This is a genomic window from Variovorax sp. VRV01, assembly GCF_014852545.1.
GTDB lineage: Bacteria > Pseudomonadota > Gammaproteobacteria > Burkholderiales > Burkholderiaceae_C > Variovorax > Variovorax beijingensis_A.
In genome coordinates, this window is record NZ_JACVBS010000011.1 from 1 (window position 1) to 54,569 (window position 54,569).

A 54,569-nucleotide genomic window follows, 5' to 3' on the forward strand; every position below is an offset into this window, starting at 1 on the left:
GCAGCGGGCCGGCGCCCGCGCGGCGCGCGGGCAGGGCCGGGCCTGCCGGTGCGCCCGCCCGCCGCACGCGCGAGGACTATCCGACCGTGCAGGCCTTCGTCGCCATCGGCGCCAACCTGGGCGACGCCCAGGCTGCCGTGAAGGCGGCCATGGACGCCATCGGCACCATCGAGCGCACCGTGGTGACGGCGCGCTCGTCGCTCTACCGCAGCGCGCCGGTCGATGCGGCCGGGCCCGATTTCATCAATGCCGTGGTGGCTGTGCGGACCGGGCTCACGGCCGAGGCTTTCCTGGCCGAGCTGCACCTGCTCGAGGCGCAGGCCGGCCGCGAACGGCCCTTTCCCAATGCCCCGCGCACGCTCGACCTCGACCTGCTGATGCACGGCAACGCGATCAAGGACACGCCTGCGCTGGCCTTGCCGCACCCGCGCATGCGCGACCGCGCCTTCGTGCTGAAGCCGCTCGCCGAGATCGCGCCCGACAAGGTGCCGCGCGCGGCGCTTGCCCGCGTTTCCTCGCAGGTGATCGAGCGGATTCGCGACTGAGCGGCCGGGGGCGGTGACCCCTGTTGCTCGGCCGGCTTTGCTGCGCCCATTACACTTGCGCGGTTTTTCATGACGTTGTCACGCATTTGTGGCAGCCGCGAACCCAGGAGAGCGCCATGTTCGGCAAGCTGCTGCCCCGCGAGGGGAATTTTTTCGAGATGTTCAACCAGCACGCCGAGCGCATCGTCGAAGCGGCGCGGGCGTTCGAGCAACTCGTGGCCAACTACAACGACGTGCATCTGCGCGAGCAGTACAACCGCGACGTCGACAATGCCGAGCGTGCGGCCGACCGCGTCACGCACGACGTCAACCGGCTGATCCACAAGACCTTCATCACGCCGATCGACCGCGAGCAGATCCACAAGCTCATCAACACCATGGACGACGTGGCCGACCTGATCCAGGACTCGGCCGAGACCATGGCGCTGTACGACGTGCGCCACATGACCGACGAGATCGTGCGCCTCACCGCCCTGAGCGTGAAGTGCTGCGACCGCCTGAAGGACGCCGTCAAGTTCCTCGGCAAGATCGCCGATCCGGCGGTGGCCGAGGCCACGCTCAAGACCTGCGAGGAGATCGACCGCCTCGAGTCGGATGCCGACCGCGTGATGCGCAGCGCCATGAGCAAGCTGTTCCGCGAGGAGCCCGACGTGCGCGAGGTGATCAAGCTCAAGGCAATCTACGAATTGCTCGAGACGATCACCGACAAGTGCGAGGACGTGGCCAACGTCATCGAGGGCATCGTCCTCGAGAATTCCTGAGCGGTAACCATCGATGGCAACGGTTCAGGTCGCCCTCTGGGTGGTGATGGTGCTGGTCGCGCTCGCGATCCTGTTCGACTTCATGAACGGCTTCCACGATGCGGCGAACTCTATCGCCACCGTGGTGTCCACCGGCGTGCTCAAGCCGGGCCATGCCGTGCTGTTCGCGGCTTTCTTCAACCTGATCGCGATCTTCATCTTCCACCTGAGCGTGGCGGCGACGGTCGGCAAGGGCATTGCCCAGCCGGGCGTGGTCGATGTGCACGTGGTCTTCGGTGCGCTCGTGGGTGCCATCAGCTGGAACCTCGTGACCTGGTACTACGGCATCCCGAGCAGTTCGTCGCACGCGCTGATCGGCGGCATCGTGGGCGCCGTGATCGCCAAGACCGGCACCGGCGGCCTCGTGGCGTCGGGCATCTGGAAGACCGTGGCCTTCATCTTCGTTTCGCCCTTCCTCGGTTTCGTGCTGGGCTCGATGATGATGGTGCTGGTGGCCTGGGGCTTCCGGCGCGCCACGCCGTCGCGCATCGACCGCTGGTTCCGGCGGCTGCAGCTGGTGTCCGCCGGCGCCTACAGCCTGGGCCATGGCGGCAACGACGCGCAGAAGACCATCGGCATCATCTGGATGCTGCTGATCGCCACCGGCTATGCCTCGGCCACGGACTCGAGCCCGCCGACCTGGACCATCGTGAGCTGCTACGCCGCGATTGCGCTGGGCACCATGTTCGGCGGCTGGCGCATCGTGAAGACCATGGGCCAGAAGATCACCAAGCTCAAGCCTGTGGGCGGCTTCTGCGCCGAGACCGGCGGTGCGCTCACGCTGTTCCTGGCCACCGCGCTGGGCATTCCCGTGTCGACCACTCACACCATCACCGGTGCCATCGTCGGCGTGGGCTCGGCGCAGCGCGCAAGCGCGGTGCGCTGGGGCGTGGCGGGCAACATCGTCTGGGCCTGGATCTTCACGATCCCGGCGTCGGCTTTCGTGGCCGCCATCGCCTACTGGCTCAGCCTGCAGCTTTTCTGAGCTTCCGGCGCGCGCAGCGGCCAGCTACTGCGAAATCTTCCGGCCTTCCTCGACCTGGTGTTCGAAGTAGCGCTGGAAGCTGAACACGATGCTGGCCATCAGCACCGTGGTGCCGAACAGGAGCGCCAGCACCACGGCGCCGATCGTGGCCCAGTTCGTGCGGCCCGGCGCGGCGTCCGAAGGCGCGCTGCCGTTGAATCGGGCATTCCACTTCTCGGGCGTCATGAGGCCGTAGACGATGGCCGTCAGCGCGCATCCCGCGATGGTGAAGCCCAGCAGCGGAATCAGCACCCAGCTCCAGCCGTCGTCCAGGCCGTACATGCGCGCGCGCTCGATGCCGTACAGGCCCAGCGCCGTGGGAATGGGCAGCAGCCAGCCGAGCCAGTCGCCCATGCCGCGAAGGTAGAAGCGGTGCAGGCCCAGCGGGCCGCCCAGGAAGGAGAGCCAGGCGGCAATGGTCTTGTTTTTCATTCGGGTTGGGTGGTGCTGCCTTCGCCCAGCACTTTTTCCATCAGGACCACGTCGCGCCATTGGCCGAACTTCCAGCCGCAGTCCTTGAGCACGCCCACGTGCGTGAAGCCCTGGCTGCGGTGCACGCCGACCGAGCCGGCATTGGCCGAATCGCCGATGACGGCGATCAGCTTGCGCACGCCCGCCGCTTCGGCGGCCTGCGAGAGGGCGGCCAGCAGCCGGGCGCCCAGGCCCTTGCCGCGTGCGGCTTCGGAGATGTAGATCGAGTCTTCGGCCGAAAAGCGGTAGGCCGGGCGGGGCTTGAACCAGTTGCAGTAGGCAAAACCCAACACCTCGCCGTTTTCTTCGGCCACGAGGTAGGGCAGGCTCTTGCCAAGAACGTCGGCGCGCCGCGCGGCCATGTCCTCGGCCGAGGGAGGCTCGGTCTCGAAGGTGCCGGTGCCGTTGAGCACGTGGTGGGCGTAGATGGCCGTGACGGCCGCGATGTCTTCGTCGCGGCTGGGGCGGATGGTGAGGGTCATGCAGGTGGCAAGCAGAATGCGGCAAGCGCGGAAATTCGGAGAAAACGCAGGTCGGGCTATAATCGCAGGCTTTTCAGCGTGTCGCTGGCCGGGTGGCCATGTCGCGTGTCTCGACGTTGAAAGAACACTGTGAGCGGGCCTCTTGTCAAAAAACGGGCTTGCTGCACCACCCAAGGATAAATCATGGTCGTCATTCGACTTTCCCGCGGCGGCTCCAAAGGCCGTCCGTTCTTCAACATCGTCGTGTCGGACAAGCGCGTTCGCCGCGATGGCCGTTTCATCGAGCGCCTGGGTTTCTACAACCCGACCGCCAAGGAAAACGAAGAAAGCATCCGTATTGCCCAGGACCGCCTGGCCTACTGGAAGAGCGTCGGCGCACAAGCCTCGCCCACGGTCCTGCGCCTGATCAAGCAAGCCGCTGCAGCGGCTCCCAAGGCGGCGGCTTAAGCCGTCCGGCACGCCAATGCTGCCCGCACTCGAAGCCGCCGAATTGCCGGCGGATGCGGTCGAGGTAGGGCGCATCGCCGATGCATGGGGCATCAAGGGCTGGTTCAAGGTCCTGCCCCACAGCGCCCAGCCCGAGGCGCTTTTTTCTTCCAAGCGCTGGTTCCTACAGGCTCCCGGAGCCTCGGCAACCGCAGCTTTCCGGCTCGCGATCCGCGAAGCCAAGGAACATTCCGACTGCATCGTCGCCTCGTCCGAGGACGTGCCCGACCGCAATGCGGCCGAGGCGCTTCGCGGCGCGCGCGTGTTCGTGCCGCGCTCGAGCTTTCCGACGGCCGGCGACGACGAGTACTACTGGGTCGACCTGATCGGCCTGTCGGTGGTCAACCGCGAAGGCGTGGCGCTCGGCACGGTGCGCGAACTGCTCGCCACCGGTCCGCAGACCACGCTGGTGCTCGCGGCCGAGGAAGACGGCAAGGCCATCGAACGCATGGTGCCCTTCGTCTCGGTCTTCGTCGACAAGGTCGACCTGGCCGGCCGCCTTATCACGGTCGACTGGCAACCCGATTTCTGATCTGGGGCTTGCGCGCATGCGCTTCGACGTCCTCACGCTGTTTCCCGAGCTGTTCGCGCCCTTCATGGCCAGTGGCGTGACGCGCCGCGCCTACGAGTCGAAGCAGGTCGAGGTCGTGCTCTGGAACCCGCGCGACTTCGCGCAGGGCAACTACAAGCGCGTCGATGACCGGCCCTTTGGCGGTGGCCCCGGCATGGTGATGATGGCCGAGCCGTTGTCGGCCTGCCTTGACGCGGCGCTGGCCGCGCGCGGTTCCCAGGCGCCGGTCGTGCTGTTCTCCCCGATCGGCCAAACCTTGCGCCACGAAGCGGTCGAGCGCTGGTCGGCCAGCGAAGGCGCGGTGCTGGTCTGCGGCCGCTACGAAGGCATCGACCAGCGCTTCATCGACACGCGCGTGACGCACCAGATCAGCCTCGGCGATTTCGTTCTCTCGGGCGGCGAGATCGCGGCCATGGCCCTGCTCGATGCCGTGGCGCGGTTGCAGCCCGGCGTGCTGGGCGACGAGGCCAGCCACGTACAGGACAGCTTCAATCCTTCGCTCGACGGCCTGCTCGACTGCCCGCACTACACCCGGCCGGAGCAATGGAACGGGCAGGGCGTGCCGGCCCCGCTGCTGTCGGGGCACCACGTGCAGATCGAGCGCTGGCGCCGCGACCAGCGCCTGGCCATCACCGCCGCCCGGCGCCCCGACCTGATTGCCGCCGCACGCGCCGCCGGCCGCTTGAGCAAGGCCGATGAGGCGGTCCTGAAAAAAAAGCTATAATCTTCGGTTCCCCGATCCTCTGCCCGGCCGCGCCTGGCTTTTATTGCGTTCAGCAATAGATCCAAAGGCGCCTTTTGTGTAGCGCGAGCACGATCGAATATCAGGAAATCATGAACCTCATCGAAACCCTCGAGCAGGAAGAAATCGCCCGCCTCGGCAAGAAGATCCCCGATTTCATGCCCGGTGACACGGTCATCGTCAGCGTGAGCGTCGTCGAAGGCACCCGCAAGCGCGTGCAGGCCTACGAAGGCGTCGTGATCGCCAAGCGCAATCGCGGCCTCAACAGCGGCTTCACGGTGCGCAAGATCTCCAGCGGCGAAGGCGTGGAGCGTACGTTCCAGACCTACAGCCCGCTGATCGCCGGCATCGAAGTCAAGCGCCGCGGCGATGTCCGCCGCGCCAAGCTGTACTACCTGCGCGAGCGCAGCGGCCGTTCGGCACGCATCAAGGAAAAGCTGCCGGGCAAGTCGCAAGCAGCATCGGCCGCCAAGTAAGCTGCCTTTTCCTGCCGTGCAAAAAGCCGCCGCTCTGGCGGCTTTTTGCGTTGTGCGCCGTGCACGCTTCTTGCAAAAAGACAGCGCGGCCTTTTTACGCTCTACTCTTTCACTGAAACTCTCTCACTTGACCCACTCCACCGCCCCCATGCAATTCGCTCCCGTCGAACCCGTCAATGCCGTGGTGCCGCCCACGCTGCTGCCGTTCGACCCGCGCGAGGCGCCTGTGGTCGGCGGCCCCGACGGCCTGCCGGCCGTGGCCACCGCGCAGTTGACCACCGAGGCCCTGCGCAGGCGCTTTGCCGCGCCGCCCGAGTGGACGCCCGAATTGCGGCGCGAGCCGCGCCTGACCGACCGTGTCCCGGCGCAGGCGGCCGTGCTGGTGCCCATCGTGCAGCGCCCGCAAGGCGCTACCGTGCTGCTGACCGAACGCACGGCGCATTTGTCCAATCATTCGGGGCAGGTGGCGTTTCCGGGCGGGCGCGTCGACCCCGAGGACGCCAACATCGCGGCGGCCGCACTGCGCGAGGCCTGGGAAGAAGTGGGACTCTCGGCCCAGTACATCGAAGTGCTTGGCAGCCTTCCGACCTACACCACCATCACCTCGTTCATCGTGACGCCCGTGGTCGCGCTGGTGAAGCCCGAATTCGAGCTCACCATCAACCCCTACGAAGTGGCGCTGGCCTTCGAGGTGCCGCTGGCCTGGCTCATGGACCCGGCCAACCATCGCCGCCATACCGTGCCCGCGCCCGACGGCACCCGCCGCGAGTGGTATTCGATGCCCTACCGGGACGGGACCGAAGAGCGCTTCGTCTGGGGCGCCACCGCGGGCATGCTGCGCAATCTCTATCGTTTCCTCAGCGCCTGACTTCGCCCCGGGGCGAGTCGCGGCAGGCGCCCTCGCTATCATCGAAGGATGAGCTTCTTTGCCATCCTGTGTGCGTTGCTGATCGAGCAGGTGAGGCCGCTCGCCTCCCACAACCCGGTGTACGGCGGCGTGCTGGCCTGGACGCGCTGGACCAGCCGCAATTTCGACGCAGGCAAGCCGCACCACGGATGGGTTGCATGGGGCCTTGCGGTGCTCATGCCCACGCTGATGACGCTGGGCATCCACCTGCTGCTGGTGTTCACGCTGGGGTTGCCGTTCGCGGTGCTCTGGAGCATTGCGGTGCTCTACGTCACGCTCGGCTTCCGGCAGTTCAGCCACCATTTCACGGACATCCGCGATGCGCTCGACGAAGGCGACGAGCCGCTCGCGCGCTCGCTGCTGGCGCACTGGCAGGGCGTCGATGCGGCCGAGCTGCCACGCAGCGAGATCGTCCGCCACGTGATCGAGCATTCGGTGATTGCGGCGCACCGCCATGTGTTCGGCGTGCTGGCCTGGTTCTCGGTGCTGGCCGCGCTCGGCCTGGGGCCGGCCGGTGCGGTGTTCTATCGCATGAGCGAATTCGTCTCGCGCTACTGGCACCACAAGAATGGCGCGGCGGTGCAGCCCTCGAGCGTCTCGGTGCAGCGGGCCGCGGAGCGCGCGTGGCACGCGATCGACTGGCTGCCCGCGCGCATCACCGCACTGGGCTTTGCCGTCGTCGGCAGCTTCGAAGAGGCGATCGACTGCTGGCGCAACGACGCGCGGCGCTTTCCGAGCGAGAACGACGGCGTGATCCTCGCGGCGACCTCGGGCGCCGTCAATGTGCGCCTGGGCGGCGGCGCGCTGAGTCCGATCCCGGTCACCGATCCGCTGCCGCGCGCGCAGGCCGGCGATTCGATGGCCGATGGCCGCCGCCTCGACAGCGGCAGCACGCCGGGCCGCGAGCCCGAGCCCGGCCACCTGCGCAGCGTGGTGGGCCTGGTGTGGCGCTCGGTGGTGATGTGGATGGTGCTGCTGGCCCTGCTCACGCTGGCCCGCCTGCTCGGCTGAGCGGCGGTCCCCCAGAAATCATGACCGCCCCCGTACCGGCCTTCTGGAGCCCGCGCATCGCCGCGCTCGAACCCTATGTGCCCGGCGAGCAGCCGCGCATCGCCAACCTCGTCAAGCTCAACACCAACGAGAACCCGTACCCGCCGTCGCCGCGGGCCATCGACGCCATCCAGCAGGCCGCAGCGAACGGCCTGGAGCGCTATCCGGACCCCGCCTCGCTCGCGCTGCGCGAAGCGGTGGCGCGGCAGGCCGGCCTGCTGGATGGCCAGGTCTTTGCGGGCAACGGCTCGGACGAGGTGCTGGCGCACGCCTTCTTCGCCTTCTTCCAGCAGGCCGAGCCGCTGCTGATGCCCGATGTGAGCTACAGCTTCTACCGGGTCTATGCGCAGCTCTACGGCATCGGCTGCGAGCTGCTGCCGGTCGACGAAGGCCTGCGCATCGACGTCGATGCCATGGCAGCCCGCGCCCGCAGCGGCTGCGCAGGCCTGGTGATCGCCAACCCGAATGCGCCCACGGGCATCGGGCTGCCGCTCGCGCGCATCGAGCAGCTGCTCGCGGCCTGCCCCGAGCGCGTGGTGCTGGTCGACGAGGCGTACGTCGATTTCGGCGGCGAGAGCGCGCTGCCGCTCGTCGGCAAATATCCGAACCTGCTGGTGGTGCAGACCTTGTCCAAGTCGCGCTCGCTGGCCGGCCTGCGGGTCGGTTTTGCCTGCGGGCAGGCGCACTTGATCGAGGCACTGGTGCGCGTCAAGGACAGCTTCAACTCCTATCCGCTCGACCGGCTTGCCACGGCCGGTGCGGTGGCCGCGCTCGAAGACGAGGCCTGGTTCCAGACCACGCGCGACAAGGTCGTCGATACCCGCGAAGGCCTCAGCCTGCAGCTCGAAGACCTGGGCTTCGAAGTGCTGCCTTCGCAAGCCAACTTCGTGTTCGCGCGCCATCCGGAGCGCGACGCCGCCGAGCTGGCGGCGCTGCTGCGCGAGCGCGCGGTGCTGGTGCGGCACTTCAGGCAGCCGCGCATCGCGCAGTACCTGCGCATCAGCATCGGCACGCGGGAGCAGTGCGGGGCACTGGTGCAGGCGCTCGAATCGATCCTGGGCGTTCAGTAGCGCGACTGACTGAGCTCGGCGAAGAGTTCGCCATAGATTTTGTAGCGCGTGGCGCTGATCGGCCCCGGCTTGCCGGGTGCGTCCACGTTCGCGATCACGCCGCAGCCCGGCTCGTGCAGGTGGGTGCAGTTGTAGAACTTGCAGTCGTTCGCATGCGCGGCAATGTCGGGCATCAGGCCCGCGAGCTGCATCGGCGCGATGTGATTGAGGCCGAATTCCTGGAAGCCCGGCGAATCGATCAGGCTGGTGGTGCGCGCCTCGTCCACCCAGTACCAGGTGGTGCTGGTGGTGGTGTGCTTGCCCGAATTCAGCGCCTGCGAGATTTCACCGGTCAACGCAGTGGCACCGGGCACCAGCAGGTTGATGAGCGTGCTCTTGCCGGCGCCCGAGGGCCCCAGCACCAGCGTACTCTTGCCCGCGAGCAGCTTCATGAGCGATGCGTAGTCGGCCTCGCCCGACGCCTTGAGCGAGAGCGGCAGCACGCCATGGTGCATGCGGCGGTAGGGCGCGAGCTTGTTCCATGCGCGCTCGAAGGGCTCGGCCAGGTCGCTCTTGTTGAGCGCGATGATCGGCGTGATGCGTTCGGCCTCGGCGGCAATGAGCGCGCGCGCGAGTTGATGCTCCGAGAACTCCGGCTCCGCCGCGATCAGGATCAGCACATGGTCGAGATTGGCCGCGAACGACTTGGTGCGGATTTCGTCCTGCCGATAGAAGAGGTTGCGCCTCGGCACGACTTCCTCGATGGTGCCTTCGTCTTCGCTGGCCTGCCAGCGCACGCGGTCGCCGACCACGGCCTGGCTCTTCTTGCCACGCGGATGGCAGATCAGCCGCTCGCCTGCGGGCGTTTCGACGAGGCAATGGCGGCCGTGGCTCGCGATCACCAGGCCGTCGTGAAGAATGCGCGCGGAGGTGCCGGCCCCCTTGGCGGGAGTGCGGCCCGGCTTAGCCAACGGCGGGTTTCCTCATCACGGTGCCGGACTGGCAGCGACCAGCGCATTGGCCTGGCGCGCGCATTCGAAGTCGGTGCTCGAAAGCCCGCCCACGTCGTGCGTGTTGAAGCGCACCACGCAGCGGTTGTAGTGCACCGACAGGTCCGGATGATGGTCCTGCGTGTGGGCAATGAAGGCCAGCGCGTTCACGAACGCGATGGTCTCGAAGTAGTCGGCGAAGCTGAAGGTCTTCTCGATTGCCACATTGGCACCGTCGCCGTCGAGCTTCCAGCCATCGAGCTTGGCGAGGCCGGAGACGATCTCGGTGGCGCTCAGTGCCTTGCGGGGGATGTTTTTCCAGTCTTTGGGCTTGAACATGCTGCTCATGGTCTGGGCTTTCCGGCAAATGTCTTCTTCAGGCCGCCGTCATGCGCGCGAGGCGCTCGGAGGCCGGGGGGTGGGAATAGTAGAACTTGACGAACACCGGGTCGGGCGTGAGCGTCGACGCGTTGTCCTGGTAGAGCTTGAGCAAGGCGGCCGACAGATCGGCACCGCTGGTTTGCGCCACCGCATAGGCATCGGCCTCGAACTCGTGCTTGCGCGACAGGCGTGCGGGCAGCGGCGCGACGAAGAAGCCGAACACCGGCACCGCGAGCATGAAGAGCAGCAGCGCGAGTGCATCGTTGGGCGCCGTTGCCGCCATGTTGGGCTGCACGCCGAGCCCCGTGTAGAACCAGGCCTGGGTCGACACCCAGCCCAGCAGTGCGAAGCCCGCCAGGCTCAGCGCGAACATCGCAACGAGGCGCTTCACGATGTGGCGGTGCTTGAAGTGGCCGAGTTCGTGCGCGAGCACGGCCTCGACTTCGGCCGCGTCGAGCTGGCGCAGCAGCGTGTCGTAGAACACCACGCGCTTGCTGGCCCCAAAGCCGGTGAAGTACGCATTGGCGTGGGCACTGCGGGTGCTGCCGTCCATCACGAACAGGCCCTTGGCGGCAAAGCCGCAGCGCTTCATGAGCGCCGTCACGCGTTCCTTGAGCGTGGGGTCGTCGAGCGGCTTGAACTTGTTGAACAGCGGCGCAATGAAGGTGGGATACACCAGCATCCCCAGCAGGTTGAAGCCCATCCACACGGCCCAGGCCCAGAGCCACCAGGTGGTGCCGGCCGCGCCCATGAGCCACAGGATCAGCGCCGCAATCGGCAGCCCGATCGCGGCGCCGAGCGCCGTCGACTTGAGCGTGTCGGCCAGCCAGAGGCGCAATGTCATCTTGTTGAAGCCGAAGCGCTCCTCGAGCCTGAAGGTCTGCCAGAGCGTGAAGGGCAGTTCGAGCAGGCCGCCGATGACCGCAAAGGCTGCCAGCAGCGCCAGCTGCTGCACCATGCCGCCGCCGAGCCAAGCCAGCAGCAGCCGGTTGAGCGCGTCGAGCCCGCCCAGCAGCGTCCAGCCCAGCAGCAGCGCGGTGCTCCAGGCCATTTCGACGAGGCCGAAGCGCGCCTTGGCAATGGTGTAGTCGGCCGCCTTCTGGTGGGCGGCAAGGCTGATGGTGTGTTCGAAAGCCGCCGGCACCGCGCCGCGGTGCCGCGCCACGTGGCGCACCTGCCGCGAGGCGAGCCAGAACTTCACGAGCAGGCCCGCGACCAGTGCAACGGCGAAGGCAGTGGTGAAGATGAGCGAATAGGACATGACTGGCGAGTTTAGCCCTCGGGTCCGGCCGGCGCAGGCCTTCGACGACAATCCAGCCATGTCCGAATCCCTTGACCCCACGACCGTCGCAACCCTCCCTGTCCTCAAGAAAAGCGACCAGAACCTGGTCTGGCTCGACTGCGAAATGAGCGGCCTCGACCCCGAGAAGGAGCGCCTGCTCGAGATCGCCGTGGTTGTCACCGGCCCCGACCTCACCCCCCGCATCGACGGCCCCGTGCTGGTCATCCACCAGAGCGACGCGGTGCTCGACGCCATGGACGCCTGGAACAAGGGCACGCACGGGCGCAGCGGCCTGATCGACAAGGTGAAGGCCTCCACGCTGGACGAAGCCGCCGCCGAGCAGCAGCTGCTGGAATTCGTGGCCCGCTATGTTCCCAGGAGCGGTTCGCCGATGTGCGGCAACACCATCGGGCAGGACCGGCGCTTCCTGGTCAAGTTCATGCCCAAGCTGGAGGCGTACTTCCACTACCGCAACCTCGATGTCAGCACCTTGAAGGAGCTGGCCAAGCGCTGGAAGCCCTCCGCCTACAGTGCCTTCAAGAAGCAGCAGGCGCACACCGCGCTGGCCGACGTGCACGAGTCCATCGAGGAGCTCGCGCACTACAGGGAAACCTTTTTGAAATTGACGGATTAGGTAAAAACCCCGAGTCGTGCCATAATCGATGGCTTCGCTGATCTGGGGGATTTTCCGGTCAGCGTCTCTTGCATCTCCCTATCTTGCACACCGCGCCCGATCGCATCCGCTGATCAAAAAGGGCCGCAGCCTCCGGCGGAAGCCAGAAGTTGAATGTCGTTGGATGGTTGATGTTTTTAACCACCAACGGGGCGCCGCCCACGGCAGCGCTCGCGTTTGAGATTGATATCTACATGACCGACGCTTTTGAAGCGCAGGGCGAGTTCGCGCCTGTGCAATCCACCAACAACAACGAATTCATCGCCGCCCCGGACACCGTGTCCGAAGCGCCGATCCTCGAGGCGCTCGACGCCGCAGCGCCTGAAGCAGCCGTGGCCGAAGAAGCCCGCGCGCCCAATGGCTTCATCAAGCTCGGCCTCGCACCCGAACTGATCGCCGCCGTGGCCGACCTTGGCTTCACCCAGCCCACCACCGTGCAGGACAAGGTGATCCCGCTCGCGATGGGCGCTGAAGCCGGCCAGGACGGCAAGGCCCGCTTCGTCGACCTGATGGTCTCGAGCCAGACCGGCTCGGGCAAGACCGCCGCCTTCCTGCTGCCCGTGCTGCACACGCTGCTCAAGCGCCAGGCCGAGGCGGAAGCCGAAGCCAAGGCCGAATTCCAGCGCCTGGCGGCCGAAGCCGCTGCCCGCGGCGAAGCCGTGCCGAAGAAGCCCAAGCGCAAGGACCCGACCAACGCGCGCCATTTCAAGGCCGCCACACCCGGCGCCCTGATCCTCTGCCCGACGCGCGAACTCGCGCAGCAGGTGGCGCACGATGCCATCGAGCTGGTTCGCCATTGCCGCGGCCTGCGCGTGGCCAACGTGGTGGGCGGCATGCCCTACCAGCTGCAGATCGCCAAGCTGCAGAACGCCGACCTCGTGGTGGCGACGCCCGGCCGCCTGCTCGACCTGCAGCGCTCGCAGCAACTCAAGCTCGACCAGGTCAAGTTCCTGGTGGTCGACGAGGCTGACCGCATGCTCGACCTCGGCTTTGCCGACGACCTGGCCGAAGTCAACCAGCTCACCATCGAGCGCCAGCAGACCATGATGTTCAGCGCCACCTTCGCGCCGCGCATCCAGCAGCTGGCCCAGCGCGTGATGCGCGAGCCGCAGCGCATCACCATCGACAGCCCGCAGGAGAAGCACGCCAACATCAAGCAGTCGCTGTACTGGGCCGACAACAGCCAGCACAAGCGCAAGCTGCTCGACCACTGGCTGCGCGACACCAGCATCAACCAGGCCATCGTGTTCGCGAGCACGCAGGTCGAGTGCGACGGTCTCGCCAATGACCTGCAGCAAGAAGGCTTCAGTGCCGTCGCGCTGCACGGCGCCCTGAGCCAGGGCCTGCGCAACCGCCGCCTGATGGCGCTGCGCCAGGGCCAGGTGCAGATCCTGGTGGCCACCGACGTGGCCGCCCGCGGCATCGACGTGCCCACCATCACCCACGTCTTCAACTTCGGCCTGCCGATGAAGGCCGAGGACTACACCCACCGCATCGGCCGCACCGGCCGTGCAGGCCGCGACGGCCTGGCCATCACCTTTGCCGAGTTCCGCGATCGCCGCAAGATCATGGACATCGAGCAATACAGCCGCCAGCAGTTCAAGGCCGAAGTGGTGGCCGGCCTCGAGCCGCAGCAGCGCATGCCGCAATCGCGTCCGCCGATGGGCGAGTACCGCGGCGGCCGCGGCGACAACCAGTCGCGCGACCGCAAGTTCGGCAATGGCGGCGGCGGTGGTTACCGCGGCGGCAACAGCGGCGGCTACGCCGGTGCCAGCGGTTTCAACGACCGCAACGCACGCGGTCCGGCCGCACCGGGTCCGCGCGGCTTCCAGGGCGGCAACAACGCCGGCTTCGGCGGCGGCCGTGACGATGGCGGCAATGGCGGTGGCTACGGCCGCAAGCCGGGCTGGGGCGACAGCGCCCCGCGCGGCGGCCACGGCCAGGGTCACCACGGCGGTGGCCGCGGCGACGGCGGCTTCGCGCCCCGTGAAGGCTTTGCTCCGCGCGAAGGTTTCGCACCGCGCGGCAATGGCGCAGGCCATGGCGGCCCGGGCAAGGTGTTCGTGCCGCGCGACGCCCAAAAGCGTGCGTTCAAGCCCACGCGCTGATCCATTGCAGGGCGGCCAGCCGGCCGCTCGCCCCAAAAAAAGCCCGCGCTTCGCAAGAAGCGCGGGCTTTTTTCATTGCGGGTTTCCGCGGGGAATATGGGCGCGAAACTTGATTGACACATGAATCGATGAAAAGTAATGTATTGAGGCATTGCTTCCCCGGTCCGCACCGCGGCTGCCGGTTCATCGACGTCTGCCTTTCAAAGTTCGAACATGAAAATTGCGATTCTTGGTGGTGGCCACGGCGCCTATGCGGCCGCCGCGGACCTGTCCGAAGCCGGCCATGAGGTGCGCCTGTGGCGCCGCGATGCGGCCGCGCTCCAGCCGGTGGTGCAGGCCGGCGCCATCACGCTGAAAGACGCCGGCGGCGCGCGCGAGGTGCCGCTGGCGCTGGCCACTGCCGACATCGCCGCGGCGCTCCAGGGCGCCGAGCTGATCGTCATTCCCACGCCCGCCATCGCCCAGCACGACATCGCGCTGGCCATGGCGCCGCACCTGGCCGACGGCCAGGTCGTTTTCCTGCCGCCGGGCACCTTCGGCAGCTATGTGATGGCAAGGACAGTGAAGCAGGCCGGCAGCCGCGCCGACGTGGCCTGGGCCGAGACCGGCACCCTGCCGTACCTCGCGCGCAAGCACGGCGAGCGCGAGGTGAACGTCACGATCCGCGCCATCCGCCTGCCGACCGGCGTCTACCCGGCGCGCAAGGAGGCCGAGGCCATCGAGCTGATCCGCCGCGCCTACCCGGCGGTGCATGGCTGCGGCAATGCGCTCTCGGGCGCGCTCATGAACGCCGGCCCCGTCATCCACCCGCCGCTGATGGTGATGAACGCCGCGCCGCTGCAGCACTTCGAGCGCTGGGACATCCACAACGAAGGCACGCAGCGCGCCGTGCGCGACGTGACCGACCGGCTCGACCAGGAGCGCATGGCCGTGCGCGAAGCCTTCGGGCAGCGCGCGCCGCACTATCCGCTGGCCGACCACTACAACAACGACCAGTGGATGTACGGCGACGCGCACAAGCAGCTCGTCAAGTCGGGCGACTGGCGCGAGAACATCGACCTGCACACGCACCGCTACATCACCGAGGACACCGAGCTCGGCCTCGCCTTCCTGGCCTCGGCCGCGCGCCATGCGGGGGTGGACGCGCCCATCGCGCACGGCCTGCTGGCGATCGTCGGCGGCTTTCTCGGCCGCGACCTGCGCTACGGTCCGCGCACTTTCGAGAGCCTGGGCCTGGCCGACCTGAGCGCGGCGCAGCTCGCGCAGAGGCTGCACGATGGTGAATGAGCGCATGTCGTTGCCCCGCTTCGCGGCCGTTGGCGCGGGCCGCATGGGGCGCGGCATCGCGATCGCCTTCGCCTACGCGGGCCACCGCATCTCGCTGGTCGACCTGCGCCGGCGCAGCGATGCAGCCTGGCAGCGGTTGCAGGACGAAGCGCAGGCCGAGATCGAAGCCAGCCTCGCCGGCCTGGCGCAGCTCGGCGTGATCGACGCGGCACAGGTGCGGTCGATCGCCGCGCGCGTGGACTTCGTCAACGCCGCCGAAGCGCCGCAGGCACTGGCCGCCGCCGAGCTGGTGTTCGAGGGCGTGCCCGAAACCATGGAGGCCAAGCGCGAGGCCTTCGAGCAGCTCAACCGCCACTGCCGCGACGACGCCATCCTCACCTCCACCACCAGCAGCATCCTCGTGACGCAGCTGGCGGCGCTGGTGCGGCTGCCCGGGCGCTTCCTGAACATGCACTGGCTCAATCCGGCCTATGTGATTCCCGTGGTGGAGCTCAGCTGCCATCCTGGCACCGATGCCGCGGTGCTCGCGCGCACCAAGGCGCTGATGGAAGCCATCGGCAAGCTGCCCGTGGTCTGCGGCGCGTCGCCCGGGTACATCGTGCCGCGCCTGCAGGCGCTGGTGATGAACGAGGCGGCCCGCATGATCGAGGAGGGCGCCGCCACCGCCGAGGAAATCGACAAGGCCACGCGCTACGGCCTCGGCCTGCGCTTTGCCGCACTCGGTGTGGTCGAGTTCATCGACTTCGGCGGCTGCGACATCCTGCACCACGCGAGCCGCGAGATGTCGGCCTCGATCGACAAGGGCCGCTACACCGCGCCGGCCATCGTCGATCGCATGGTCGAGGAAGGGCGGCTCGGCCTGAAGAGCGGCAGCGGCTTCTACGACTACCAGGGCCGCGACATCGCGGCCTACCGGCGCGACGTGCTGTCGCGCACGCTCGGCGAGTTGAAGCACGCGGGCCTGTGGCGCGCGCCGGCCAGCGAGACGCTGCCGTGACGATCCGCCGCGCCTTTGCCGACCTGTCGGTGGGGCAGGTGCACTACGCGGCATGCGGCGATGCGAGTGCGCCGGCCATGCTGCTGCTGCACCAGTCGCCGCGCAGCTGGGCCGAATACCGTGCGGTGCTGCCGCTGCTCGGCGCGCGGTACCGCGCCATTGCCATGGACACCGCGGGCTTCGGCGATTCGGCGGACGGCGGCGTGCCCGCGGGCATCGCGCAGTGGGCGCGCGTGGCCTGCGAGCTGCTTGATTCACTCGGCATTGCGCGGGCCGACGTGGTGGGGCATCACACGGGCGGCGTCATCGCGGTCGAACTCGCGGCGGCGTTTCCTGACCGCGTGCGCAGCCTCGTGCTGTCGTCCACGCCGTACACCGGCGAAGCCTTTCGCATCGCAAGGGCCGAGAGGCCGCCCATCGACGAGGTCGCCCCAAGCGAAGACGGAAGCCATCTCGCCGCACTCTGGCAAAAGCGCCAGGGCTTTTATCCCGAAGGGCGCCCCGACCTGCTCGAGGCCTTCGTGCGCGATGCATTGAAGGTCGGCCATCGCGTGGAGCAGGGGCACCGCGCCGTCGCGTCCTACCGCATGGAAGAGCGCATCGGCCGCGTGACGCAGCCCGTGCTGATCATCCGCGCCACCGCCGATCCGTTTGCCGCCCCGCATGCAGAGGAGCTGCTGCACCACCTGCCGCAGGCACGCATCGTCGACATCGAAGGCGGCATGGTCCCCTTGCCGGACCAGATGCCTGAAGCCTTCGCGCAGGCGGTGCTCGACTTTCTTTCGACGCTGCCCTCATGAAAGCCATCCGCATCCACGGCTTCGACGCGGTGCCCGTGCTCGAAGACCTGCCCGACCCGGCGCCGCGGCCCGGCCGCACTATCGTGCGCATGCAGGCCGCCACCGTCGGCCACATCGACCGCACCGTGTGGCGCGGCAGCTTCCTGCGCCATCCGCCGCTGCCCTACACGCCCGGCGTGGAAGCCGCAGGCGTCGTCATCGCCAGCGGGCGTTTTGCCGCCGGGCAGCGCGTGTGGCTGCGCGGCAGCGGCCTGGGCACGCTGTTCGACGGCACCTGGTGCGAGCAGATCGATGCACCCGACGAAGCGCTCGGCCTGCTGCCCGACGCACTGCCGATGACGGTCGGCGCCGCGTTCTTCTCGCCCACCACGTCGGCCTGGGTGGCGCTGCATGAAGTCGCGAAGCTGCAGGGCGGCGAGCAGGTGCTGGTCACGGGGGCGAGCGGTGCGGTGGGCTCGCTCGCCGTGCAGCTGGCGCGCGAGCTTGGCTGCACCGTGAGGGCGGTCGATCCGGACGCCGAAGCCCCGCCGCCCGCGAGTGCAGACCTGCTGATCGACACGGTCGGCGGCAGCGTTCTTTCGGCGGCCTTGCCTGCCGTGCGGCCCGGCGGGCGTGCCGTGCTCATCGGCTACACCGCAGGCCCCACGCTGCAGCTGGACATTGCGCACTTCCTGCAGCGCGACGTGTCGCTGCTGCCGCTCAACATGTTCAGGCGCGAAGCCGCCGGCCGAGCCGCGGCGCCCGAGCTGCTCGCGCGGCTGGCCGACGGCCGCCTGCACCTGGAGGTGCGCAGCTTCGCGCTCGCCGATGCCGCCATGGCGCTCGAATGGATCGCGCAGCGCGGCCATCGCGGCCGCGCAGTGCTGGTGCCCTAGTCTTCCTCCGGCTCCTCGACCGGCACATGCACGTGCAGGTCGATCATCTGCCGCAGGGTCTGCTTCAGTTCTTCGGCGCGCCGCAGGCCGAAGGGTTCGAGCACGCGCCGCTCGTGGTCGCGCGCGAGTTCCATCAGGTGCTCCACCGCCTTCAAGCCCTTGCGCGTGATGCGCACCAGCGTGATGCGGCGATCACTTTCATGGGGCAGCCGCTCGACCTGTCCGCGTGCCTCCATGCGGTCGAGCAGCCGCGTGACGGTCGGCTGCTTGGTCACTGTCACCTGCGCGAGCTGGCCGATGCTGATCGGCTCGCTGCCCGCGAGCGAGGCCATCACGCGCCACTCGGACACCGAGAAGCCCTGCTGCCGCGCCACCTCGTGGAACTCCGAGGAGATCAGCTGGCTGGCCTGTGCCAGCAGCGCCGGCAGGTAGTCGTCGACGAAGCGATGTGTTTCAGGAGATGGCTCGGCCATGGAGGCACCTCACGGCCAAGCGCCTCGAACCAGCCGCGGGCACGCTGCTTGCATGTCTAGGGTAATTCATGATTGTGGATACATTCATTTGTCAACATTATAGAAAGCACGGTGCGGCAGCTTGCACGCACCGTCCCACGAGAGAGAACAAGGACCGACATGGCTGAGCGTTCGTTCGTCGAAGAAGTCAAGAAGCTGCGGCTTTCTGGCGGAGATGTGTTTCGCGGTGAAGGCATTCTGGCGGTCACCAAGGCCTTGCTCGAATCGGGAGTTTCCTATGTGGCGGGGTACCAGGGGGCACCCATCTCGCACCTGATGGACGTGCTGGCCGATGCGCAGGACATCCTGGCCGAGCAGGGCATCCGCTTCGAGAACAGCGCGAGCGAGGCCACCGCGGCCGCCACGCTGGCCGCTTCCGTCAACTATCCATTGCGCGGCGCCGTCACCTTCAAGGCTACCGTGGGTACCAACGTGGCCTCGGACGCGCTGGCCAACCTGGCCTCGGGCGGCGTGACCGGCGGCGCGCTGATCATCGTGGGCGAGGACTACGGTGAGGGCTCGTCGATCATGCAGGAACGCAGCCATGCGTTCGCGATGAAGTCGCAGATCTGGCTGCTCGATCCGCGGCCCAACCTGCCGAGCATCGTCGATGCGGTGAAGCAGGGCTTCGACCTTTCGGAAGCGAGCCATACGCCCGTGATGCTGCAGCTGCGCATCCGCGCCTGCCACGTGCACGGCCACTTCATTGCCGGCGACAACAGGCGCGCGAAGTTCACGCTCAAGGACGCGCTCGAGAATCCGCAGCGCGACGTCGGCCGCATCGTGCTGCCGCCCGCGAGCTTCGTGCACGAGCAGGAGAAGGTGCGGGACCGCTGGCCCGCGGCCGTGCGCTTCATCGAGGAGCGCAAGCTCAACGAATTCTTCTCCGAGGACGCCGACGACATCGGCATCATCGTGCAGGGCGGCAGCTACAACACGCTGCTGCGCGCACTCGAGCGGCTCGGCCTGGCCGACGTGTACGGCAACACCCAGGTGCCGCTCTACGTGATGAACGTGGCCTACCCCGTCATCGAGAGCGAGGTGATCCGCTTCTGCGAAGGCAAGCGTGCGGTGCTGGTCGTGGAAGAGGGCCAGCCCAACTTCGTCGAGCAGAATCTCGCGACCATCCTGCGCCAGGCCGGCTCCACCACCGCGCTGCATGGCAAGGACATGCTGCCCGTGGCCGGCGAGTACACCGCATCCGAACTGCTGAAGGGCGCGCGCAGCTTCTGCGAGCGCTACGAACGCCTGACGCCGCTGCCGGTGCCCGTGCCGGTGCGCAAGGTGATCCCGCTGAAGGAGGTGGCCGCCATCGGCGTCGATGCCGCACCCGAGCCGGCCATGCCGTCCTCCGCGCTTGGCGACGTCGTGCACGCCCGGCCGCCGGGCTTTTGCACCGGCTGCCCAGAACGCCCGATCTTCAGCGCGATGAAGCTGGTCGAGCGCGAGCTCGGTGCGCACCACGTGAGCGCCGACATCGGCTGCCATCTGTTCTCGATCCTGCCGCCCTTCAACATCGGCAACACGACCATGGGCTACGGGCTCGGCGGCGCCGGCGCCTCGGCGCTCAATGCGCCGGCAGGCAAGCGCGCGATCTCGATGATGGGCGACGGCGGCTTCTGGCACAACGGCCTGACCAGCGGCGTGGCGAATTCCGTCTTCAACAAGAGCGACAACCTCACCATCGTCGTCGACAACAACTACACCTCGGCCACGGGCGGCCAGGACATCCTCTCGTCGAACGCCGTCAACAGGACGCGCAGCACCGGCCACGAGATCGAGCGCGCCGTGCGCGGCGTGGGCGTCGAGTGGGTGAAGACGATGCGCCGCACCTACGACGTCGCCGGCATGCGCGACGCGCTGAAAGAAGCGCTGACCACGACGAAGAAGGGCCCCAAGGTCCTGATCGCGCAATCGGAATGCATGCTCAACAAGCAGCGCCGCGAGAAGCCGCTTGTGCGCAAGGCCATCGCCGACGGGAAGCGCATGGTGCGCGAGAAGTTCGGCGTCGATTCAGACACCTGCACTGGCGACCACTCGTGCATCCGCCTGTCGGGTTGCCCGTCGCTGTCGATCAAGCCGAACCCCGATCCGCTGCGCACCGACCCGGTCGCGACGGTGCTCGACAGCTGCGTGGGTTGCGGCGTGTGCGGGGAGGTCTCGCATGCGGCGGTGTTGTGCCCCTCGTTCTACAAGGCACAGATCGTGAGCAACCCGAGCCGCTGGGATGTGCTGCGCGAGCGCCTGCGCAGCGCCATCATCGGCTGGCTGCAGCGCGGCGAAGCGCGCCGCCGCGAAACCTATGCCTTCTGACGCGATGACGAACAAGGCGCAACCGATAAAGATCGCGATCCTTGCCATGGGCGGGGAAGGCGGCGGCGTGCTGGCCGACTGGATCGTCGACATGGGCGAGGCCAATGGCTACGTCGCGCAGACCACCTCGGTGCCCGGCGTCGCGCAGCGCACCGGCGCGACCATCTACTACGTCGAGCTGTATCCCAATGCGCAGGCCGAGGCGGATGGTGGCCGTCCCGTGCTCGCGCTGATGCCGCTGCCGGGCGACGTCGACGTGGTGCTGGCGTCGGAGCTCATGGAGGCGGGGCGTGCGGTGCAGCGCGGACTCGTCACGAGCGACCGCACCACGTTGATCGCCTCCACGCACCGCGTGTTCTCGATCGCCGAGAAGAGCGCGCTCGGCGACGGCCGCGTCGACAGCGCGCAGCTGCTCGCGCACACCGCGCGGGCCGCCAAGCGCTTCATCCGCTTCGACATGGCGCAAGCCGCCGAAACTGCGGGCAGCGTGATCAGCGCCGTGCTGTTCGGCGCGCTGGCCGGCTCGGGCGTGCTGCCGTTCAGCCGCGCGCAGTTCGAGGCCACCATCGAGCGCGGTGGCGTGGGCGTGAAGCCCAGCCTCAAGGCCTTTGGTGCGGCGTTTGCGCGTGCGCAGGGTGGCGACGACGGCGAGGCGCCGCCGGAACCGGTGGCTGCCGTGCCAACGCCGCAGCCGCGCCATCCGGCCGTGCGCGCATTGGTCGAGCGCGTGCAGCGCGAGTTTCCCGGTGCAGCCCACGACTTGCTGCTCGAAGGCGTGCGCCGCCTGATCGACTACCAGGACATGGCCTACGCCAGCCTGTATCTCGACCGCATGGCCGCCGTCGCAGCGCTGCCGGGCCATGGCGAGCATCGGCTGCTGCGCGAAACCGCGCGCCATCTCGCGCTCTGGATGTCGTACGAAGACACGGCCCGTGTGGCCGCGCTCAAGACCCGCGCCACCCGCTTCGAGCGCGTGCGCGGCGAGGCGCGAGTGCAGCCCGGCCAGGTGCTCGCCATCAACGAGTACATGCATCCGCGCCTGCAGGAAATCTGCGAGACACTGCCGGGCGGCCTGGGCCGCTGGCTCATGAATTCCACGCTGCCGAAGAAGATCGTCGAGCGCTTCACGCAGCGCGGCCGCGTGATCCAGACCAGCTCGCTGCGCGGCTACCTGATGCTGCGCACCGTGGCCGCCATGAAGCGCTGGCGCCGCTCGACCATGCGCTATGCGGAGGAGAACCGCCGCATCGAGGAATGGCTGCAGCGCATTACCGCCACCGCGCAGTGCAACCCCGAACTGGCCGTCGAGCTCGCGCAGTGCCAGCGCCTGGTCAAGGGCTACAGCGACACGCACGAACGCGGCATCCGCAACTACGACACCGTGATGCGCGCGGTCGAGCGCGCCGGTGCGGCGCTGGCCCCGGCCACGCTGCGCGAGCTGCGCGATGCGGCGCTGGCCGACGAACACGGCCACAAGCTGCAGGCTGCGCTGGCGCAGCACGCATTGGCCTGAAGAGACACAACGGACGCACGATGACCGCTCCCACCGCCACGCTCCAGCTTCGCGTTGCCGAAGCGCGCCAGCTCAATCCGCTGATCCGCATGCTGCGGCTGCACGCCGAGGATGGCCGCGCGCTGCCTGGCTTTGCGGCGGGCGCCCACATCCGCGTGCAGGTCTCGTTGCCCGACGGCAAGACCGACTGGCGCCACTATTCGCTGATCAACTTTGCAACGGCGCGCAACGCCACCAACGCGCCGACGGAATACGTGATCGCCGTGCGCAAGGAGGCCGAGGGCCGTGGCGGCTCGCGCTTCATGCACGAGCAGCTGAAAGAGGGCGACACCCTCGCCATCGAGGCGCCGAAGAACGACTTTCCGCTGCACACCGGCCCCGGCGGCTCGGTGCTGGTGGCGGGTGGCATCGGCGTCACGCCGCTCGCCACCATGGCCGCGCGCCGCCGCGCCGAGGGCGCCCCGGTGCGCATGCACTATGCCGGCCGCAGCCGCGAGTTGATGGCCTTTTTGCCTGAACTGCAGGCGCTGCTCGGCGACGACCTGCGCGTGCATGCCGATGCCGAAGCCGGCGCACCGCTGGACATCGACGCGTTGCTCGACGGCGTGCCCGCCGGCGACCGCCTCTACGTCTGCGGTCCCAAGCTCATGCTCGACGCCATGCTGGCCCGCACCCAGGCGCGCGGCTGGGAGCACGACCGCGTGCACTTCGAGCTCTTCACCGAGCCGGTCGCGGAAGAGGGCGACCAGCCCTTCGAGGTGGAACTCGCGCAATCGGGCCAGCGCTTCACCGTGCGGGCCGACCAGAGCATCCTCGACTGCCTGATCGAGCACGGCTGCGACCCGATGTTCGACTGCAAGCGCGGCGAATGCGGCGTGTGCGCCACGCCCGTGCTCGAAGGCGAGATCGACCACCGCGACTACGTGCTGACCGCCCGCGAAAAGGCGGAGGGCACTGTCATGCAGATCTGCATCTCGCGTGCCAAGGGTGCGCGCCTGGTGCTCGATATCTGAAGGAGCCACGAGAACCATGACCTCGTACAGAGACAACCCCGATGCCATCCGCGCGCTGGTGCAGAACGACCGCGTGCATCGCGACCTGTACACCAGCCAGGAACTGTTCGAGCTGGAGCAGGAGCACTTCTTTGCCAACACCTGGAACTACGTCGGCCACGAGAGCCAGCTGCCGAAGCCCGGCGACTGGATCAGCAACGAGATCGCCGGTCGTCCGCTGATCGTCGTTCGCCACGCCGACGGCAGCGTGCGCGCGATGATGAACCGCTGCGCGCACAAGGGGTCGCGGCTGGTGAACGGACCTTGCGGCAACACCGGCAAGTTCTTCCGCTGCCCGTACCACGCCTGGACCTTCAAAACCGACGGTGCGCTGCTCGCCATTCCGCTGAAGACCGGCTACGAGAACACCGAGCTGCACGCGTGCGAATCGGCCAAGGGACTGACCACGCTCAGCCATGTGCGCAGCCACCGCGGCTTCATCTTCGTGAAGATCAATGATGCGGGGCCGGACTTCGACGACTACTTCGGCGATTCGCTGAGCTCCATCGACAACATGGCCGACCGTTCGCCCGAGGGCGAACTCGAGATCGCGGGCGGCTGCCTGCGCTTCATGCACCAGTGCAACTGGAAGATGTTCGTCGAGAACCTCAACGACACCATGCACCCCATGGTGGCGCACGAGTCCTCGGCCGGCACTGCCAAGCGCATGTGGGCCGACAAGCCCGTCGACGAGCCCAAGCCCATGGCGGTCGAGCAGTTCGTGCCCTTCATGTCCGACTACAAGTTCTTCGAGGACATGGGCATCCGCACCTACGACAACGGCCACAGCTTCACGGGCGTGCACTTCAGCATCCACAGCAAGTACAAGGCCATCCCGGCCTATGACGACGCCATGAAGGCGCGCTACGGCGAGGAAAAAACCGCGCAGATCCTCGGCATGGCGCGCCACAACACGGTGTACTACCCGAACCTCACGATCAAGGGCGCGATTCAGGCGATCCGCGTGGTCAAGCCGATCTCGGCCGACAGGACCCTGATCGAGAGCTGGACCTTCCGCCTCAAGGGCGCGCCGCCCGAGCTGCTGCAGCGCACCACCATGTACAACCGGCTCATCAACTCGCCGTTCTCGGTGGTGGGGCATGACGACCTGCAGGCCTACCGCGGCATGCAGGCCGGCCTGCACGCGAGCGGCAACGAGTGGGTGAGCCTGCATCGCAACTATGACCCGTCGGAGCTGAAGGGCGGAGAGATCACCACGGGCGGCACCAACGAGCTGCCGATGCGCAACCAGTACCGCGCATGGGTCCAGCGCATGACGGAGACCATGTGATGGCCGGCATCGAAGTCACCCGCCAGGTCCTGATCGATTTCGTCGTGAACGAAGCGCACCTGCTCGACACGCGCCGCTACGAGGAGTGGAACGCGCTCTTTACCGACGATGCCTTCTACTGGGTGCCGCTGGTTCCCGACCAGGAAGACGGCCTCAACCACACCTCGCATCTCTACGAGGACAAGCTGCTGCGCGACCTGCGCATCGAGCGTCTCAAGAGTCCGCGTGCCTTTTCGCAGCAGCCGCCGAGCCGCTGCCACCATCTGCTGCAGATGCCGGTGGTCGAGCAGTTCGATGCCGAAGCCAACCGCTTCGTGGTGCGCACCGAATTCCACTACACCGAATCGCAGGGCGACGAACTGCAGTTCTACGTCGGCACCTTCTTCCATCACCTCACGGTGCAGGACGGCGCGCTGCGCATGACGCTCAAGCGCGTCAACCTGCTCAACTGCGACACGGCGCTGCCGGCCGTGCAGCTCTTCATCTAGGGACGCAATGCAAGACGCCACAGTCCGGGCCACCGTCCACCAGGTCTTCGCAGCCACCGCGGCCCGCGCGCCACAGGCCGAGTTCCTGTTCACCGAATCGGTGACCGCAGCCGCCTACGGCATTACGGCAGGCGCCATTCGCTGGGGCGGGGCTGCCGCCGAGGTCGAGCGCCTTCGCGCGGCCTACGCGCAAGCGGGCTACGGCCATGGCCACCGCGTCGGCCTGTTGCTGGAGAACCGGCCCGCATTCCTTTTCCACTGGTTCGCACTCAACGCACTGGGTGCGAGCGTGGTGCCGATCAACGCGGAGATGCGCTCGGCCGAACTGGTCTACCTGATCGGCCACAGCGAAATCGGCCTGGCAGTGACGCTGCCGGAGCGCGCCGGAGACCTGCGCGCGGCGGCTGCACAGGCCGGCGTGGCCTTCGAGACGATGGGCCCCGACGACGAGGTGCCGCGTGCGAGGACCAGCGCGCCGCGCGCCCGCGAGCCCATCGGCGCCGACACCGAATGCGGCCTGCTCTACACCTCGGGCACCACCGGCCGCCCCAAGGGCTGCATCCTGAGCAACGCCTACTTCCTGCGCGCCGGCGAGTGGTATGCGGCGCTCGACGGCGTCTGCAGCATCCGGAGCGATGCCGAGCGCGTCATCACGCCGCTGCCGCTCAACCACATGAACGCGATGGCCTTCTCCACGATGGTGGTGCTGATCGCGGGCGGCTGCCTGGTGCAGCTCGACCGCTTCCATCCGAAGACCTGGCTCGCGAGCGCACGCGAAAGCGGCGCGACCATTGCGCACTACCTGGGCGTGATGCCCGCGATGCTGCTTTCCGCTCCGGCATCGGCGGCCGACCGCGACCATGCGATCCGCTGGGGCTTCGGTGCCGGCGTCGACCGCAAGAACCACGCGCCCTTCGAAGAACGCTTCGGCTTCCCGTTGGTCGAGGCCTGGGCCATGACCGAGACCGGCGCGGCCGCCTGCATCATGGCCAATCGCGAGCCGCGGCTCGTGGGCACCAGCTGCTTCGGCCGGCAGGAGGACTTTGTCGAGATCCGCCTGGTGGGTGAAGACGGCGATGAAGTCGGCGTCGATGCGCCCGGCGAGTTGCTGGTGCGTTCGGCCGGCAGCGACCCGAAGCGCTATTTCTTCTCGGGCTATCTGAAGGACGACGACGCCACGCGCGAAGCCTGGGCCGGCGGCTGGTTCCACACCGGCGACCTGGTGCGCCGCGATGCCGAAGGCAACTTCTTCTTCGTCGACCGCAAGAAGAACGTGATCCGCCGCAGCGGCGAGAACATCTCGGCCGTCGAAGTGGAGAGCGTGCTCAACCAGCACCCGGCGGTGAAGGCTTCGGCCGTGGCCGCCACGCCCGACGCGGTGCGCGGCGACGAGGTGCTGGCCTGCATCGTGGTGCGCGAAGGCGCCGATGCATCGCAGCGCGAGCAGCTCGCCGCCAGCATCGTCGAGCATGCGCTCGCGCAGCTGGCCTACTACAAGGCGCCGGGCTACGTGGCCTTCGTCGATGCGCTGCCGCTCACGCCGTCGCAGAAGATCCAGCGCGGGCAGCTGCGCGAGATGGCGCAGTCGCTGCCGGGGCAGAGCCATTGCATCGACACGCGCGCGATGAAAAAGAGGCAGGCATGACGAAGCAGCGGCTCTCCTACGAAGGCGTCGCGGTGGCCGTGCCGGTCACGGTGCCTTATGTGCGCTACTCCACGCGCACCGCGCACTGGTTCATCGGGCAGGCCATCGAGGCGCTGGTCGAAGCCAGCGGCGTGGCCAAGGAGCAGATCGATGGCCTCTGCCTCAGCAGCTTCTCGCTTGCGCCCGACACCGCCGTGGGCGTCACGCAGCACCTGGGCCTGTCGCCGCGCTGGCTCGACCATGTGCCGACCGGTGGCGCCTCGGGCGTGATGTGCCTGCGCCGCGCCGCGCGCGCCGTGCAGGCGGGTGATGCCGACATCGTGGCCTGCGTGGGGGCCGACACCAATCATGTCGACTCCTTCCGCCAGACGCTGGGCAGCTTCAGCAACTTCGCGCGCGATGCGAGCTATCCCTACGGTTCGGGCGGGCCCAACTCGATCTTCGCCTTCATCACGGCCAACTACATGCGCACCTACGGCGCGAAGCGCGAGGACTTCGGCCGCATCTGCGTCGACCAGCGGACCAATGCGCTCGGCAACCCGAACGCGATGTTCAAGAAGGGCCTCACGCTCGACGAGTACATGGCCGCGCGGCCGATCTCGGACCCGATCCATCTTTTCGACTGCGTGATGCCCTGCGCGGGTGCCGACGCCTTCCTCGTGATGAGCGAGGAGCGCGCGCGAGACCTCGGTCTTGCGCACGTGGTGATCCGCGGCGCCATCGAACGCCACAACGCCTATGCCGAAGACCCGGTGATGGTGCAGGGCGGCTGGCGCATGGACCGCGACGACCTCTACGCGCAGGCCGGCATCCAGCCCGCGGAACTCGACTTCGTGCAGACCTACGACGACTACCCCGTCATCGTGATGATGCAGTTCGAGGACCTGGGCTTCTGCGAGAAGGGCGAGGGCCCGGCCTTCGTGCAATCGCACACCCTGACCTTCGACGGCAGCTTTCCGAACAACACGAGCGGGGGGCAGCTCTCGGCCGGGCAGGCCGGTGCGGCGGGCGGCTTCCTCGGCATGGTCGAGGCGATCCGGCAGCTCACGGACCAAGCCGGACAACGCGCAGTGCCGAACGCCCGACTGGGCCTCGTCGCCGGCTTCGGCATGGTCACTTACGACCGCTGCCTGTGCACAGGCGCCGTCATTCTCGGGAGATCGGCATGACGATGCCCCTGATGCGCCCCCCGCGCAAGAACCCGGTGCTGCGCACCCGGCAGATGAACCTGCCGCCCGGCGCGCGCGGCCGCGTGGCGCTCGGCCTCACGGCCGCCGCCGCCGAAGGCCGCTTCGAACTGCAGACCTGCGAAGACTGCGGCACGGTGCAGTACCCGCCGCGCGAGGTCTGCCGCAAGTGCCTTTCGGCCGCACTGCGCTGGCGGCAGCAAAGCGGCGAGGGCGAGCTGCTCGGCAGCACCACGCTGCACCACAGCAACGACCTGTTCTTCCGCGAACGGCTGCCCTGGCGGCTGGGCCTGGTGCACCTCGATGCCGGCCCGACGCTCATGGTCCACCTGCACGGCGAGGTCGGTGATGCGCCCGAGCGTGTGCGTGTCGGCGCCCGGCTCGACCGCGCGGGCCAGGCCGTTCTCATTGGTTTTCCGATTGAAGGGAGTCCCCACATGGCCGACGACAAGATGCTGCGTGAAATGACCAGCGACCCGAAGTTCCGCAAGGTGCTGGTGACCGACGGGAAGACCGAGACCGGCCAGGCCATCGTGCGTGCGCTGATCAAGGCCGGCGCAGACATCGTCTGGGTCGGCCATGCCGAGCCGTGGAAGAAGATGGGCGACGGGCTTGACGACATTTCGGCGCTGCCGCAAGTCACGCTGGTGCCGCTGGACCTCACCAACGGCCGGCAGGTGACCGAGCTCGCAGGCTCCATCGGCGGCAAGGTCGACATCGTGATCAACAACGCGGAGGTGCACCGCACTTTCGGCATCGGCGCGCGCCGCGGCACCGACGTGGCCAAGGCCGAGATGGACATCAACTACTTCGGTCTGCTGCGCCTCGCGCAGGAGTTCGGCCCCGCGCTGAAGGGCCGCTCGGCCGACGGCGCGACGGGTGCCACGGCCTGGGTCAACCTGCTGTCGATCTACGCGCTCAGCAACTTCCCGCCGCACGGCACCTTCAGCGCCTCGAAGGCGGCGGCGCACTCGCTCGCGCAGTGCCTGCGCGCCGAGATGCGGCCGGCCGGCATCCGCGTGATCAATGTGTTCCCGGGTCCCATCGACGACGAATGGAACCAGCACACACCGCCGCCCAAGCTGGCTCCATCTGCGCTGGCCAATGCCATCGTGAAGGCGCTGCGCGACGGCGTCGAGGACGTGTATCCCGGCGACGTGGCGCAGGAATGGCTGGAACGCTGGCGAGACAACCCGAAGGTGCTCGAACGCGAACTCGCGGCGGGCGGCTGAGACAGGAGCCAAAACGAATGACCACGACGACCGAACTGATGTCCGCCGCAGAAATTCTCGGCGGCCTCGTGACCGCGATGGCCAGCGGCCGCATCCGCGTGATCGACCTTACGCAGACGCTCACGCCCGAGTTCCCGCAGATCGCGCTGCCGCCCGAGATGGGGCAGTGCTGGCCCTTCCGCATCGAGGAAGTGTCGAAGTACGACGAGCGCGGCCCGGGCTGGTACTGGAACAATTTTTCCTGCGGCGAGCACACCGGAACGCACTTCGACGCGCCCATCCACTGGATCTCGGGCCGCGACCTGCCGAACAACTCGGTCGACACCATTCCCGTGCAGCACTTCGTGGCGCCGGCCTGCGTGATCGACTGCTCGGCCGACGTGCAGGCGAACGACGACTACCTGCTGAGCGTGGCCGACATCGAGCGCTACGAAGCGGCACACGGCCGCATCCCGAAGGGCGCATGGGTCCTGATGCGCACCGACTGGTCCAAGCGCAGCGACCCCGAGGCCTACCAGAACTTCGACGAGACCGGACAGCACACGCCCGGCCCGAGCACCGAGGCCGTGCGCTTCCTGGTCGAGCAGCGCGAGGTGCTGGGCTTCGGCTCGGAGGCCATCGGCACCGACGCGGGGCAGGGCTACCACCTGCGGCCGCCGTATCCGTGCCACTACTACATGCACGGCGCGGGGCGCTACGGGCTGCAATGCCTGAGCAACCTCGACCTGCTGCCACCCTCGGGCGCGGTGCTGATCTGCCCGCCGCTCAAGATCGAGAAGGGCAGCGGCAGTCCGTTGCGGGTGCTCGCGCTGGTGGGAGCTTCAACATGAGCACGGCGCCCAAGGTCGCGGCCGTCACCGGCGGCAGCGCCGGCATCGGCAAGGCGATTTGCGAAGACCTGCTCGCGCAGGGCTACGAGGTGGTGTCGCTCGCGCGCCGCAAGGCCGGGATCGGCCACCCGAAGCTGCACAGCATCGAGGTCGACCTGAGCGACCGCGCCGCCACGGGCGAAGCGGTGCGCGAACTGGTCGAGCGCTTTTCGCCGACCACCATCGTGCACAACGCTGGCGTCATCCGCGCGGCCCTGCTGCCTGACGTGAAGCTCGTCGATCTCGATGCGCTGGTCGACCTGCACCTGGGCTGTGCCATCCAGCTGGTGCAGGGCGCATTGCCCGCGATGCGCGCGCAGCGCTTCGGCCGCGTGGTGCTGCTGTCGTCGCGCGCCGCGCTGGGCCTGGCCACACGCACTAGCTATTCGGCCACCAAGGCCGGCATGCTGGGCATGGCGCGCACCTGGGCGCTCGAGCTGGCCGCGGACGGCATCACGGTGAATGTCGTGGCGCCCGGCCCGATCCGCACCGACATGTTCTACGACGTGGTCGAGGCCGGCAGCGAGAAGGAACGCGCGCTCGCCGCCTCCGTGCCTGTCAAGCGGCTCGGCGAAGCGGCCGACGTGGCACGCGCCGTGCGTTTCTTTGCGGACCCCGACAGCAGCTTCGTCACCGGGCAGGTGCTTTACGTCTGCGGCGGCACCAGCGTCGGCAGCCTCGCCCTCTAGTTTTTTCCGCGTTCATCCGTTCCATTCAAAAACATCACCCTGGAGCATCGCCATGAAAGTCCTGAACCGATTCCGTGCCATCGCGGGCATTGCCGCGGCCTTCGGCGCCCTGAGCGCCGCGGGCGCTTGGGCGGCCGATCTCAAGGTCGGCTTCATCACGTCGCTGTCGGGTCCGGTGTCGTCGCTCGGCATTCCCTATGAGAAGGGCATGAAGGCCGCGATCGCCTACAAGGCCGACATCGGCGGCCGCAAGATCCAGCTGGTGCAGCTCGACGACGCCTCCGATCCATCCACGGCTGCGCGCAATGCCCGCAAGATGATCGACGAGGACAAGGTCGACGTCATCATCGGCACCGCAGGTTCGCCCGGCGCGCTGGCCATTGCCGGCGTGGCGCGCGAAACGAAGACGCCGCTGATCTCGATCGCCAACGCCAACCTGCCGGGCGAAGAGGGCGCATGGATGGTCACGCTGCCGCAGCCTGCGCCGCTGATGGTGAGCGCGGTGGTCGAGCGCATGAAGAAGTCGGGCGTGAAGACGGTCGGCTACATCGGTTTTTCCGACGCCTGGGGCGACCTGGTGTACGACGCGCTGCAAAAGAGCGCGGAGCCGGCCGGCATCAAGATCGTGTCGAACGAGCGCTATGCGCGCGCCGATTCGTCGGTGACCGGACAGGTGCTGAAGATCGTGGCGCTGCGTCCCGATGCGGTGATCACCGGCACCTCGGGCACGCCGGGCGCGCTGCCCTACCTGGCACTTGCAGAGCGTGGCTACAAGGGCCAGATCTACGGCATGCATGCGCTGATCAACCCGGACTTCGTGCGCGTGGGCGGCGCTTCGGTCGAAGGCTTGCTGGCACCCACCGGCCCGGTGATCGTGGCCGAGCAGTTGCCGAGCGAGAACCCGATCCGCAAGGTGTCGATGGATTTCCGCGCGGCCTACCAGAAGGCCAACGGCGCGCCGCCGACCGATGCCTTCTCGGCCTACACCTTCGATGCCTGGCTGCTGTACCTCGACGCGGCCCAGCGCGCGCTCGCCACCAAGGCCGAGCCCGGCACGCCGCAGTTCCGCCTTGCGCTGCGCGACGCCATCGTGAGTACCAAGGAGCTGGTGGGCACGCACTCGGTCTACAACTTCAAGCCGACGGACCGCTATGGATCGGACGAACGGTCGCGCGTTGTCGTGAAGCTGGAAAAGGGACAGTGGAAGCTGGTTCCCTGAAATGACACTTTGCTCTTCTTTGCGTCGGATTGTGCGCTCGTTGCCTTGTTCGGGGCGCGACCACGCCGACGGGGTACCTTGCTCCGCGAATGTCCCCCGGCCTTCGGCCTCCTCCTTGATTTCGCTGCGCAAGGCACCCCATCGGCGTGATCGTTGGTCAGAGCGGTCGTTGATCGGCCAGCACAAGCGCTGCGCCCATCGTGCACAGGGCATCGGGTGCTCCCCGCAGCGAAATCAAGGAGGAGCCGAAGGCGGGGGACATTCGCGGAGGGGAGTACCCGGTGGCCTGTGCACGCGCCCTGAACAACAGCGTCCCGAACAGTAGTGCAAGACCACCCCAAAGACACCACAAGCTAGAGCACCAACAATGAAACAGAACCTGACCCGAATCCTGACACTCACTGCAGCAGCATTCGCGGCCGCACAAGCCATGGCGGCCGACCTCAAGATCGGCTTCATCAGCTCGCTCTCGGGCCCGGTCGCCGCATTGGGCGTGCCGTATGAGAAGGGCATTCGCGCCGCCATTGCCGAACACCCGGAAATCGGCGGCCGCAAGGTCCAGCTGATCGTGCTCGACGATGCGTCCGACCCCACCACCGCCGGGCGCAACGCGCGCAAGCTCGTGGTGGAAGACAAGGTCGACGTGCTGATCGGCACCTCGGGCGTGCCGGGCGCGATGGCCATCGCGTCGGTGGCGCGCGAACTCAACACCCCGCTGATCTCGCCCACGCCCGTCACCATCCCCGGCCCCGAAGGCGCATGGACCGTGACCGTGTCGCAGCCGTTCCAGCTCATGGTCGCAGGCGTGGTCGAACGCATGCAGAAGTCCGGCGTGAAGACGGTGGCCTTCATCGGCTTTTCCGATGCGCTGGGCGACCTGGCCTACGACTCGCTCGTGAAGAGCGCCGACAAGGCCGGCATCAAGGTGGTCGCGAACGAGCGCTATGCGCGCAGCGATTCCTCGGTGGCCGGGCAGGTGCTCAAGATCGTCGCGCAGCGGCCCGATGCCGTGTTTGCCGGCAACTCGGGCACGCCCGGCGCGCTGCCCTACCTCGCGCTCGCCGAGCGCGGCTACAAGGGAAAGATCTACGGCACGCACGGCCTCATCAACGCCGACTTCGTGCGCGTGGGTGGTGCCGCCATCGAAGGCCTGCAGGTGCCCAGCGGCCCCGTGCTGGTGGCCGACCAGCTGCCCGACAGCAACCCGATCAAGAAGGTGTCGATGGGCTTTCGCAACGCCTACCAGAAGGTGAACGGCGCGGTGCCGACCGATGCCTTCTCGTCCTACACCTACGACGCCTACCTGCTGCTGGCCGATGCGGCCTCGCGCACCAAGGGCGAGCCCGGCACGCCGCAGTACCGCAGCGCGCTGCGCGACGCCATCGCCAGCACCAAGGAATTGGTGGGCACGCACGGCATCTACACCTTCAAGCCCGACGACCGCTACGGCTCCGACCAGCGCGGCGTGGTGATCGTGCAGATGAACAAGGGCCAGTGGAAGCTCGTTCCCTGAGAAGCTGAGCGCCCGCCGATGACCAGCTACCGCCATCATCCGGACCGCATCGCCGCGCTCGTGCAGGACGACCGCGTGCACCGCGACCTGTACCTGAGCGAGGAAATCTTCGCGCTCGAACAGGAACGCCTGTTCGCGAACACCTGGGTCTATCTCGGCCACGCGAGCCAGGTGCCGGAACCCGGCGACTTCGTGGCGCAGGACATTGCGGGCCGGCCGCTGCTCATGGTGCGCCAGCCCGACGGCGCGGTGCACGTCATGTACAACCGCTGCGCCCACAAGGGCACGCAGCTGGTGACCGACGAATGCGGCAACACCGGCCGCTTTTTCCGCTGCCCCTACCACGCGTGGACCTACAGGCTCGACGGCGCGCCGCTCGGTGTGCCGCTGAAGAACGGCTACGAAGGCACGCAGCTCAAGGCCTGCGAGTCGGGCCGGGGGCTTTCGGTGGTGAAGCACGTGAAGGTCTACCGTGACTTCGTCTTCGTGCGGCTCGCGGACACCGGCCCCTCGTTCGAGGACTACTTCGGCGAGGTGCTCGGCGCCATCGACAACATGGTCGACCGCTCGCCCGAGGGCCGGCTCACGGTCGGCGGCGGCGTGCTGCGCAACATCGTCCACTGCAACTGGAAGATGTACCTCGAGAACATCAACGACACGGTGCATCCGATGTCGACGCACGAGTCGGCCACCAAGGCGGCGGAGGCGCTGTGGGAAGGCCATGCCCCAACCGACCCCAAGCCGATGGCGATGGAGCAGATCCTGCCCTTCGGCTCGGGCTACGAGTTCTTCGACAGGATGGGCGGACGCGTGTTCGCCAATGGCCACAGCGTGCTGGGCGTGAGCTTCAGCATCCATTCCAACTATGCGCAGCTGCCCGAGTACGAGGCTGCGATGCGCGCCGCGCATGGCGAGGAGCGCGCGGCCGAGATCCTGCAGCGCTCGCCGCAGAACTCGGTCTTCTATCCGAGCCTGTCGGTCAAGGGCTCGCCGCAGGCCATCCGCGTGATCCGCCCGCTGGCCGCCGACCGCACGCTCGTCGAGGCCTGGAGCTTCCGCGCAGCCGGTGCGCCGGATCTGCTCTTCGAACGGGCCATGAGCTACAACCGGCTCGTGTTCTCGCCGATGTCGGTGGTTGCGCACGACGACGTGCACCTGTTCGAGAGCATCCAGCAGGGCCTGCGCGCCGGCGGCAACGAATGGGTGAGCCTGCACCGCAACTACGACGCGGCCGAACTCGCGCAGCCGACCCTCACCACCAATGGCACGAACGAGCTGCTCATGCGCAACCAGTTCCGCGCCTGGGCAAGGTCGATGGTGGCGGGCATGGAGGCCGCGGCATGAATGGCGACCCGCGCGATTTCGTTGCCCATGAGGCCGCACTGCTCGACGAGCGGCGCTTCGACGACTGGCTGGCGCTCTTCACCGAAGACGGCCATTACTGGATTCCGCTGCTCGGCGCCGCGCAGGCCGATCCGTTCTCGCACAACTCGCTGGCGTATGAGGACCGGCTGCTGCTGCAGCTGCGCGTGGATCGCCTGAAGAACCCGCGTGCCCATTCGCAGCATCCCGCGAGCCACAGCCAGCATGTGCTGCAGTCTTCGCGCATCGAGGAAGAGACGAGCGATGCAGTGCGCCTGCGCACGCCGTTCCTCTATATCGAAGCGCGCGGCGAATCGCAGATCCTGCTGACCGGCACCGCCCGCCACCGCCTCGTGCGCACGCCCGAGGGATGGGCCATCCGCGAGAAGCGCATCGACCTGCTCAACGCCGCGCGCCCATTGCCGGCGATCCAGTTGTTCATCTGAGTTTTCCCCGTCCATTTCCATCCACCCATCCATCCTCACCGGAGCTACGACATGAAGAGCCTGATGCAGACCTTGACGCGCGGTGCCCTCGCCGCGGCGCTGACCGCCTGTGGTGTTGCGAGCGCATTCGCGGCCGACCTCAAGGTCGGCCTGAGCGTGTCGCTGTCGGGGCCCAACTCCTCGCTGGGCGTGCCCTATGCCAAGGGCATGCAGGCCGCGCTGGCCTACAAGCCGGAAGTCAACGGCCGCAAGGTGCAGCTCATCGTGCTGGACGACGGCTCCGACCCGACCACGGCCGGGCGCAATGCCCGCAAGCTGATCGAGGAGGACAAGGTCGATGTGCTGATGGGCACCTCGGGCGTGCCTGCCGCCATTGCCATGGCGCAGGTCGGCAAGGAAGCCAAGGTGCCGATGATCGGCCTCACGCCCATCCTGCTCGACCCGGCCGAGAACCCCTGGGTCATGACGGTGGCGCAGCCCACGCAGCTGATGATCGATGCGGTGGTCGAGCGCATGAAGCGCAACAACGTCAAGACCGTGGGCTACATCGGCTTCACCGATGCCTGGGGCGACCTGGTCTACAACGCACTGATGAAGGCCGCGCCCGAAGCCGGCATCAAGGTGGTGAGCAACGAGCGCTATGCGCGCGCTGACGCTTCGGTGACCGGTCAGGTGCTGAAGATCGTGGCGCTGCGGCCCGATGCCGTGATGACGGGCGGTGCCGGCACGCCGGGCGCGCTGCCCTTCCTTGCGCTGCAGGAGCGCGGCTACAAGGGCGGCGTGTACGGCCAGCACGGGCTGATCAACCCCGACTTCGTGCGCGTGGTCGGTGCCGCGGGGCAGAACGCACTGATGCCCACCGGCCCGGTGATCGTGGCCGAGCAGTTGCCCGACAGCCATCCGACCAAGAAGATCGCGACCGATTTCCGCGCCGTGTTCCAGAAGGTCAACAACGCGCCCACCAGCGACGCGTTCTCGGCCTATTCCTTCGACGGCTGGCTGGTGTTTGCCGATGCCGCTTCGCGTGCCATGAAGAAGGCGGAGCCGGGCACGGCCGAGTTCCGCGTCGCATTGCGCGATGCCATCTTCAGTACCAAGGAAGTGGTGGGCACGCACGGCGTCTACACCTTCAAGCCCGGCAGCCTCTACGGTGTGGACGAACGCGCCCGCGTGATCGTCAAGCTCGACAACGGCCAGTGGAAGCTCGCACCTTGAACCACCCCATGCAAGCAACAACAACGACAACGATATTGCCAAGGGCTTTTCCATGACATGGGACGTGGCGCTGATCCTCGTCACCGATGGCCTGGCCAACGGTGCCGTCTATCTGCTGGCCGGACTCGGGCTGGTATTGATCTTTTCCGTCACGCGGGTGGTGTTCGTGCCGTTCGGCGACATCGCGGCCTTCGCAGCCCTGTCGCTCGCGGCCTTCGAAACCGGCCGCGTGCCGCCGACCATCGGCATGGTCGCCGTGCTCGCGGCGCTCGCGCTGGCGACGGAGATCGGCAGCCTGCTGCGGCGCAGGGAGGCCGCACGCATTCCGAAAGCCGTGTTGATGTGGGGCGTGCTGCCCGCCATTCCCTGCCTGCTGGCGTGGCTGGCCGCGCGGCCCGGCGTGCCGGTGGCGGTGCACATTGCCGTGGCCGTGCTGCTGGTGGTGCCCATTGCGCCGCTGCTCGCGCGGGTGGTGTTCCAGCCGATCGCGGATGCCTCGGTGCTGGTGCTGCTGATCGTCTCGCTGGCGCTGCACTTCCTGCTCTCGGGCCTGGGCCTTCTGTTCTTCGGGCCTGAAGGCTCGCGCACCACGCCGCTCACGAGTGCCGTGTTCACGCTGGGCGACGGCTTCACGGTCAGCGGCCAGGTGGTGCTGATGGTGGGTGCGGCCATCGTGCTGAGCGGATTGTTCTTCCTGGTGTTCGAGCGCACGGTGGCGGGCAAGGCGCTGCGCGCCACGGCCGTCAACCGCGTGGGCGCGCGGCTGGTCGGCATCCGGCCGGTGCGCACCGCGCTGCTGGCCTATGGCTGCGCTTCGCTGCTGGCCGGGCTCATCGGCGTGCTGATCGCGCCGGTGACCACCATGTACTACGACTCGGGCTTCATCATCGGCCTGAAGGCCTTCGTGGCCGCGATCATCGGCGGGCTCGTGAGCTATCCGATGACGGCCGTGGGCGCGCTCGCGGTCGGCGTGGTGGAAAGCTTCGCCTCGTTCTGGAGCGGGGCGCTGAAGGACGTGATCGTGTTCAGCCTGCTGATACCGGTGCTCATGCTGCGGTCCTTCATGGCCGCGCACTCCGAAGAGGAAGAAGACGAGGTGGAGCAATGAACGGCAACCGCAAACGCATGGTGGGGATCGCCGCGGTGGTCGCCGTGCTGGCCCTGGTGCCGGCAGTGGCGGGCAGCTTCACGGTCTCGCTGCTCAACGACATCGGCATCGGCGCGCTGGTGGCGCTTGGGCTGGTGCTGCTCACCGGCGTGGGTGGAGCGACCTCGTTCGGGCAGGCGGCCTTCGTAGGCATCGCGGCCTATGCCACGGCCTGGCTCACCACCACGCAAGGCATGTCGCCATGGATCGGCCTCTTGTTCGCGCTGCTGCTCACGGGCCTCTCGGCACTGGCCATCGGCATGCTCACGCTGCGGCTGGGCGGGCACTTCCTGCCGCTCAGCACCATCGCCTGGGGCCTGTCGATCGCGATGCTGTTCGGCAACGTCGATGCGCTCGGGCGCCACACGGGCCTGTCGAACATTCCGGCGCTGCGCATCGCGGGCTGGTCGCTGGCCGATCCGCGTTCCATGTACTACCTGATCTGGGTGGTGGTCGGGCTGGCCTGCCTGTTCAGCCAGAACCTGCTGCAGTCGCGGCCGGGGCGCGCGATCCGCGGCCTGCGCGGCGGTGCCACGCTGCTCGCGAGCGTGGGAGCCGACGCCTACCGCGTGCGGCTCACGCTGTTCGTCACGGCGGCGCTCTTCGCAGGGCTGGCGGGCTGGCTCTATGCGCACATGAACCGCTTCGTGAGCCCGTCGCCCTTCGACGTGCGCGCCAGCATCGAATACCTGCTGATGGCGGTGGCCGGCGGGCTCGGGCAGCTGGCGGGCGCGCTGGTGGGTGCCGCGCTGGTGCTGGTGCTCAAGAACGGCCTGCAGGACGTGTTGCCGATGCTCACGCAGCGCGCCGGCCAGCTGGAGGCCGTTGCCTTTGCGACGCTCTTCATCCTGCTGCTGCACTTTGCGCGCGGCGGCCTCATGGGCCTGCTGCGGCGCTGGACGCGCCGCCGCGCCGGCACGCAAGCTGCCTCGCGCCACGAAGCGCCCGCGGTCGATCCGCTGCCGCACCGACAGCTGCCCGCGCGCGGCACGCAGGTGCTGTCGGTGAACGGCGCGGTCAAGCGCTTCGGCGGGCTGGTGGCGGTCAACGACGTGAGCTTCGAGGTGAATGCGGGCGAGATCGTCGGGCTCATCGGGCCCAATGGCGCGGGCAAGTCGACCATGTTCAACCTGCTGACCTGCACGCTGCCGATGACCTCGGGCCAGGTGCGCTTTCTCGACCGCGATATCGCCGGCATGCCGCAGCGGCAGGTGGCGCGGCTGGGGCTGGCGCGAACCTTCCAGCACGTGAAGCTCAGGCCGCACATGAGCCTGCTCGACAACGTGGCGCTGGGCGCGCATTCGCGCACCCGCTCGGGCATCCTGAAGGCAGGCCTGCGGCTCGACCGCAGGGAAGAGACGCAGATCCTGCAGGAGGCGCAGCGCCAGCTCGACCGCATCGGCCTGGGGGACCGCGCGCACGAACTCGCGGGCAGCCTGCCGCTGGGCACGCAGCGCATCCTGGAGATTGCACGTGCGCTGGCCGCCGACCCGGTGCTGCTGGTGCTCGACGAGCCCGCGGCGGGCCTGCGCCGCAAGGAAAAGATGGCGCTCGGCGACCTGCTGCGCAAGCTGCGCGAGGAGGGCGTGACCATCCTCATCGTCGAGCACGACATGGACTTCGTGATGAAACTGGTGGACCGTCTGGTGGTGATGAACTTCGGCTCCAAGCTCGTGGAGGGCGTACCGTCGGCGGTGCGCGCCGACGAGCGCGTGCAGGCGGCTTACCTGGGGAGTGTCGTATGACGGCGATGCTGGAGATTGGCGACCTGCACGTGTCGTATGGGCAGGTCGAGGCGGTGCGCGGCGTGTCGCTGAACCTGCAGCCGGGGCAGATCATCTCGGTGATCGGCCCCAATGGCGCGGGCAAGACCACGCTGCTGGCGGCTGCGATGGGACTGCTGCCTTGCAAGGGTACGCTGCGCTTCGAGGGCGAAGACCTGCAGGGCCTCGACGTGGAGGCGCGCGTGGAGCGCGGCCTGTGCCTGGTGCCCGAAAAGCGCGAGCTGTTCGGCGAGCTCACCGTACTCGACAACCTGCAGCTCGGCGCCTACGCGAAGCGGCTGCGCGGCGATGCAATGAAGAAGCGGCTGCAGTCGGTGTACGACCGCTTCCCGCGCCTGGCCGAGCGCCGTTCGCAGCGCGCCGACACGCTCTCGGGCGGCGAGCGGCAGATGCTCGCGGTGGGCCGTGCCCTGATGTCTGCGCCGCGCCTGCTGATGCTCGACGAACCCAGCCTCGGCCTCGCGCCGCTGATCGTGCGCGACATTCTTTCCATCGTGCGCAAGCTGCGCGAGGACGGCGTCTCGATCCTGCTGGTGGAGCAGAACGCGCGCGCCGCGCTCGAAAGCTCGGACCATGGCTACGTGCTGGAAACTGGCGAGATCGCGCTGTCGGGCGCATCGGGCGAACTCGCGAGCGATCCGCGGGTGCAGGCCACCTACCTCGGCGGAGGCACGCACGATGACGAGTGAGGCGCGCGCGCTGCCGCCGGGCCAGCGCACGCTGCCCGCGATGCTGCAGCGGCAGGCGGAACGCTTCGCCGGGCGTCCGCTGCTGCGGATCGCGGGGCGGCCATGGACGCATGGCGACGCGGCCGGAGCGGCTGCGCTGCGTGCCGGCGCGCTGGCAGAGGCCGGCGTGGCGCGCGGCGACCGCATCGCCGTGATGTGCGGCAATCGCATCGAGTTTCTCGAAACCTTTCTCGGCGCGGGCTGGCTCGGTGCGTCGGTGGTGCCGGTCAACACCGCGTCGATGGGGCCGCAGATCGAATACTTCCTTGCCAACAGCGAGGCGAAGCTGCTGGTGATCGAGGCGGGTTTTCTCGAACGGCTGGCGACGGCCGATCTTGGGCGCACGGCGCTGCGCGAGCTCTGGGTCGTCGGCGAGGCGGCTGCTTCATGGGTGCCGCCTGCAGGCATTCGCGTCTCGAGCTATCCCGAAGGCGGGCCAGCCATTGCGCCAGCCGCGGTGCAGCCCGGCGAGCCGCTCGCCATCCTCTACACCTCCGGTACCACCGGCCCGGCCAAGGGCGTGGTCTGCCCGCATGCGCAGTATTTCTGGTGGGGCGTGAACAGCGCCGAGGTGCTCGGCGTCGGCCGCGACGACGTGCTGTGCACCACGCTGCCGCTGTTCCATATCAATGCGCTCAACACCTTCGCGCAGGCCGCGCTGACCGGGGCCGAGGTGGTGTTCGAATCGCGCTTCTCGGCCTCGGGCTTCTGGCCGTCGATGCGCGCCAACGGAGCGACCGTGGTCTACCTGCTGGGCGCGATGGTGCCCATCCTGCTGGCCCAGCCCGAGGGCGAAGGCGAGCGCGATCACCGCGTGCGCATCGGGCTCGGGCCGGGCGTGCCGTCGGCGGCCGGGCAGGCCTTCAGGGCGCGAACCGGCGTGCCGCTGCTCGAGGGCTATGGATCGACCGAGACCAACTTCGCGATCGCCACCGCGCCGGATTCGCCGCGCGGCGGCGTCATGGGCTGGCTGCGCCCCGGCTTCCAGGCGCGCGTGGCCGATGAAGGCGATGCGGAACTGCCGGCAGGCGAGGCCGGCGAACTGCTGCTGCGCGCGGACGAGCCTCATGCCTTTGCGAGCGGCTACTTCAACATGCCCGAGAAGACGGTCGAGGCCTGGCGCAACCTCTGGTTCCATACCGGCGACCGCGTGGTGCGGGATGCCGATGGTGCCTTTCGTTTTGTCGACCGCATCAAGGACGCCATCCGCAGGCGCGGCGAGAACATCTCGTCGTTCGAGGTCGAGCAGGTGCTGCTGAGCCACCCTGGCGTGGCTTCGTGCGCCGTGTACCCGGTGCAATCCGAACTGGCCGAGGACGAGGTGATGGCCGCGCTGGTGCCGCGCGAGGGCCAGCGCATTGACCCGGCCGAACTGGCGCGCTTCTGCGAGAGCCGCCTGCCGTACTTCGCCGTGCCGCGCTACATCGACGTGCTGCCGGACCTGCCGCGCACCGAGAACGGCAAGGTGCAGAAGTTCAAGCTGCGCGAGCGCGGCGTCAGCGAACAGACCTGGGACGGGCGGCCCGGCCTGCGTCCCCCGGCAACGACGGCATGAGTTCCGCGCCGCCACCGCTTGCCGGCCGGGCCGCGTTCGTGACCGGCGCGGGGCAGGGCCTGGGTGCCGCCATTGCGCGCGGATTGGCCGAAGCGGGTGCGCGCGTGGTGCTGGCGGACATCGATGCCCACGGCGCTGAATCCGCAGCCGCGGGCTTGCGCGCCACGGGCGCCGACTGCATCGCGATGGAGCTCGACGTGCGCAGCGAGGCGGCGTTCTCCCGCTGCTTCGAAGCGGCAGTGGCCCATTTCGGCGCCGTCGACGTGCTGGTCAACAACGCCGCGCGCACGCCGTTCACTTCGCCCTGGGACATCACGCCCGAAGAGTGGGACGACGTGCTGGCCGTCAACCTGCGCGGCAGCTTCTTCGGCTGCCGCATTGCCGGGCGGCACATGCGCGAGCGCGGAGCCGGCCGCATCGTCAACCTGGCGTCGTTGGCGGGCCAGCAGCCCAGCGCCGCAACCGGCGTGCACTATGCAGCCAGCAAGGCGGCGCTGCTGGCCTTGACGCGCAGCTTTGCGCAGGAACTCGCACCGCATGGCGTCACGGTGAATGCACTGGCGCCGGCAGCGGTTCGCAGCCCCGCGCTCGATGCACTGGACCCGGCTCGGCAGCAGGCGCTCAAGGCGCAGATTCCGCTGGCCCGCTTCGGCCGGCCCGAAGAGGTGGCGGCCGCCGTGGTCTACCTCGCGTCGCCCGCGACGGCCTTCATGACGGGCGCCACGCTGGACCTCAATGGCGGCCGCTTCATGCGCTGAACAGGCGATGCGCCGCACACGCTAAAATAGTTCAGAACTAAACAATTCAGGTATGCACGCAAATTCATTGAACGGCCGCCACGCCCTCGTCACCGGCGCCGCACGCGGCATCGGGGCCGAGATCGTCCGCACCCTGGCTGCCGAGGGCGCAACGCTCACGCTGCTCGGGCGCGACCTCGATGCGCTCCAGCGTGTGGCCGCGTCGCTCGCGGGCCGGGGCCACGGCGTGGCCGCGGCCGACGTGGCCGACGCGCAGGCGGTGCAATCGGCCTTCGCGCTGGCGCGCGCCGAGCGCGGGCCGCTCGCCATCCTCGTCAACAACGCGGGCGCGGCTGAGAGCGCGCCTTTTCTCAAGACCTCGGCCGAACTCTGGCAGCGCATGCTGTCGGTGAACCTCACCGGCACCTTCCTGTGCACTCAGGCCGCGCTGCCCGACATGCTCGAAGCCGGCTGGGGCCGCATCGTCAACATCGCCAGCACCGCGGGCCAGAAGGGCTATGCCTACGTCGCGGCTTACGCGGCGGCCAAGCACGGGGTGATCGGGCTCACGCGCTCGCTTGCGCTCGAAGTGGCGCGCAAGGGCGTCACGGTGAATGCGGTGTGCCCCGGCTACACCGACACCGACATCCTACGCGCGAGCGTTGCCAACGTGGTGGGCAAGACCGGGCGCAGCGAGGCCGATGCGCTGGCCGAGTTCTCCAGCGTCAATCCGCAGCGCCGCATCGTGCAGCCCGCCGAGGTGGCCGACGCGGTGCGCTGGCTCTGCGGCAGCGGCGCCGCATCCGTCACCGGGCAGTCGGTTTCGGTGTCGGGCGGAGAGGTGATGTGATGCGCAACGATGCCTCGCACGCCGCGCTCAGCGATGCCGAAGAGCTCGGCCACGAAGCCCGTGCCGGCCGCGAAGACCACGCCATGCTCAGGCTGTGGCTGCGCATGCTCGCCAGCACCACGCAGATCGAGGCCGAGATCCGGCGCCGGCTGCGCGAGCGCTTCGGCATCTCGCTGGCGCGCTTCGACTACATGGCCCAGCTCTACCGCTATGAAGATGGCCTCAAGATGCGCGTGCTGTCGCGCTACCTGATGGTGACCGGCGGCAACGTCACGGGCCTGACCGACGAGCTGGAGCGCGATGGCCTGGTGGCGCGCGCCCACAGCCCCGACGACCGCCGCTCGTGGATCGTGAGCCTCACGCCCAAGGGCCGCGCGAGCTTCGAGACCATGGCCAAGGAACACGAGCAATGGATCCTCGAGATGTTCTCGGGCCTCGACATGAAGACCGTCAGGCAGATGCATGCCCAGCTCGGCCAGCTGCGCGTGCACGTGATGCGCAGCGAGCCTGCGGGCGAGGAGGGCTGATGGCGACGAGCGCAGGCGAAACCGAAGCGCCCCAGGCAGAGTTCCAGCGCGCGCGGATGATCCGCTTTTCCGATTGCGACCCGGCGGGCATCGTCTTCTATCCGCAGTACTTCGTCATGCTCAACGGCCTGGTGGAAGACTGGGTGAGCGAAGGGCTCGGCATCGGCTACCACGCGCTCATCAGCGAGCGGCGCATCGGCCTGCCGACGGTGCGGCTCGAGGCCGACTTCCGCGCCGTGAGCCGGATGGGCGATCAAGTCATGCTGGGCCTGGCGGTGGAGCGGCTGGGCTCGCGCTCCATGGCGCTCGCGCTGCGCTGCTTCGACCCCGCCAGCGGCGAGCTGCGCATGCAGCTCAGGCAGGTGCTCGTGACCACATCGCTCGAGAGCCATCGCGCCGTGGAAATTCCGCAAGACCTGCGCACGGCCATCCTGCGCGGCGCGCCCTCGCTCGCCTGAAGCGCATCAGGGCGGCGGCTCGTCGCCGGGCGCGCGCGCCGCGCGCTGCTTGAGCCAGCCGCTGAGTTCCCTCTTTCCCTTGGCATTGGCGTGCCGCCAGGCCTCGCGCGCGACCGCGATGAAGCGCTCTTCGGCCGCATCGGGCACTTCGGAGGGGCGGTCTTCCTTGTCGAGCCAGCCTGCCTCCACCTCGCAATGCTGCTCGATCTGCCGTGCCAGGTTGTCGCCGATGGGGCGGGAGCTCTTGATCTGGCTCCACATGCTGGGCGAGATTTCGATCTTCCTGGCAAAGGCCTGGTCCAGTCCCTTGGCAGGCAGGCCGGCGGCAATGGCCCCTTCGAGAAAGCGGCGGTGCAGCGCAAGAACATTGCGGCGGCGCGCGACGGTGATATTGGGCACTGTTTGAAAACAACAACAACGAGACAACGAAAGATTGTCCCGGTTGTTGACGCTGCCGTAAACACTATTTACAGTTCGGCTCATTCGCGGTTCCGGCCGCACAAAGAAAAAACTTCACCAGGAATCATCGTGACCTCCGCCGCACTGAACCTCACCAGCATTCGACCCGCTTCGGGCCGATCGCTCGTGCGCGTTGCAGTGTTCAAAGGTCAGATGCCCCCGGGCGGAGGTTGCGCTTAAAGCGCACTTCCCAAGCTCTCTTCACCAGAGGCCCGGACACCGCAAGGTTCCGGGCCTTTTTGTTTTGCCATTTCGGGTGTGCCTTCGCCACACCGCCAGTTTCCAGCCGCGTGGACGGCCTGGCGGGATGTGCAGGAAAGTGGACCGTTCCTGTGCGGCGACGTCGTACGGGGCAGCACCCCAGGGTGCTGCCCGTCGCGCGAGGACACAACCGAAATGGAGAAAAAACCCGCGCCATCAACCCAAGGAGCCCCCATGCGCAAGCGCAGCAACACCCCCATCCGCATGATCGCAGTCCGTCCGGCGCAGCCGCGCCGCCGCATGGCGTGGGCGCTTGCGCAGCGCCTGGGCATCGGCATGGCGGCCGGGCGGGGCGCACCGGCGCCTTCGCTTGCGCCGACGGACCGCAGCCTTGAATATCCCGACCTCGACCAGCGCGTGCGCGAGGTCGGCGAGTGGTAGTGCTGCAAGGCGTCGACATTGAACATGAAGGAGTGAGTGCCGCATGGACAACAAGCAAGCCATCATCGAAAGCCTTGCGCGGGCATTGGAAAGCTGGGTGCGCCATGCCGGTGCCGCGCAGCTCTGGCAGGTGCAGCAGCAAGGCGGCCTGGGGGCGTCCATCGCGGTGGACGAGGACATCGTGCACGCCCGCATCGAACTCGGCGGCCCGCGCAATCCGCTGTCGGAACTGGGCCGCACCGATGGGCGCCTGCCCGTGACGGAAGCTTTTCTAGGCAACGGCGCCGCAGCATGGGGCGCGCCGCCCCCGCATGGAGACCCGACGCGCGAGGCCTGGTTCTTGTCGAACGAACTGGCACAGGAGCATGCGCGCCAATACCTGCTTGCAGAGTTCAGGGAAAAGCGGGAAGTGCTGTCGCGGTTTGTGGAGGCCTGGCTGGACAGCCAATAAAAAAGCCTGCTACCGATGAAGTAGCAGGCTTTTCAGCGTTTCCGCGATGTTGGTTGGTGGGCCCTGAGTGACTCGAACACTCGACCTACGGATTAAGAGTCCGCTGCTCTACCAACTGAGCTAAGAGCCCTTGCACAAAACGTTTTGCGTTTTTTGGCAAGACCGCAAGTATAGCGTAAAAATTCCGGGGCTCAACGATTTTGTGCGCGGCGGGGTTAGCATTCGTCATCATCGACGGGCCGCGGCCCTCCAGCAGGAGATATTCCATGACAGACACGACCACCATGTCCCATGTTGTGATCACCGGGGCCGCGGGTGCGCTGGGCCGCGCGGTAGTCCAGCATTTTCTCGAGCAGGGCGCGCGCCTGGCGCTGGTCGACCACCGGGCGGACCGCCTGGCCGAGGTCTTTCCGGGCCTGGACAATTCGCAGCACCTGCTGCTGGCGGGCGACGTGACCTCGGCAGCCGACATGTCGGAGCTTGCGGGCCAGGCGCTCAAGGCCTTCGGCCGCATCGACGCGCTGGTCCATATTGCCGGCGGCTTCGAGATGGGCGAGGCCACGCATGCGCTCACGCGGGCAAGCTGGGACCGGATGATGAACCTCAACGCCTGGTCCTTCGTGGCAGTGACGCAGGCGGTGCTGCCTTCGATGATCGAACACGGCGCCGGCCGCATCGTGGCGGTGACCGCCAAGGTGGCGGCGCGCGGCCTGCCGGCCATGGCGGCATACATCGCGTCGAAGAGCGCGCTGCAGCGCCTGGTCGAAGCCATGGCCGCCGAGGCCGCCCCGCATGGCGTGGCCGTCAACAGCGTGGCGCCCAGCGTGCTCGACACGCCGGCCAATCGGCAGGCCATGCCGGACACCAATCCCGCCGACTGGGTGTCGACCGCCGTCGCGGCGCAGACCATCGGCTTTCTTGCGTCGCCCGCGGCCGCGGCGCTGCATGGCCAGCACCTGACGCTCGACACCTGAGCTGAGGCAAGAGCAACAGCAAGGGCCCTGGCGGCAACGCCAGGGCCCTTTTTTTCGTTCCGCCGCGCGCCGCTTCCAGGCAGGCGGTTTGTCATGGTTGCGGGCCAAGAGGGCGGGGCACTTGTCTCCCTGGAAAAGGGGCGCACTGCTCATGTGCGCAGGCGGCGCGATTTCTACAGTGACTCCACGGCAAGACGCTTCGGCCCGGCAAGGGGAATGAAGCGGTGCCAGTCGACAACCATCACTGGGGAACACGCATGGAAACGCTCAACCTGCTGCCAAGAAGCTTCATGACCCTGCTGCGCGAGGACGCGGGCATGTCGTTCATGGAAGCCGCGCTCATCGGTTCGCTGGTGGTGGTTGTGTGCCTGCTCCTGCTGCTTGCCGTACGGCGCAGCGCCTGAAGGGGGCCGCAGCATGCAGGAATTCAACGCTGTCCTCGATCTGCTGGCCATGCTGGCCTCGGACTTCCGCATGGGCGGGCTCTTCGTGCTGCTGGTGATGGCCGCGGTGAGCGACGTGCGCTTCTACCGCATTCCCAACTGGCTGACCTTCGGCGGCATGGTGTTCGCGATCATCTACGGCACCTTCGCGGCGCGCACGCCGCTGACCGGGGTGCAGAACGCCCTGGGCGGCCTGGGCACCGGCCTCGCGATCATGCTGCCGTTCTATGTGCTGGGGATCATGGGAGCGGGCGACGTCAAGCTGATGGCGATGGTCGGCGCCTTCATCGGCCCCTATCAGACGCTGCAGGCCATCCTGTTCACCTGCATCGTCGGCGGCTTTGCGGCCGTGGCGGTGGCCATCCACCGCCGCCGCCTGGGCCACATGCTGGCCAACGTCAAGGGTGCTGCGCAGGGCATCGTCGTCTCGGGCATTGCGGGCATACGGCCGAGCGGAACGATCGACACGCGGCAATCCATCGGAAAGCTGCCTTACGGCATCTGCATTTGCGTGGGGACGATCGCACAGGTCCTGGCGCATCAGTTGGGCTTCGTCTAGCCCGTCCCGTTCTTCATTTCATCCACGGCGGAGATTCGCATGAAAAACATCAAGGCGCTCGGGCTGCTTCTGCTGGCCCTCCTGACCGGCCTGGCGGCCGCGGTCTACGCAGCGGGCTGGGTCTCCCGACAGGGCGGCATTGCATCCAACAAGGTGGTGGTGGCCGCCGTCGACATCGAGCTCGGCAGCCGGGTCAACCCCCAGATGCTGTCGCTGGTCGACTGGCCGAGCGGCTCGCTGCCGCCCGGTTCCTTCAAGGACGCCAAGTCGCTGGAGGACCGCGTGGTCAAGGTCGGCGTGCTGCGCGGCGAGGCCATCCTGGAAGGCAAGCTCGCGCCCGTCGGCACCCAGGGCGGGCTCTCGGCGGTCATTGCCAGCGGCAAGCGCGCCATGACCGTGCGGGTCAACGACGTGGTCGGCGTGGCGGGCTTCGCGCTGCCGGGCAACTACGTCGACGTGATGGTCAACGCGCAGCAGGACAAGAACCGTGGCGAGGAGAACCGCCAGATCAGCAAGACCGTGCTCGAGAAAGTGCTGGTGCTGGCGGTGGCGCAGGAAGCCAACCGCGACGACACCAAGCCGAAGGTCGTGAGCGCCGTGACGCTGGAGCTTTCGCTCGAGGACTCCGAAAAGCTTGATCTGGCACGCAGCGTGGGAACCCTCTCGCTGGTGCTGCGCAACCAGATGGACAAGACCACGGTCGCCACCGCAGGCATCACCAAGGGCCAGTTGTTCGGCGAGAAGGAAATCCTGCCGATCTCCACCACCGTGGCAGCGCGGCCGGCCCCCGCGCGCGTGCCGCGCACCGCCCCCATGGCGCAGCGGCAATCGGAGTGCGTGGAAGTGATCCAGCACGCAGCCCGCACGCTCAACTGCTTCTGATCACCCCCGCAGGAGGAACCACAAGTGCAACATCTCTCTTCTTCTTCACCCGCCTGGCTCTTGGCGGCACTCATGGCGCTGGCGGCACCCGCGATGGCCGCGGACGCGGTGCCGGCGGCGGCGGCTGCTGCTGCTGTGGCTGCAACCCCGGCTGCAGCACCGGTTGCGCCCGCCACCCGGCGCTGCACCGCGATCATTCCGGACGACCAGCCGACCTACGCCGTGCTGGGCAAGTCGGTGGTCATTCCGCTGAAGGCACGCGTTGCGCGCATCGTGGTCAGCGGCCAGCCGCCGAGCCGCACGCCGGCCGCCGCACCCGCAGCCGCGGGGCAGCCGGCCCCCGCCACGGCGGCGCACGCGGGCGACGGCATCGCCGATGTCGACGTCACGCTGCTGAGCCCGACCGACCTGTTCTTCCGCGGCCGCCAGGCGGGCTCGATGAACGTCGTACTGCAAAGCGTCGACGGCACCTGCTACATCAAGGACGTGATCGTCACCATCGATCCGGGCGCGCTGCAGTCCAAGCTCGCCGAGCTGATGCCGGAGGAAAACCACATCCGCGTACGCAGCGCCGAAAAATCGATCGTGCTCACCGGCGAGATCAGCGATGCGCTCAAGCTCGACGACGTGATGAGCCTGGCCATGGCCTATGGCGCCGACGGCAAGAAGGTGGTGAACCTGCTGCGCGTGACGGCGCCGCAGCAGGTGATGCTCGAAGTGAAGATCGCAGAGGTCAGCAAGACGCTGCTGGACCGGCTCGGTGCGCGCGTCGGCCTGAGCCGCTCGGGTAACGGCGGCCGCGACAGCTACTCGCTGATCTCCAGTTTCCTGAGCGGAGGCGGCGGCCTGCTCGAGGCGATAAGGATCGGCCGCACCTCGATCGGCATCGACGGCCAGAAGGACGACGGCCTGGTGCGCATCCTCGCGGAGCCCAACATCATGGCCATCAGCGGCCAGCAGGCAAGCTTCCTGTCGGGCGGAAAGATCTTCATCCCGGTCGCGCAGAGCGCCGCCGGCGGCGGGGGGACGAACATCACGCTGGAAGAGAAGGAGTTCGGCATCGGGGTCAAGTTCACCCCGACCGTGCTCAACGGCGGACGCGTCAACCTCAAGATGGTCTCGGAGGTGTCGGACCTGTCGCAGACCGGCTCGCCCTTCACCACCGTGGCCGGCGCGACCGCGGTGCTGCCTTCGCTGACGGTGCGCCGCGCCGACACCACCGTGCAGCTCAACGATGGCCAGAGCTTCGTCATCGCGGGGCTCATCAAGAGCAATGTCACGGAATCCATCAAGCGCTACCCCGGGTTGGGCGAAGTGCCGGTGATGGGGGCGCTGTTCCGCAGCACCGAGTTCCAGAACGACCAGACCGAGCTGATGTTCGTGATCACGCCGCGCCTGGTTCGTCCGCTGGCCGAGGTACCGCGCGTTCCGACCGACAACCACGTCGTCCCCAGCCGCGCGGAGGTGTACCTGAACGGCAGCCTCGAAAGCGCTACCCCGGCACCGGTTGCACCGGCCGGCCAACCCCAATGACACCCGCGAGGAGCACCACCATGTTCATCAAGTCGACCACTCTCGCGCTGACGCTGCTGCTGGCCACCGGCTGCTCCCATGTCACGCCCAACTACGACGCGCGCTTTGGCGATGCGGTGCGCGACGCGAAAAGGAAGATGACGATCAATCCCGATGCCGGCAAGGACGGGAACCCGGTTGTGGGCATGGACGGCCGCGCGGCGCGCGAGTCGATGGTGCAGTACCAGAAGTCCTACAAGGCGCCGCCGCCGGCGGTGAACGTCATCAACATCGGTGGCGGGATTGGTAGCGGAGACAGCGGCGGTGGGGGCCGTTAGGCGGCCCTCGAACGATTCTCGAGTTCGAACAGAAAGGAGTTGCCTCACGAAGATAGAAGTCAATCAAACCCCAGAACCAATGCAAGATTTTTTGTTTTTCTTACTGCAATTTCAAAGGTGAAAAAATGAACCAACTTTTTGTCCGTGCCGGCAACTTCATGTCCTCGTTCGTCAAGGAAGAGGACGGCGCGCAAGTTATCGAGTACGCGCTGATCATCGCAGTCGTGTCGATTGCCCTCGTGATTGCGCTGCAGGGCCTGACCACCGGGGGTTACTTCACAACCTTCATTCAACGCGTCGCCGCCTGTCTCTCGGGGGACATGGTTACCTGCGCAGGGTGATTTGGGTAGTAGCGCCCACTTGCAAAAAAAACGTGGCAGTGGCGCCTGGGCCCTTCCTGGACTCAAGCCCACTTGCCTCGAATGCGATCACCGCTTCATCGATTCATCTCCAATCAACGAGGTCTTCCATGTACAGGACGGACAGTCGCAAAAAACATGAAGGTGTCGTGATAGCGACCGTCGCACTCGTCTCCGCCGCCCGCCGTCCAAGCGGCCAATAGCACAAAAGCAAGGTAGTCATCATGTTCAAGTCATTCCCGCGAGATGAGAACGGTACCCGAGTGGTGGAGTACGCGCTGGCCATTGCCGTAATTTCCATCTTGCTGATCATCGCGCTGCAGCCACTGGTAGCGGAAAGCGGCATCAGCGACCTTGTCGATCTTGTCCGAACCTGCCTTGGCGGCGTGGTTTGCGGCTGACGTGCCGGGTTTTCAGAACCGACCCCACTGCACAGGAAGCCGATCATGAAAGTCCACACTTCTGGCCACCGCCAAAGCGGCGCGGTAATCATCACCGTGGCGCTGGTTCTGCTTTTCCTCCTCGGATTCATGGGCATTGCGCTGGACTTTGGCCGTCTCTTCATTGTGAAAACGGAGTTGCAGACTGCCCTGGACAGTTGTGCCCTGTCTGCCGCGCAAGAACTCGACGGAGCCAGCGATGCGTTGACGCGTGCCACCAGCGCAGGCAAGACCGCGGCGGATCTCAACAAGATCAATTTTCAAGGCGAGGCGACCGGCATTGCCCAGGCCGAGATCGTGTTCAGCGATTCGCTGGTCGGCACCTATAGCCATACCTTCACGCCGGTCGCGAATGCCAGGTACGCCAAGTGCCTGCACACGAAGTCGGGCATTGCCCCTTGGATCCTGAATGCCCTGAGCGCGTTCAGTGGGGATGGCACTTACGGGTCATCGAAGAGCGTCGCCGCTGTCGCCGTTGCCACCAGGGCGCCGTCTCAATCCAATTGCCTGGTTCCCATCGGTGTCTGCCAAAAATCTGCGAGCGCCCCTTGGGGGTTCACGCGCGGTGAATGGATCGAGGGCGTGACCAATGACAACGACGATGTGGAATCCGGTCAGTTTCGCTGGGTGGATTTTTCCGGCAGTGGCGGCGGGGCACGCGAGATCAAGGATCTCCTGACGAGCAGTGGGCAATGCGGCCTTCCCGGCATGGAAACCGAAGTCGGCAAGGCGGGCAAGACCAACGGAGCGGTCGCCGCCTGGAATACCCGCTTCGGCATCTATCAGGGCAGCCTCAGCGCTGCGACGGCCGTCCCCGATCAGACCGGGTACGCCTGGTACGCCGACAGCGCTGCCCTCACCAAACCGGGTAGGTATGACGACCCCAGCTCGAATGGATTTGCCGCCAAGCGCAATTCATTCGCGCCGTACGAAGGGGATAACAAGGATCCCGATACCAAGAACCTCAAGACCCAGGGAAATTTCAATTCCACCGACTACACCAAGGGCGCCAATCGACGCGTGGTCACGACCGCAGTGGTCGACTGCCCGTCGATCACACTCAAAGGTTTTGCCTGCATGCTGATGCTGCATCCGCTGGAGAAGAACGCGAGCGGGAAGAAGTCAAAGATGTGGCTCGAGTTCATCGGCAATGCGGAGTCCGCCGGCAGTCCATGCGCCACCGCAGGTCTGGCCGGCGGCACAAGCGGGCCCATGGTCCCGACGCTCGTTCAGTAGGAGGTGGTATGCAAAAGAAGCAGAACGGCGTGGCCCTGGTTGAATTTGCCCTGATCCTTCCATTGCTGCTCATCCTGACGTTCATCACGACCGAATTCGGGCGGGCGCTGTATCAGTACAACACCATCGCGAAATCGCTGCGAGACGCCTCTCGCTATCTTTCCACTCAGGATCCGTCGATCGCAACCACGGACCCCACCAAGATCACGATTGCCAAAAACCTGGTGGTCTATGGCAATCCGGCCGGTACCGGCTCGCCATTGGTCCTGGGTCTTGCCACTTCTCAAGTCCCAGCCCCGACCTGGCAATTCAAGGGCAGCGGCCCGGCCATCAATACCGTCACCGTCAAGGTCACGGGATACAAGTTCCGCCCGCTTCTCACCGGCGCGTTCGGGCTCAGTTTCGGTGATGTGAACGGAGACATTCCTTTCGGGGATATCTCCGCCACCATGCGAGGTCAATCATGAACCGAACAAGGCAGACCGGTGCGACCACTGTGGAATTCGCGCTGGTCCTGATGCTCTTCCTGACCTTCCTGTTGGGCATCATGGATTTCGCGCGCATGTTGTGGACGTGGAATGCGGCCGCTGAAGCGACGCGCTGGGGCGCTCGCGCAGCCGTCGTGTGCGACCGGGACGCCACCATCGTGCTTTCCAACATGCAGAAGTTCCTGCCTCAATTGACGGCGGCCAACGTCAGCATCGACTGGTACGACGCGGCAGGCAGCGTCAGCGCGACCTGTACCGCGGCCAATTGCAGCGGCGTGAATGTCCGCATCGTCGATCTCGATTACCAGTGGATTTCGCCCATTGGCTTCGGAAGTCATTCGCCGATCCCGATGCCGGGTTTTTCCACCTACCTGCCGCGCGAAATCATGGGGCAGGACCCGAACAGCAACGCCGTCTGCTCCTAATCGGCACTTAACCCCGAGGCACATCATCATGAAAATCTCGATCATCTCCCCCAATCCTGCCCACCTGCAGAACATGCGCATGGTGCTGGAAGCCCGTTCCCACACGGTCTCGGTGTTCGAAGGAGGCAAGAGCCGCATGCAATGGGTGGTCGAGCAATCGGCGCCCGAGCTGCTGCTGGTGGACGGAATGTGCTGCGACCCCCATGAGGTGGCCATGGTGGAGCAGCTCACGATGCGCCATCCCGCGATCGCGGTGGTGCTGCTGTGCGCGATGCAGACGCCCGAGTTCCTGATTCTCGCCATGCGTTCTGGCGTGCGCGAAGTGCTGCCTTCGCCGCCCGAGGCGGCGGCGCTCGAGGCGGCCGTGGAGCGCATCGCAGTAAAGATGGCCGGCGCGCAGGCGCGCGAGGCGGGCCAGGTAGTCGCGTTCATGCCATGCAAGGGCGGCAGTGGCTCAACCTTTCTTGCGACGAACATCGGCCATCAGCTCTCGATGCGCCGCTCGGTGCTGCTGATTGACCTGAACCTGCAATTCGGCGATGCGCTGTCCTTTGTGAGCGACCTGCGGCCCACTTCCACGCTGGCCGATGTAGCGCGCGATATCGGCCGGCTCGATGCCTCGCTGCTTGCGGCAAGCACGGTGAAGGTGGCGCCGGGTTTCAGCATTCTTGCGGCGCCCGAGGATCTTTCGCGCGCGCTGGAGGTCAAGGCCGAGCACATCGATGCCATCCTGCAGGTAGCTGTGGCGCAGTACGACTTCGTGCTGTTCGACCTTGGCCTGCGCATCGATCCGCTCGCCATCCGCGTGATGGACCGCGCGGATCGGATCTTTCCGGTGCTTCAGCCCAGCTTGCCGCACATCCGCAACGTGACGCGGCTGATGCAGGTGTTCAAGTCGCTCGGCTACCCAGCCGGAAAGGTCGAGTTGCTGGTCAACCGCAGCGCCGGCGGCGGGGAGATCGGTTTGTCCGACATGCGCCGTTCGCTGGGCGGAGCCACGCTGATCAGCGTGCCCGACGGCGGCAAGGACGTGG

The 54,569-nt window shown here is 67.4% G+C and carries 60 protein-coding genes and 1 tRNA gene (1 of these 61 running past the window's edge); 53 read left to right on the top strand and 8 right to left on the bottom strand.

Features of this window, described 5'->3' with window-relative positions; genetic code table 11:
- The 3 genes from folK to IB278_RS19650 all read left to right on the top strand — a co-directional run.
- Positions 1 to 545 (top strand): 2-amino-4-hydroxy-6-hydroxymethyldihydropteridine diphosphokinase (folK, locus tag IB278_RS19640; RefSeq protein WP_318646690.1); only part of this gene is annotated, 545 nt, incomplete at its 5' end.
- A 116-nt stretch (positions 546 to 661) separates the two neighbouring features.
- Positions 662 to 1,306 (top strand): DUF47 domain-containing protein, encoded by a 645-nt coding sequence (locus IB278_RS19645; RefSeq protein ID WP_021006205.1) that lies wholly within the window; start codon positions 662 to 664, stop codon positions 1,304 to 1,306.
- A 13-nt stretch (positions 1,307 to 1,319) separates the two neighbouring features.
- Positions 1,320 to 2,330 carry an inorganic phosphate transporter gene (locus tag IB278_RS19650; protein WP_145741555.1) on the top strand — a complete coding sequence of 337 codons (1,011 nt, stop codon included), beginning with the start codon at positions 1,320 to 1,322 and terminating at the stop codon, positions 2,328 to 2,330.
- 24 nt (positions 2,331 to 2,354) lie between these two features.
- Here the strand turns inward: IB278_RS19650 and IB278_RS19655 are convergent, their stop codons facing one another.
- Both IB278_RS19655 and IB278_RS19660 read right to left on the bottom strand, forming a co-directional pair.
- Entirely contained in the window at positions 2,355 to 2,801 is a 447-nt protein-coding gene (locus IB278_RS19655; protein ID WP_145741557.1) for an NINE protein, read from the bottom strand.
- Positions 2,798 to 3,322, bottom strand: a complete 525-nt coding sequence (locus tag IB278_RS19660) for a GNAT family N-acetyltransferase (protein ID WP_192324932.1) — start codon at positions 3,320 to 3,322, stop codon at positions 2,798 to 2,800. The genes IB278_RS19655 and IB278_RS19660 overlap by 4 nt, the downstream gene beginning before the upstream one ends.
- A gap of 183 nt (positions 3,323 to 3,505) precedes the next feature.
- Between IB278_RS19660 and rpsP the strand changes: the two genes are divergently transcribed.
- From rpsP to hisC, 7 genes are all read left to right on the top strand, one after another.
- Entirely contained in the window at positions 3,506 to 3,769 is a 264-nt protein-coding gene (gene rpsP, locus IB278_RS19665) for a 30S ribosomal protein S16 (RefSeq protein ID WP_007831311.1), read from the top strand.
- Positions 3,770 to 3,785: 16 nt separating this feature from the next.
- Positions 3,786 to 4,340, top strand: coding sequence for a ribosome maturation factor RimM (gene rimM / locus IB278_RS19670; protein WP_145741560.1), 555 nt, complete (start codon positions 3,786 to 3,788; stop codon positions 4,338 to 4,340).
- A 16-nt stretch (positions 4,341 to 4,356) separates the two neighbouring features.
- On the top strand, positions 4,357 to 5,103 hold the full coding sequence (gene trmD / locus IB278_RS19675; protein ID WP_145741561.1) for a tRNA (guanosine(37)-N1)-methyltransferase TrmD: 747 nt from the start codon (positions 4,357 to 4,359) through the stop codon (positions 5,101 to 5,103).
- 110 nt (positions 5,104 to 5,213) lie between these two features.
- Entirely contained in the window at positions 5,214 to 5,597 is a 384-nt protein-coding gene (gene rplS, locus IB278_RS19680) for a 50S ribosomal protein L19 (protein ID WP_018903298.1), read from the top strand.
- 148 nt (positions 5,598 to 5,745) lie between these two features.
- Positions 5,746 to 6,465, top strand: coding sequence for a CoA pyrophosphatase (locus IB278_RS19685; protein ID WP_192324934.1), 720 nt, complete (start codon positions 5,746 to 5,748; stop codon positions 6,463 to 6,465).
- Between the two features lie 48 nt (positions 6,466 to 6,513).
- Entirely contained in the window at positions 6,514 to 7,515 is a 1,002-nt protein-coding gene (locus IB278_RS19690) for a CobD/CbiB family protein (protein WP_192324936.1), read from the top strand.
- A 20-nt stretch (positions 7,516 to 7,535) separates the two neighbouring features.
- Positions 7,536 to 8,624, top strand: a complete 1,089-nt coding sequence (gene hisC, locus IB278_RS19695) for a histidinol-phosphate transaminase (RefSeq protein WP_192324938.1) — start codon at positions 7,536 to 7,538, stop codon at positions 8,622 to 8,624.
- Here hisC and rsgA read toward each other — a convergent pair.
- Genes rsgA through IB278_RS19710 form a run of 3 tightly spaced genes read right to left on the bottom strand, consistent with a single transcriptional unit; the run spans position 8,618 to position 11,234 of the window.
- Positions 8,618 to 9,574: a ribosome small subunit-dependent GTPase A gene (gene rsgA / locus IB278_RS19700; RefSeq protein WP_025569485.1), complete on the bottom strand. Its 957-nt coding sequence runs from the start codon at positions 9,572 to 9,574 to the stop codon at positions 8,618 to 8,620. The two genes, hisC and rsgA, sit on opposite strands and share 7 nt — an antisense overlap.
- Positions 9,575 to 9,589: 15 nt before the next feature.
- Complete coding sequence (locus IB278_RS19705) at positions 9,590 to 9,940, bottom strand: 4a-hydroxytetrahydrobiopterin dehydratase (protein ID WP_025569483.1); 351 nt, start codon at positions 9,938 to 9,940, stop codon at positions 9,590 to 9,592.
- A gap of 28 nt (positions 9,941 to 9,968) precedes the next feature.
- The gene (locus IB278_RS19710) at positions 9,969 to 11,234 is read right to left on the bottom strand and encodes a M48 family metallopeptidase (RefSeq protein ID WP_192324940.1); all 1,266 of its coding nucleotides are present in this window, start codon (positions 11,232 to 11,234) and stop codon (positions 9,969 to 9,971) included.
- Between the two features lie 58 nt (positions 11,235 to 11,292).
- On the opposite strand from IB278_RS19710, the gene orn reads away from it, so the two are divergent.
- The 6 genes from orn to IB278_RS19740 all read left to right on the top strand — a co-directional run bounded on the left by orn (position 11,293) and on the right by IB278_RS19740 (position 17,995).
- Positions 11,293 to 11,889, top strand: coding sequence for an oligoribonuclease (orn, locus tag IB278_RS19715; RefSeq protein ID WP_012746626.1), 597 nt, complete (start codon positions 11,293 to 11,295; stop codon positions 11,887 to 11,889).
- 233 nt (positions 11,890 to 12,122) lie between these two features.
- Positions 12,123 to 14,036 (top strand): DEAD/DEAH box helicase, encoded by a 1,914-nt coding sequence (locus IB278_RS19720; RefSeq protein WP_192324942.1) that lies wholly within the window; start codon positions 12,123 to 12,125, stop codon positions 14,034 to 14,036.
- A 213-nt stretch (positions 14,037 to 14,249) separates the two neighbouring features.
- Positions 14,250 to 15,323: an NAD/NADP octopine/nopaline dehydrogenase family protein gene (locus tag IB278_RS19725; protein ID WP_145741571.1), complete on the top strand. Its 1,074-nt coding sequence runs from the start codon at positions 14,250 to 14,252 to the stop codon at positions 15,321 to 15,323.
- On the top strand, positions 15,313 to 16,320 hold the full coding sequence (locus tag IB278_RS19730) for a 3-hydroxybutyryl-CoA dehydrogenase (protein ID WP_192324943.1): 1,008 nt from the start codon (positions 15,313 to 15,315) through the stop codon (positions 16,318 to 16,320). Before IB278_RS19725 ends, IB278_RS19730 begins: the two co-directional genes overlap by 11 nt.
- Positions 16,317 to 17,120, top strand: coding sequence for an alpha/beta fold hydrolase (locus IB278_RS19735; protein WP_192324945.1), 804 nt, complete (start codon positions 16,317 to 16,319; stop codon positions 17,118 to 17,120). The genes IB278_RS19730 and IB278_RS19735 overlap by 4 nt, the downstream gene beginning before the upstream one ends.
- Positions 17,117 to 17,995: a quinone oxidoreductase family protein gene (locus IB278_RS19740; RefSeq protein ID WP_192324947.1), complete on the top strand. Its 879-nt coding sequence runs from the start codon at positions 17,117 to 17,119 to the stop codon at positions 17,993 to 17,995. Before IB278_RS19735 ends, IB278_RS19740 begins: the two co-directional genes overlap by 4 nt.
- Here the strand turns inward: IB278_RS19740 and IB278_RS19745 are convergent.
- Entirely contained in the window at positions 17,992 to 18,468 is a 477-nt protein-coding gene (locus tag IB278_RS19745) for a MarR family winged helix-turn-helix transcriptional regulator (RefSeq protein WP_025569755.1), read from the bottom strand. The genes IB278_RS19740 and IB278_RS19745 overlap by 4 nt on opposite strands.
- Before the next feature lie 159 nt (positions 18,469 to 18,627).
- On the opposite strand from IB278_RS19745, the gene IB278_RS19750 reads away from it, so the two are divergent.
- The 23 genes from IB278_RS19750 to IB278_RS19860 all read left to right on the top strand — a co-directional run bounded on the left by IB278_RS19750 (position 18,628) and on the right by IB278_RS19860 (position 44,327).
- On the top strand, positions 18,628 to 20,820 hold the full coding sequence (locus tag IB278_RS19750; RefSeq protein ID WP_192324949.1) for an indolepyruvate ferredoxin oxidoreductase subunit alpha: 2,193 nt from the start codon (positions 18,628 to 18,630) through the stop codon (positions 20,818 to 20,820).
- A gap of 4 nt (positions 20,821 to 20,824) precedes the next feature.
- A complete protein-coding gene (locus tag IB278_RS19755; RefSeq protein WP_192324951.1) occupies positions 20,825 to 22,333 on the top strand; it encodes an indolepyruvate oxidoreductase subunit beta family protein in 1,509 nt (502 codons plus the stop codon).
- Positions 22,334 to 22,353: 20 nt separating this feature from the next.
- Positions 22,354 to 23,346, top strand: coding sequence for a PDR/VanB family oxidoreductase (locus IB278_RS19760; RefSeq protein ID WP_145741580.1), 993 nt, complete (start codon positions 22,354 to 22,356; stop codon positions 23,344 to 23,346).
- A gap of 16 nt (positions 23,347 to 23,362) precedes the next feature.
- A complete protein-coding gene (locus tag IB278_RS19765; RefSeq protein WP_145741582.1) occupies positions 23,363 to 24,676 on the top strand; it encodes an aromatic ring-hydroxylating oxygenase subunit alpha in 1,314 nt (437 codons plus the stop codon).
- A complete protein-coding gene (locus tag IB278_RS19770) occupies positions 24,676 to 25,164 on the top strand; it encodes an aromatic-ring-hydroxylating dioxygenase subunit beta (RefSeq protein ID WP_192324953.1) in 489 nt (162 codons plus the stop codon). Before IB278_RS19765 ends, IB278_RS19770 begins: the two co-directional genes overlap by 1 nt.
- Positions 25,165 to 25,171: 7 nt before the next feature.
- Entirely contained in the window at positions 25,172 to 26,809 is a 1,638-nt protein-coding gene (locus IB278_RS19775; protein WP_192324955.1) for an AMP-binding protein, read from the top strand.
- Positions 26,806 to 27,978, top strand: a complete 1,173-nt coding sequence (locus IB278_RS19780; RefSeq protein ID WP_145741586.1) for a thiolase family protein — start codon at positions 26,806 to 26,808, stop codon at positions 27,976 to 27,978. Before IB278_RS19775 ends, IB278_RS19780 begins: the two co-directional genes overlap by 4 nt.
- Complete coding sequence (locus tag IB278_RS19785) at positions 27,975 to 29,228, top strand: SDR family NAD(P)-dependent oxidoreductase (RefSeq protein WP_145741588.1); 1,254 nt, start codon at positions 27,975 to 27,977, stop codon at positions 29,226 to 29,228. Before IB278_RS19780 ends, IB278_RS19785 begins: the two co-directional genes overlap by 4 nt.
- Positions 29,229 to 29,245: 17 nt before the next feature.
- Positions 29,246 to 30,058 (top strand): cyclase family protein, encoded by an 813-nt coding sequence (locus IB278_RS19790; RefSeq protein ID WP_145741589.1) that lies wholly within the window; start codon positions 29,246 to 29,248, stop codon positions 30,056 to 30,058.
- Positions 30,055 to 30,786, top strand: coding sequence for an SDR family NAD(P)-dependent oxidoreductase (locus tag IB278_RS19795; RefSeq protein WP_145741591.1), 732 nt, complete (start codon positions 30,055 to 30,057; stop codon positions 30,784 to 30,786). The genes IB278_RS19790 and IB278_RS19795 overlap by 4 nt, the downstream gene beginning before the upstream one ends.
- 52 nt (positions 30,787 to 30,838) lie before the next feature.
- Positions 30,839 to 32,005 carry an ABC transporter substrate-binding protein gene (locus IB278_RS19800; RefSeq protein ID WP_145741593.1) on the top strand — a complete coding sequence of 389 codons (1,167 nt, stop codon included), beginning with the start codon at positions 30,839 to 30,841 and terminating at the stop codon, positions 32,003 to 32,005.
- Positions 32,006 to 32,372: 367 nt separating this feature from the next.
- Positions 32,373 to 33,518 carry an ABC transporter substrate-binding protein gene (locus IB278_RS19805; RefSeq protein WP_192324957.1) on the top strand — a complete coding sequence of 382 codons (1,146 nt, stop codon included), beginning with the start codon at positions 32,373 to 32,375 and terminating at the stop codon, positions 33,516 to 33,518.
- Between the two features lie 18 nt (positions 33,519 to 33,536).
- On the top strand, positions 33,537 to 34,862 hold the full coding sequence (locus tag IB278_RS19810) for an aromatic ring-hydroxylating dioxygenase subunit alpha (RefSeq protein WP_192324959.1): 1,326 nt from the start codon (positions 33,537 to 33,539) through the stop codon (positions 34,860 to 34,862).
- Positions 34,859 to 35,326 (top strand): aromatic-ring-hydroxylating dioxygenase subunit beta, encoded by a 468-nt coding sequence (locus tag IB278_RS19815; RefSeq protein WP_145741599.1) that lies wholly within the window; start codon positions 34,859 to 34,861, stop codon positions 35,324 to 35,326. Before IB278_RS19810 ends, IB278_RS19815 begins: the two co-directional genes overlap by 4 nt.
- 51 nt (positions 35,327 to 35,377) lie before the next feature.
- Complete coding sequence (locus IB278_RS19820) at positions 35,378 to 36,541, top strand: ABC transporter substrate-binding protein (RefSeq protein WP_192324961.1); 1,164 nt, start codon at positions 35,378 to 35,380, stop codon at positions 36,539 to 36,541.
- 52 nt (positions 36,542 to 36,593) lie between these two features.
- Positions 36,594 to 37,649: a branched-chain amino acid ABC transporter permease gene (locus tag IB278_RS19825; RefSeq protein ID WP_145741603.1), complete on the top strand. Its 1,056-nt coding sequence runs from the start codon at positions 36,594 to 36,596 to the stop codon at positions 37,647 to 37,649.
- A complete protein-coding gene (locus IB278_RS19830; protein WP_192324964.1) occupies positions 37,646 to 39,433 on the top strand; it encodes an ABC transporter permease subunit in 1,788 nt (595 codons plus the stop codon). The genes IB278_RS19825 and IB278_RS19830 overlap by 4 nt, the downstream gene beginning before the upstream one ends.
- Positions 39,430 to 40,161 (top strand): ABC transporter ATP-binding protein, encoded by a 732-nt coding sequence (locus tag IB278_RS19835; RefSeq protein ID WP_145741606.1) that lies wholly within the window; start codon positions 39,430 to 39,432, stop codon positions 40,159 to 40,161. Before IB278_RS19830 ends, IB278_RS19835 begins: the two co-directional genes overlap by 4 nt.
- The gene (locus IB278_RS19840; RefSeq protein ID WP_192324966.1) at positions 40,151 to 41,755 is read left to right on the top strand and encodes an ATP-dependent acyl-CoA ligase; all 1,605 of its coding nucleotides are present in this window, start codon (positions 40,151 to 40,153) and stop codon (positions 41,753 to 41,755) included. Before IB278_RS19835 ends, IB278_RS19840 begins: the two co-directional genes overlap by 11 nt.
- A complete protein-coding gene (locus tag IB278_RS19845; protein ID WP_192324968.1) occupies positions 41,752 to 42,513 on the top strand; it encodes an SDR family NAD(P)-dependent oxidoreductase in 762 nt (253 codons plus the stop codon). The genes IB278_RS19840 and IB278_RS19845 overlap by 4 nt, the downstream gene beginning before the upstream one ends.
- A gap of 52 nt (positions 42,514 to 42,565) precedes the next feature.
- The gene (locus tag IB278_RS19850; protein WP_192324970.1) at positions 42,566 to 43,342 is read left to right on the top strand and encodes an SDR family NAD(P)-dependent oxidoreductase; all 777 of its coding nucleotides are present in this window, start codon (positions 42,566 to 42,568) and stop codon (positions 43,340 to 43,342) included.
- Complete coding sequence (locus IB278_RS19855) at positions 43,342 to 43,869, top strand: MarR family winged helix-turn-helix transcriptional regulator (RefSeq protein WP_145741612.1); 528 nt, start codon at positions 43,342 to 43,344, stop codon at positions 43,867 to 43,869. The genes IB278_RS19850 and IB278_RS19855 overlap by 1 nt, the downstream gene beginning before the upstream one ends.
- The gene (locus IB278_RS19860) at positions 43,869 to 44,327 is read left to right on the top strand and encodes an acyl-CoA thioesterase (protein ID WP_192324972.1); all 459 of its coding nucleotides are present in this window, start codon (positions 43,869 to 43,871) and stop codon (positions 44,325 to 44,327) included. Before IB278_RS19855 ends, IB278_RS19860 begins: the two co-directional genes overlap by 1 nt.
- 6 nt (positions 44,328 to 44,333) lie before the next feature.
- Here the strand turns inward: IB278_RS19860 and IB278_RS19865 are convergent, their stop codons facing one another.
- Positions 44,334 to 44,726 carry a hypothetical protein gene (locus tag IB278_RS19865; protein ID WP_145741616.1) on the bottom strand — a complete coding sequence of 131 codons (393 nt, stop codon included), beginning with the start codon at positions 44,724 to 44,726 and terminating at the stop codon, positions 44,334 to 44,336.
- A 495-nt stretch (positions 44,727 to 45,221) separates the two neighbouring features.
- Between IB278_RS19865 and IB278_RS19870 the strand changes: the two genes are divergently transcribed.
- Complete coding sequence (locus tag IB278_RS19870; protein WP_145741618.1) at positions 45,222 to 45,428, top strand: short-chain dehydrogenase; 207 nt, start codon at positions 45,222 to 45,224, stop codon at positions 45,426 to 45,428.
- Positions 45,429 to 45,471: 43 nt separating this feature from the next.
- Positions 45,472 to 45,879: a hypothetical protein gene (locus IB278_RS19875; RefSeq protein WP_192324974.1), complete on the top strand. Its 408-nt coding sequence runs from the start codon at positions 45,472 to 45,474 to the stop codon at positions 45,877 to 45,879.
- A gap of 54 nt (positions 45,880 to 45,933) precedes the next feature.
- Here the strand turns inward: IB278_RS19875 and IB278_RS19880 are convergent.
- A tRNA-Lys gene (locus IB278_RS19880) sits at positions 45,934 to 46,009 on the bottom strand.
- Positions 46,010 to 46,145: 136 nt separating this feature from the next.
- Here IB278_RS19880 and IB278_RS19885 point away from each other — a divergent pair.
- From IB278_RS19885 to IB278_RS19940, 12 genes are all read left to right on the top strand, one after another.
- Positions 46,146 to 46,853: an SDR family NAD(P)-dependent oxidoreductase gene (locus tag IB278_RS19885; RefSeq protein ID WP_192324975.1), complete on the top strand. Its 708-nt coding sequence runs from the start codon at positions 46,146 to 46,148 to the stop codon at positions 46,851 to 46,853.
- 257 nt (positions 46,854 to 47,110) lie between these two features.
- The gene (locus IB278_RS19890; RefSeq protein WP_164547758.1) at positions 47,111 to 47,257 is read left to right on the top strand and encodes a hypothetical protein; all 147 of its coding nucleotides are present in this window, start codon (positions 47,111 to 47,113) and stop codon (positions 47,255 to 47,257) included.
- Between the two features lie 13 nt (positions 47,258 to 47,270).
- Positions 47,271 to 47,855: a prepilin peptidase gene (locus IB278_RS19895; RefSeq protein WP_192324977.1), complete on the top strand. Its 585-nt coding sequence runs from the start codon at positions 47,271 to 47,273 to the stop codon at positions 47,853 to 47,855.
- A 39-nt stretch (positions 47,856 to 47,894) separates the two neighbouring features.
- On the top strand, positions 47,895 to 48,737 hold the full coding sequence (gene cpaB, locus IB278_RS19900; RefSeq protein WP_145741624.1) for a Flp pilus assembly protein CpaB: 843 nt from the start codon (positions 47,895 to 47,897) through the stop codon (positions 48,735 to 48,737).
- A gap of 24 nt (positions 48,738 to 48,761) precedes the next feature.
- Positions 48,762 to 50,270 (top strand): type II and III secretion system protein family protein, encoded by a 1,509-nt coding sequence (locus IB278_RS19905; RefSeq protein WP_192324979.1) that lies wholly within the window; start codon positions 48,762 to 48,764, stop codon positions 50,268 to 50,270.
- Positions 50,271 to 50,290: 20 nt separating this feature from the next.
- The gene (locus tag IB278_RS19910) at positions 50,291 to 50,587 is read left to right on the top strand and encodes a hypothetical protein (RefSeq protein ID WP_192324981.1); all 297 of its coding nucleotides are present in this window, start codon (positions 50,291 to 50,293) and stop codon (positions 50,585 to 50,587) included.
- 125 nt (positions 50,588 to 50,712) lie between these two features.
- Positions 50,713 to 50,928, top strand: coding sequence for a Flp family type IVb pilin (locus IB278_RS19915; RefSeq protein WP_192324983.1), 216 nt, complete (start codon positions 50,713 to 50,715; stop codon positions 50,926 to 50,928).
- Positions 50,929 to 51,170: 242 nt separating this feature from the next.
- Positions 51,171 to 51,347, top strand: a complete 177-nt coding sequence (locus IB278_RS19920; RefSeq protein ID WP_192324985.1) for a Flp family type IVb pilin — start codon at positions 51,171 to 51,173, stop codon at positions 51,345 to 51,347.
- Positions 51,348 to 51,392: 45 nt separating this feature from the next.
- Positions 51,393 to 52,622, top strand: coding sequence for a TadE/TadG family type IV pilus assembly protein (locus IB278_RS19925; protein ID WP_192324987.1), 1,230 nt, complete (start codon positions 51,393 to 51,395; stop codon positions 52,620 to 52,622).
- A gap of 8 nt (positions 52,623 to 52,630) precedes the next feature.
- Positions 52,631 to 53,089, top strand: coding sequence for a TadE/TadG family type IV pilus assembly protein (locus tag IB278_RS19930; RefSeq protein ID WP_192324989.1), 459 nt, complete (start codon positions 52,631 to 52,633; stop codon positions 53,087 to 53,089).
- Positions 53,086 to 53,535, top strand: coding sequence for a TadE/TadG family type IV pilus assembly protein (locus tag IB278_RS19935; protein ID WP_192324990.1), 450 nt, complete (start codon positions 53,086 to 53,088; stop codon positions 53,533 to 53,535). The genes IB278_RS19930 and IB278_RS19935 overlap by 4 nt, the downstream gene beginning before the upstream one ends.
- Before the next feature lie 28 nt (positions 53,536 to 53,563).
- A protein-coding gene (locus IB278_RS19940; protein ID WP_192324992.1) for an AAA family ATPase crosses the window boundary here: on the top strand, positions 53,564 to 54,569 show its 5' portion. 146 nt of this gene lie beyond the right edge of the window; only the first 1,006 of its 1,152 coding nucleotides appear in the window; the start codon lies at positions 53,564 to 53,566; its stop codon lies off the right edge, out of view.

Bases quoted from the DNA above. Each gene is read 5' to 3' on its own strand.
- hisC (WP_192324938.1), top strand. From the start codon at position 7,536: ATGACCGCCCCCGTACCGGCCTTCTGGAGCCCGCGCATCGCCGCGCTC.
- IB278_RS19765 (WP_145741582.1), top strand. From the start codon at position 23,363: ATGACCTCGTACAGAGACAACCCCGATGCCATCCGCGCGCTGGTGCAG.
- IB278_RS19745 (WP_025569755.1), bottom strand. From the start codon at position 18,468: ATGGCCGAGCCATCTCCTGAAACACATCGCTTCGTCGACGACTACCTG.
- IB278_RS19800 (WP_145741593.1), top strand. From the start codon at position 30,839: ATGAAAGTCCTGAACCGATTCCGTGCCATCGCGGGCATTGCCGCGGCC.
- IB278_RS19750 (WP_192324949.1), top strand. From the start codon at position 18,628: ATGGCTGAGCGTTCGTTCGTCGAAGAAGTCAAGAAGCTGCGGCTTTCT.
- IB278_RS19760 (WP_145741580.1), top strand. From the start codon at position 22,354: ATGACCGCTCCCACCGCCACGCTCCAGCTTCGCGTTGCCGAAGCGCGC.
- IB278_RS19795 (WP_145741591.1), top strand. From the start codon at position 30,055: ATGAGCACGGCGCCCAAGGTCGCGGCCGTCACCGGCGGCAGCGCCGGC.
- IB278_RS19725 (WP_145741571.1), top strand. From the start codon at position 14,250: ATGAAAATTGCGATTCTTGGTGGTGGCCACGGCGCCTATGCGGCCGCC.
- IB278_RS19815 (WP_145741599.1), top strand. From the start codon at position 34,859: ATGAATGGCGACCCGCGCGATTTCGTTGCCCATGAGGCCGCACTGCTC.
- IB278_RS19685 (WP_192324934.1), top strand. From the start codon at position 5,746: ATGCAATTCGCTCCCGTCGAACCCGTCAATGCCGTGGTGCCGCCCACG.
- IB278_RS19870 (WP_145741618.1), top strand. From the start codon at position 45,222: ATGCGCAAGCGCAGCAACACCCCCATCCGCATGATCGCAGTCCGTCCG.
- IB278_RS19835 (WP_145741606.1), top strand. From the start codon at position 39,430: ATGACGGCGATGCTGGAGATTGGCGACCTGCACGTGTCGTATGGGCAG.
- IB278_RS19775 (WP_192324955.1), top strand. From the start codon at position 25,172: ATGCAAGACGCCACAGTCCGGGCCACCGTCCACCAGGTCTTCGCAGCC.
- IB278_RS19770 (WP_192324953.1), top strand. From the start codon at position 24,676: ATGGCCGGCATCGAAGTCACCCGCCAGGTCCTGATCGATTTCGTCGTG.
- rplS (WP_018903298.1), top strand. From the start codon at position 5,214: ATGAACCTCATCGAAACCCTCGAGCAGGAAGAAATCGCCCGCCTCGGC.
- IB278_RS19840 (WP_192324966.1), top strand. From the start codon at position 40,151: ATGACGAGTGAGGCGCGCGCGCTGCCGCCGGGCCAGCGCACGCTGCCC.
- IB278_RS19820 (WP_192324961.1), top strand. From the start codon at position 35,378: ATGAAGAGCCTGATGCAGACCTTGACGCGCGGTGCCCTCGCCGCGGCG.
- IB278_RS19690 (WP_192324936.1), top strand. From the start codon at position 6,514: ATGAGCTTCTTTGCCATCCTGTGTGCGTTGCTGATCGAGCAGGTGAGG.
- IB278_RS19730 (WP_192324943.1), top strand. From the start codon at position 15,313: ATGGTGAATGAGCGCATGTCGTTGCCCCGCTTCGCGGCCGTTGGCGCG.
- IB278_RS19920 (WP_192324985.1), top strand. From the start codon at position 51,171: ATGTTCAAGTCATTCCCGCGAGATGAGAACGGTACCCGAGTGGTGGAG.
- orn (WP_012746626.1), top strand. From the start codon at position 11,293: ATGTCCGAATCCCTTGACCCCACGACCGTCGCAACCCTCCCTGTCCTC.
- IB278_RS19780 (WP_145741586.1), top strand. From the start codon at position 26,806: ATGACGAAGCAGCGGCTCTCCTACGAAGGCGTCGCGGTGGCCGTGCCG.
- IB278_RS19830 (WP_192324964.1), top strand. From the start codon at position 37,646: ATGAACGGCAACCGCAAACGCATGGTGGGGATCGCCGCGGTGGTCGCC.
- IB278_RS19845 (WP_192324968.1), top strand. From the start codon at position 41,752: ATGAGTTCCGCGCCGCCACCGCTTGCCGGCCGGGCCGCGTTCGTGACC.
- IB278_RS19650 (WP_145741555.1), top strand. From the start codon at position 1,320: ATGGCAACGGTTCAGGTCGCCCTCTGGGTGGTGATGGTGCTGGTCGCG.
- IB278_RS19710 (WP_192324940.1), bottom strand. From the start codon at position 11,234: ATGTCCTATTCGCTCATCTTCACCACTGCCTTCGCCGTTGCACTGGTC.
- IB278_RS19895 (WP_192324977.1), top strand. From the start codon at position 47,271: ATGCAGGAATTCAACGCTGTCCTCGATCTGCTGGCCATGCTGGCCTCG.
- IB278_RS19910 (WP_192324981.1), top strand. From the start codon at position 50,291: ATGTTCATCAAGTCGACCACTCTCGCGCTGACGCTGCTGCTGGCCACC.
- IB278_RS19915 (WP_192324983.1), top strand. From the start codon at position 50,713: ATGAACCAACTTTTTGTCCGTGCCGGCAACTTCATGTCCTCGTTCGTC.
- IB278_RS19790 (WP_145741589.1), top strand. From the start codon at position 29,246: ATGACCACGACGACCGAACTGATGTCCGCCGCAGAAATTCTCGGCGGC.
- IB278_RS19655 (WP_145741557.1), bottom strand. From the start codon at position 2,801: ATGAAAAACAAGACCATTGCCGCCTGGCTCTCCTTCCTGGGCGGCCCG.
- IB278_RS19925 (WP_192324987.1), top strand. From the start codon at position 51,393: ATGAAAGTCCACACTTCTGGCCACCGCCAAAGCGGCGCGGTAATCATC.
- IB278_RS19805 (WP_192324957.1), top strand. From the start codon at position 32,373: ATGAAACAGAACCTGACCCGAATCCTGACACTCACTGCAGCAGCATTC.
- rimM (WP_145741560.1), top strand. From the start codon at position 3,786: ATGCTGCCCGCACTCGAAGCCGCCGAATTGCCGGCGGATGCGGTCGAG.
- IB278_RS19645 (WP_021006205.1), top strand. From the start codon at position 662: ATGTTCGGCAAGCTGCTGCCCCGCGAGGGGAATTTTTTCGAGATGTTC.
- IB278_RS19660 (WP_192324932.1), bottom strand. From the start codon at position 3,322: ATGACCCTCACCATCCGCCCCAGCCGCGACGAAGACATCGCGGCCGTC.
- IB278_RS19755 (WP_192324951.1), top strand. From the start codon at position 20,825: ATGACGAACAAGGCGCAACCGATAAAGATCGCGATCCTTGCCATGGGC.
- IB278_RS19785 (WP_145741588.1), top strand. From the start codon at position 27,975: ATGACGATGCCCCTGATGCGCCCCCCGCGCAAGAACCCGGTGCTGCGC.
- IB278_RS19850 (WP_192324970.1), top strand. From the start codon at position 42,566: ATGCACGCAAATTCATTGAACGGCCGCCACGCCCTCGTCACCGGCGCC.
- cpaB (WP_145741624.1), top strand. From the start codon at position 47,895: ATGAAAAACATCAAGGCGCTCGGGCTGCTTCTGCTGGCCCTCCTGACC.
- IB278_RS19935 (WP_192324990.1), top strand. From the start codon at position 53,086: ATGAACCGAACAAGGCAGACCGGTGCGACCACTGTGGAATTCGCGCTG.
- IB278_RS19855 (WP_145741612.1), top strand. From the start codon at position 43,342: ATGCGCAACGATGCCTCGCACGCCGCGCTCAGCGATGCCGAAGAGCTC.
- IB278_RS19825 (WP_145741603.1), top strand. From the start codon at position 36,594: ATGACATGGGACGTGGCGCTGATCCTCGTCACCGATGGCCTGGCCAAC.
- IB278_RS19740 (WP_192324947.1), top strand. From the start codon at position 17,117: ATGAAAGCCATCCGCATCCACGGCTTCGACGCGGTGCCCGTGCTCGAA.
- IB278_RS19720 (WP_192324942.1), top strand. From the start codon at position 12,123: ATGACCGACGCTTTTGAAGCGCAGGGCGAGTTCGCGCCTGTGCAATCC.
- IB278_RS19930 (WP_192324989.1), top strand. From the start codon at position 52,631: ATGCAAAAGAAGCAGAACGGCGTGGCCCTGGTTGAATTTGCCCTGATC.
- IB278_RS19705 (WP_025569483.1), bottom strand. From the start codon at position 9,940: ATGAGCAGCATGTTCAAGCCCAAAGACTGGAAAAACATCCCCCGCAAG.
- IB278_RS19890 (WP_164547758.1), top strand. From the start codon at position 47,111: ATGGAAACGCTCAACCTGCTGCCAAGAAGCTTCATGACCCTGCTGCGC.
- IB278_RS19875 (WP_192324974.1), top strand. From the start codon at position 45,472: ATGGACAACAAGCAAGCCATCATCGAAAGCCTTGCGCGGGCATTGGAA.
- trmD (WP_145741561.1), top strand. From the start codon at position 4,357: ATGCGCTTCGACGTCCTCACGCTGTTTCCCGAGCTGTTCGCGCCCTTC.
- IB278_RS19860 (WP_192324972.1), top strand. From the start codon at position 43,869: ATGGCGACGAGCGCAGGCGAAACCGAAGCGCCCCAGGCAGAGTTCCAG.
- IB278_RS19885 (WP_192324975.1), top strand. From the start codon at position 46,146: ATGACAGACACGACCACCATGTCCCATGTTGTGATCACCGGGGCCGCG.
- rpsP (WP_007831311.1), top strand. From the start codon at position 3,506: ATGGTCGTCATTCGACTTTCCCGCGGCGGCTCCAAAGGCCGTCCGTTC.
- IB278_RS19810 (WP_192324959.1), top strand. From the start codon at position 33,537: ATGACCAGCTACCGCCATCATCCGGACCGCATCGCCGCGCTCGTGCAG.